Below are 57,671 nucleotides of genomic sequence, written 5' to 3' on the forward strand. Positions count from 1 at the left end.
AGCTGGAGCGCCTGGCCGGGGAGATCCGTGAGTTCCTCATTGCCAATGTCTCCGCCACCGGCGGGCACTTAGGGCCCAACCTGGGCGTGGTCGAATTGACCTTGGCACTGCACCGGGTCTTTGACTCTCCGCGCGACTCCATCATCTTCGACACCGGCCACCAGGCGTATGTGCACAAGCTGGTCACCGGCCGTCAGGACTTCTCCACACTGCGCACTCAGGGCGGGCTCTCTGGGTACCCCGATCGCGGTGAGTCGATCCACGACATCGTGGAGTCCTCCCACGCCTCCAGTTCACTGTCCTGGGCAGATGGCATCTCCCGGGCCCGTGCACTCTCCGGGGAGGGAGACCGGTACGTGGTCCCAGTCATTGGCGATGGCGCACTGACCGGTGGCATGGCCTGGGAAGCGCTGAACAATATCGCTGCCGATAAGGACCGGCGGGTGGTGATCGTCGTGAACGACAATGGCCGCTCCTACGCACCGACGGTCGGCGGGATCGCCAACCAGCTGTCCAAACTCCGGCGTGGGGTCCTGGATAAGGTCCGCACCCACCCGACTTACGAATCGGTGATGGACGGCACCAAGCAACGGCTTCAGGACGGCGGGCCGGTCAGCCGCATGGTCTACCGCAGCTTGCACGCGGCCAAAAAGGGCGCCAAGGACTTCTGGGCACCTCAGGGTCTCTTTGAGGATCTGGGGATGAAGTACATCGGTCCCGTGGACGGGCATAGCCTCTCTGCCATGGAAGAAGCTCTGGCTGATGCGCGCAGTTACGGCGGGCCGGTCATTGTGCACGCCATCACGGAGAAGGGACGTGGCTACGCTCCGGCCCGGGCCGATGAGAACGACCAGTTCCACGCAGTGGGGGTCATCGATCCGGAAACGGGGGAGGCGGTCTCGCGGGGGACCTCACGGTCTTGGACCTCAGTGTTCGAAGAGGAGATCGCCGCGATCGCCGATGAGCGTGACGACGTCGTCGCCCTCACCGGAGCGATGCTCATCCCCGTGGGGCTGCGCACCTTCGCCCAGCGCCACCCCCACCGGGTTTTCGACGTCGGAATCGCAGAACAGCACGCCGTGGCCTCTGCTGCTGGACTGGCCTACGGTGGGATGCACCCTGTGGTGGCGGTCTATGCCACGTTCCTCAACCGAGCTTTCGATCAGCTGCTGATGGATGTGGCTCTGCATAAAGCCGGGGTGACTCTCGTGTTGGACCGTGCCGGTGTCACCGGTCCCGATGGTCCGAGCCACCACGGAATGTGGGACCTGTCTCTGCTGCAGATCGTTCCCGGACTACGGATCGCCGCACCCCGGGATTCCACGCGGCTGCGTGAAGAACTGCGCGAAGCCGTCGCCGTGGAGGATGCCCCCACCGTGGTTCGGTTCTCCAAAGGCACCGTCAATGATGAGATCGATGCCTTGGACCGGCTCGACGACGGCGTCGACGTCCTGCGCGCCAGTACCTCACTGGGCAGCGGCGCCGATGTGCTCATCGTCTCGGTGGGGACCATGGGGGAGCTGTCCTTGGACCTGGCCAAACGGTTGGAGGATCAGGGGATCACCTCCACGGTGATCGACCCGCGCTGGGTGTTGCCGGTACCGGAGTCGGTGGTTTCCCTGGCTGCGCGGCACCGGATCGTGGTGTGCATCGAGGACGGGGTCAAGGCCGGTGGTGTCGGCTCCCGAATCCGCCAGGACATGCGTGCTGCCGGGGTCGATACCGCCCTGAACGAGGTGGGTCTGCCGGTGGAGTTCCTCGCTCACGGCTCACGGGCTGAAGTGCTGGAGCGGGTGGGGCTCACCGCTGCGCAGATCGCCCAGGACACGGTGGCTCAGGTACTGGGGACCAAAGTTCCCTTCGCCCGGCGCCTGCCCGGGGAGGACACTCCCACCGGGGAGATTCCCGCCTTTCGTACCCGCTGAAGCGGAAGCACGGGCACGGCCACCCGGAGATCTACAGGTATAAACGGATGACGCCCTCGGAGATCTCTGCCTCCACGGCGTCAAGGGGATCTTCTGCCGGCCGGACTTCGACCTGACCGGTGACCAGGTTGTATTCCGAACCGTGGCAGGGGCAGCGGAACGTACCACGGTCTTCATCAACGCCGACGGTACACCCCTGGTGAGTACACACCGCGGAGAAGGCCCGAACCTCAGCATCTGAGACCCGGTGCAGCAGAAAGTACTCCTCACCCACTTGGACCTGTTCAGAGGCCCCGACGGCGAGCGACTCGGCGTCGAGCACCTCAACCCACTGACTCGGTTCGGACTCTTCGTCGGCACCTGCGCAGGCGGTCAACGTCACAGCTGAGGCCGCAGCGCAGCCGCCTAAGAAAGTCCGACGCCGACACGGCGTCGTCGTAGGCTTCACAGCTCCTCCAGCGGATCCGGGTCCAACATCGCCACAGTGATGATCGCGGCGGTCTGTTCGACCTGCCAGGGCCGTGCCCCCAACTCCTCAAGAGCCGTGCTCACCGTGTCGAGATCAATGCTCTGCGGAGGAGACCAGCACAACTGTTTGAGGACCGCAGGGGTCAGCAGGGTCTCCGGCATCATGTTCAGCGTCTCAGCGTGGCGAGCCAGGCGCGCCCGAGCAGTGCGGAACCGGCGAAACGCTTCTGGATTCCGGTCCTTCCACGTCCGAGGGGCGGGAGGTCCGGAGTCGGGGCGTTGCCGGCCCGGCAGGTCCTCGGAGGCGGCACCTGCCTCAATGGCGCGAATCCACCGGGGGGCTTCCCGCTTGGCCGCCCGGCCCTGGAACCCCGGTACGTCAAGCAATTGCGGGACAGTGCGGGGCATTGCATCGGCGGCGGCTACCAGCGCTTTATCCGGCAACAAGTGCCCGGGGGAGAGGTCACGTTTCTCGGCCAGCGATTCTCGGGCCAGCCACAGTTCACGCAGCACCGCCATCTTGCGCGGTGACTTCAGCCGGTTGATGCCGGAGGTCTTGCGCCACCGCTCGTGCCGGGGCAGCTGAGCCGGTTTGAATCGCCGCAGGTACTCAAATTCCTGCTGGGCCCAGTCCCACTTGCCCTGATCGGTGAGCAACTGGGCCAGAGCTGCGCGCAACTCGATGAGCAGCTCGACATCCAGGGCGGCATACCGTAGCCAGGATTCCGGGAGGGGCCGTCGTGACCAGTCCGCAGCGGAGTGCTCTTTGGCCAGCCGGACCCCGAGCAGTTGTTCGACGACGGCGCCGAGCCCCACTTTGGGCAGTCCCGCCATCCGGGCCGCAAGTTCGGTGTCAAAAAGTGCTGGTGGGCTCATCCCGAGTTCGGCCAAGCAGGGCAGGTCCTGTGTTGCCGCGTGCAGGATCCACTCCGCATCCCCCAGGGCTCGCTGGATGGGCAGCAGTGTGTCGAAGACTTCGGGGTCGATGAGCCAGATGCCGGTGCCTTCGCGCTTGAGCTGGACCAGAAACGCCCGCTGTCCGTATCGGAACCCGGATGCGCGTTCGGCGTCGACGGCGACTGGACCCTGGGCAGCACCCAGCGCCTCGGCACACCGCTGTAACCCTCGCTCAGTGTCAATGACACCCGGTACACCGCCGGCGGGCTCGGTGAGCAGGGGTAGCTCCTCAGTATGTTCAGTCACTGGAGTGTCAAGTCCTCCTCAAGGACGGTAGGGCCAGCACGCCGTCAGGTACCGGTGGCAATCCGGCGAAAGAACACACCATATCCGCCCAGGCCTCAACATGCCGGCCGAGATCCCGGCTGCGGGGGGTCCAGGAGGCGCGCAGTTCAACGTCGTTACTGGGGGCCCGGGACTCCAGCGAGCCGAAGGACTCCGAAAGGATTCGAGTGGCGGTGCCTCCGGCGTGGGTGCAACCGGCACCGTACTGAGCCAGTGAGTCAGACAGCCAGGTCCAGGCCACAGAGGCCAGCAGCGGGTCATCGCTCATCTCCGGTTCCAGCTCGGCGCGGATGTAGATGACCACCCGGAAATCCCCACCCCAGGAGTCTTGGCCCTCTGGGTCGTGCAGCAGGATGAACCGCCCAGTGGCCAGTAGCTCAGGGTCGTTTGTTGCGGTGGTTTCTTCGGGAACTTCAGCGCTGAGCGCGACGGCGAAAGGCGCCAGTTTTCTGGGAGCGGGTACCTCTTCGACAGTCGCTTCCTGGCGGGTGGTGGCTGAGGTGATCTGGTCCAGTGCCACCCGAAAGCTGGCGGGCAGCCCCTCCGGCCCCTGCGGGGTGTCACGGCGGGGGCGGCTGGGGCCGGGTGTGTTCAGGGGGCCGAAGACGCTCACACCTCAACCCTAGAAAGCCCTGGCGCCAGGGTCCCTCAGGCGCGCCGGAGGAGCGTAGCGGCGGATGCCGGGCGGTGGATATTAGGTGCCCGCTGCGACGGCGATGAGCCGGTCGATCTCCTCGCCGGTGGTGGCGAAACTGCACATCAGCCGCAGGACTGGCTGACCGGAAGCGCTGGTGTCCCAGGTGTGCGCTAGGTACCGCGACTGAATTCGTTCGGCGACTTCGGTGGGGACTTCGGGGAACACCGCGTTCACCGAGGGCGGGTTCACTTTCACCCCCGGCACCTGACGGAGTCGCTCGGCCAGCAAGGCCGCCATCTCATTGGCGTGGGTGGCGTGGCGATGCCATAGGTCGGTGCCGAACAGGGCTAGCAGCTGTGCGGAGAGGAACCGCTGCTTCGATGCCAGTTGCATGGAGAACTTACGAATGTAGTCGGCCCCGGCGACCCGCTCCGGGTTGACCACGACGACCGCTTCAGCGGCCAGTGCGCCGTTTTTAGTGGCACCTAGGCTCAGGATGTCCACCCCGCAGGCTGCGGTGGTATCCGCCAGGGAGCAATCCAGGGCTGCGGCAGCATTCGACAGGCGGGAGCCATCGACATGCACTGCGAGTCCGGCGGCGTGGGCGACATCGGCGATACTGCGGATCTCATCCGGGGTGTACACGGTACCGAGTTCAGTTGACTGGGTCACGGTGACCGCCAGCGGTTGTGCGGCGTGGACAAACCCCTGCACCCCCAGTTCCTCGGTGATGTCCTCAGGGGCGAGTTTGCCCTCGGAACTGGGGCGGGGTAGTAGTTTCATCGCTCCGAGCCGCTCCGGTGCGGCACCCTCATCATTGTTGACGTGCGCCTGCGCAGAACAGATCGCAGCACCCCACCGGGGGAGTACCGCTTGCAGTGCGACCACATTGGCGCCGGTGCCGTTGAACACCGGGTAGATCTCCGCCTGGGGACCGAACTCTTGCTGAGCCCATTGCTGCAGTTGGGTGGACTCGGCATCAGCTCCATAGGGCAGGGCTGAGCCATGGTTGGCACGCTCCACGGCGTCCAGGATTTCCGGGCTGATTCCGGCGACGTTATCGGAGGCGAAGGAGGGGTCCAGATCCGCTCCGGTATGGCGTTGTTTCCCCACGCTCACTGCTCCCTAGCTTCTTCGTTGTTGGCTGATTCATCCTGAGACTGGATTGCTTCCCTCGTGGATGGTTCGCCGGGGTTCACCTCGCTGTGGGCTGGTTCGAACCGCATGGATACCGAGTTGATGCAGTACCGCAGGTCTGTCGGGGTGTTGAAGCCCTCACCTTCGAAGACGTGTCCCAAATGGGACTCGCAGGAACCGCAGCGGACCTCGATGCGTTCCATGCCCATGGAGGTGTCTTTTAAGTAGGTGACATTGGACCCCTCGGCCGGCTGATAAAAGCTGGGCCAGCCACATCGGGAGTCGAATTTGGTCTCTGACTCGAAGAGTTTGGCCCCGCAGGCCCGGCAGTAGTAGGTCCCCGGTTCCTTCGTGTCCCAGTACTCCCCGGTGTAGGGCCGCTCAGTGCCGCCTTCACGCAGGACGTGGTACTCGAAATCGGTTAGCTTCTGACGCCACGGATCGTCACTCATGCCATCTATCTCATCACGGGACCGGGTTGATGCGTAATCTAGTGGCATGAGGCTCATCAGACGCGATGACGCACCGGCCACCCTGCTGCGCAGCCTCCGCCGCGCTGGGGATCTCGCCGAACTTGGACAGGTCCAGGCTGGTCGACAGGCCCAGAACGTGATCCGGCGGATCCGGCGGGAACCGGAGCCGACCCCCTGGGTGCGGGCTGCGGCCTCCGGGGCTGTGGTGGGTCTGGGTGCAGGCCTGACACTGACTGCCGTGGCTTCGGCTGTGGCCGGGTACTTCGCCCGGGTGGTGGTGACTCCCGTGAAGGAACGGGTGGAGAACCTTGAGATCCTCGCCGTGGTTTCTGGTTCTGACGGTGATGAGGTGATCCTCCCGGCTACGGATGAAACCGTCGTTGACGGCACCTATGGGCTCTACTTCCACGGTGGACAGGGCTTCGCCCGCATCGGAGACATCACCAGTTTCTCACCGCGTGATGGCACGTTGGCCCGGCGTATCGAGTACGTCACCGGCGGGGACCTACGAACTGCTGTACGGGGGTGGTGGTCATCGGTGACCTATCAGAGCCCGGCCGACCTCGGACTGGAGTTTGACGATGTCCTCATCGACCTACCCGGCGGTCCCGCCCCGGCCTGGCATGTGCCCCCGGCAGATTCCACTGGGCCGCTGGCGAGGCAAGGTATCTGGGCGATCATGGTCCACGGTCGGGGAGGGGCACGGACTGAAGGGCTCAAAGCCCTTGGCGCGGCCCAGCGGCTGGGGATCGACTCGCTGCTGATCTCTTACCGTAATGATGGTGAGGCTCCGCCCGCCCCAGATGGTCGCTATGGTTTGGGTATTACCGAGTGGGAGGATGTCGAAGCCGCGATCCGTTACGCCTTGGAACAGGGCGCTGAGGACATTGTGCTCTTCGGCTGGTCGATGGGAGGGGCCATCGCATTGCAAACTGTGGACCGGTCTCCGCTCTCGGCTCGGGTGCGCGGATTGGTGCTCACCGGTCCCGTCATCGACTGGATTGATGTGCTGGCCTACCAGGCCCGTGCTCTGCGTATCCCCGAGCCGGTGGGCCGGATGACCCGCTGGTTCATTTCTCACCGGGCGGGGCGCCGAGTCACCGGTTTGGCCTCCCCGGTGGATCTGAAAGTGCTCAACTGGATAAGCCGCTCTGAGCAGCTACGGCACCGCACACTGATCCTGCACAGTATTGACGACGACGTCGTCCCCTACGGTCCCAGCCGGGACCTTGCTGAGATGAATGAGCGGGTCACGTTTGTGCCGTTCACCCGCGCCAAACACGTCAAAGAGTGGAACCACAAGCCCGAACGCTGGGACGAACACGTCGAGCAGTGGATGGTGGATCTTTTTGCCGCCCCGGCACCGGGTCAGACCGGTGCGATCGACCTTGAGGCGATCAGTGCGGCGTCGTCTGCTGCAGGTGATCCCGCACGTTCCGCTTGATGCGGGCCAGCATCGCGCGGATACCGCGTAGTCGCAGAGGAGTGATCGTCCGGGCCAGCCCGAGCCGGTCGGCCAGGTCGTCGGGCACGGCGAGGATCTCCTCGTACGTCAGGCCGTTGAGGCCCTGATGCACGATGGAGGCGAAGCCCCGGGTCGTGGGGGCTTCCGCGGGGGCTGCCAGGACCAGCTGGGCAGTACGGGAGGCGTCATCGTACTCCACGGTGAGGAACAGCGGAGTCTGGCACTCCTCGACCTGTTCCATCTCACCAAGCCGGTCCTGGTACTGCTCGGGGACATCCGGCAGTTCGTTGGCAAACTCGAGTAACAGTTCCAGGCGCTGGCGGTCTTCGACCGCTTGGAACTCATCGACGATCTCCTGCAGAGACGCCGGCATCTTCTGTTCAGTATTAGTCATCAGTGTCAAGAGTATGTGAGCGAAGACGGAGGGAAAACCCGGAGGATTCCTTGTGGGAGCGCGTTAACCCTGCCGAGCTACAGTGTCAACGAGCTCGGCAGGGTTAACGGCGAGTGAAGGAGGAGGGTTTTCCCGGAGGCTTCGCGCCGTCGCCTCACGATTATTTGGCGGGGACTTCGCCCTTCTCGGTGCCGGTCACGATGGGCAGACGCACCGCGTTGCCCCATTCGGTCCACGAGCCATCGTAGTTACGGACCTTGTCGTAGCCCAGCAGGTGCTTGAGCACGAACCAGGTGTGGGAGGAACGCTCACCGATACGGCAGTAGGCGATGACCTCATCGGCCTCTCCGACGCCGGCTTCCTCCTTGTAGATTTTCTCCAACTCTTCACGGGACTTGAAGGTGCCATCCTCATTAGCGGCCTTGGCCCACGGCACAGACGCGGCGGTGGGGATATGCCCACCACGCAGGGCACCCTCTTTGTCCTCGAAACCGGGAGCGGAGGTCACTTCACCGGAGTACTCGGCGGGGGAGCGGACATCGACCAGCGGGCCCTTGCCCAGGTGCTCCAGGACGTCCTCGCGGAAGGCGCGCCAGGCATCGTCCTCGCGCTTGGCCGGTACCGGGTAGTCGGTGGGAGTCGGGCTGGGAACCTCAGTGGTCAGCTCGCGACCCTCGTCAACCCACTTCTGCCGGCCACCGTCGACCAGTCGAAGATCCTTGTGACCGAACAGCGTGAACACCCAGAGGGCGTATGCGGCCCACCAGTTGGACTTATCACCGTAGAAAACCACGGTGGTCTCCGGAGTGATGCCCTTGGCGGAGGCAAACGCGGCGAACTGCTCCTCGTTGATGAAGTCACGGGTGACCGGGTCGTTGAGGTCGGTGTGCCAGTCAATCTTTTGGGCACCGGGAATGTGGCCGGTCTCGTAGAGGAGTACATCCTCGTTTGACTCCAGCAGGACGACGTTATCGTCATCCTTGTGCTCGGCGACCCAGTCGGTGGAGACCAGAGCGTCCGGGTTGGCGTACTGGGAGAAGTCCTTGTCGGCCATGGAAGATTCCGCCTTTCTCGCGTGCGTGCAGTGACAAAAGCTTTGTCGTTGACCACACTAGTCGGCTCAGCGCTTCGGGTGAAGGGTTCAACGTCACGAATCGTCATATGTTCACCCAATGTTCAGTTGCCGCTGGGTGGGGTGCCGGCTGCGCTACCTGGTACAGCCGCTCGGTACAGTGGAGCCTATGCCCACCGCCGAGCCGCTTTCCCAGCGAACCCCCCAGGTCGGCGTCGACGACCTCCTGGGGTCGCTGTCGCCTTCATTCCGGTTCTCCGAGGTTTCCTTTGACAGTTATATCCCCGATCCGGGACATCCTTCACAGGCCGAAGCGGTCGAGGTGCTGCGTGGTTTCGCCGAGAATGTCAACGGTGCTGGTCAGGGATCAGGCGGATTCTTCAGCAAGCTGTTTGGCCGCGGGGCTGAGGATTCCGCGCCGCAGGGGATCTACCTCGACGGCGGGTTCGGTGTGGGCAAGACACACCTGCTCGCCTCGCTGTACCACGCCTGCCAGGGACCGAAGGCCTTTGGGACCTTTGTGGAGTACACCAACCTCGTGGGGGCGTTGAGCTTTCGCAAGACGGTCGATGTTCTCAGTGGTTACCGGCTGGTGTGTATTGACGAGTTCGAGCTCGACGACGCCGGGGACACGACCCTGATGTCCCGCCTATTGCGGGAGCTTTCCGATGCCGGAGTGAAGCTCGCTGCGACGTCGAACACCCTGCCGGGCTCCCTGGGGGAGGGGCGGTTTGCCGCCAGCGACTTCAAGCGGGAGATTCAGGTGCTGGCCGATCAGTTCCGGGTGGTCCGCATCGATGGTGAGGACTATCGCCACCGCGGACTGCCCGAAGCCCCTCCGCCTCTGGAGTCAGCCGCGGTGGAGGGCTTTGCACAGGAGCACTATGGGGACCGGACTGTCGTCGTCGACGATTTCGGACCGCTGTGTGAGCATCTGTCCCAGGTCCATCCCAGCCGATACCGGCGGCTCATCGAGGGGGTGGATGTGCTGGCCATCAAGGATGTTGACACGATCGATTCCCAGGCGCTGGCGCTGCGGTTCGTGGTACTGGCCGACCGGCTTTACGACCAGGATGTCAAGATCGTTGCCTCCGGGGTGCCCTTCGATCAGCTTTTCACCGAGGAGATGATGGCCGGTGGGTACATGAAGAAGTACTACCGAGCGGTTTCTCGCCTCACGGCCCTGGCTCGCGCCGGGCAGATGGGAGAGCAAGCCCTGTAAGTGACCAGTTCATCCGGCGTTAACCGCTGGGTGCTTGGATATTCGGCGGTAGCCGGAGACCTGGAGAAAGGCGGCACGATGGCGCAGAAGGAACCCTGGGAAGGACTCGAACCCGGCAGACCGCGGCAGAATCTGCGTGAGTTCATCGACCAGCTGCGTGCCGGGGGTTACACCGTGGCCGATGGGCACACTCCGGATCCGGATCTCATCGATCCTCAAGGCAATGCGGTGGAGACCTGGCAGGAGAATTACCCCTACGATTACCGCCTGGATCGGGAATTCTACGAGCTGGAGAAGTATCACCTACAGGTCGAGTTGCTGAAGTTTCAGTACTGGGCTGAAGACTACGGGCTCAAACATGTCATTGTGTTCGAGGGTCGGGACGCCGCAGGCAAGGGCGGAACCATCAAGCGGTTCACCGAGCACCTCAACCCCCGTACTGCGCGCGTGGTGGCCCTGGCCAAGCCATCCGACCGGGAGCAGGGTCAGTGGTATTTCCAGCGTTATATCTATCACCTGCCGACCGCCGGGGAGATGGTGCTGTTCGATCGCTCCTGGTATAACCGCGCCGGGGTGGAACGGGTCATGGGGTTCTGCTCTGATGCGGAGTACGAGGTCTTTATGAAACAGGCTCCGGTCTTCGAGCAGATGCTGATTGATGCAGGCATCCACTTAACGAAGTTCTGGTTCTCTGTGACGCAGAAGGAACAGCGCACCCGTTTTGCCATCCGGCAGATTGATCCGGTCCGGCAGTGGAAGCTTTCGCCCATGGATTTGGAGTCTCTGGACCGGTGGGAGGCCTACACCGAGGCTAAGGAGGAGATGTTCCGCCGCACGGACACCGACCACGCCCCGTGGATCACCATCAAATCCAATGATAAGAAGCGGGCCCGGCTCAACGCCATGCGGTATTTCCTCTCCCAGTTTGAATATGAGGGGAAGGACCACGAGATCGTTGGCGAACCGGATCCGCTCATCGTCCAGCGTGGCCGCGAAGCCGTAGGGGACTAGCCGCGCGAGTGGTCGGTTTCTCACGTGGGCACAGCAGCCTGGTGAGTTTTCGGCACTGTGTCCGTCATCGCCCGGGGATAGGATGAGGTCGGCAACGACGACGACCACTCACTTTAGAGGAGAGACATTGGGCGCTGATATTGGTGTGACCGGACTAGCCGTGATGGGGGCCAACCTCGCACGGAACTTCGCACGCAACGGGTACACCGTGGCGTTGCACAACCGGTCCGTGGCGCGCACTGACTCGTTGGTCAATACCTACGGTCATGAGGGCCAGTTCGTCCGTACCGAGTCTCTTGCGGAACTGGTGGAGGCTCTGGATCGCCCCCGGCGGGTGCTCATTATGGTTAAGGCCGGGGCCCCGGTAGATGCGGTGATTGAGGACCTCGTGCCGCTTCTTGATGAAGGCGACATCATCATCGATGCCGGTAACTCTTTTTACGAGGAGACTCGTCGTCGTGAGGAGGCACTGCGCCAGAAGGGGCTGCACTTTGTCGGCGTCGGGGTCTCCGGTGGTGAAGAAGGGGCGTTGTGGGGACCGTCCATCATGCCGGGTGGGTCCCGGGAGTCTTATCAGACGCTGGGCCCAATGCTGGAGTCCATCGCTGCGGATTATCACGGGGAGCCCTGCTGTGCCTGGGTGGGGACCGATGGCGCCGGGCACTACGTGAAGATGGTGCACAACGGTATCGAGTATGCCGATATGCAGGTCATCGGCGAGGCCTATGACTTGATGCGTTCCCTGGCGGGTCTTGAGCCTCAAGAGCAGGCGGGGGTGTTCCGGGAATGGAATTCGACGGCGTTGGCCTCGTACCTGATTGAGATCACCTCCGAGGTGTTGGATCAGGAGGATGAGCTGACTGGGCGTCCTTTGGTGGATGTCATTGTCGATGCGGCTGGTCAGAAGGGGACTGGCCGGTGGACGGCAATTTCCGGGCTGGAGGTGGGTTCTCCGGTGACCACGATCGCTGAGTCAGTCTTTGCTCGTTCGATCTCTTCGCAGCGTTCGGTCCGCGAGGTCACCTCCCAGGTCTTTGAAGCTGGAATCAATGAGGCGGTCACCGCTGAGGAGCTTTATGCATCCGGGGATGCACGGCAGGACTTTGTGGAGGACATCCGCAAGGCGCTGTATGCCTCTAAGTTGGTCTCCTATGCGCAGGGGTTCGACATGCTCAGCGCGGCCGGGCAGGAGTTCGGTTGGGATCTGAACATGCGTACTATCGCTTCTCTGTGGCGTGCTGGTTGTATCATCCGGGCGGATCTGCTCGATACGATCATGCGAGCCTATGACGCTCCGGCGGCGGATCAGCCGCGTAACCTGCTGCTGGCCCCGGAGTTCACTGAGGCGCTGGCTGAGTGTCTGCCGTCCTGGAGAAGAGTCGTTGCCGCGGCGGCAACCTATGGGGTGCCGGCCCCGGTGTTCTCCTCAGCCCTGGCCTACTACGACTCTCTGCGGGCTGAGCGGCTACCGGCGGCCCTCACCCAGGGCCTGCGCGACTACTTCGGCGCCCACACGTATCAGCGCATCGACAAGCCCGGGACGTTCCATATTCGGTGGAGTGAGGATCGTACTGAGGCTGAGGTGTAGGCTTTCGGTCCTTGAGGCGTGAAGGCCGCGGCGGCTGTACGCGGCCGAGAGGCGTGCGGGCTTTGCCCGCCGCCGGGACCAGCGCCGCAAGCGCGGGACGTTCCATATTCGGTGGAGTGAGGATCGTACTGAGGCTGAGGTTTAGATGAAGAGGGCGGGGTCGAGGGCGTAGTGGGCGGGGTCCACAAGCGGCTTGTGCTCTTCTTCCCGGCGTTTGCGATCCTTGGCTGGTACTCCGATGAGCACCGAGTGGGCGGGTGCGGACTTCACGACCACGGCGTTGGCTCCTACAGCGGAGTGTTCGCCGATCTCGACGGGGCCGAGTACTTTGGCGCCGGCTCCTACGGTGACTCCGTCACCGAGGGTGGGGTGACGTTTGGTCTGCTCCAGGGAGGTGCCGCCGAGGGTGACCCCTTGGTAGAGCATGCAGTCATCGCCGATTTCTGTGGTTTCCCCGATGACCACGCCCATGCCGTGGTCGATGAAGAATCGCCGGCCGATCGTCGCGCCGGGGTGGATTTCGATGCCGGTCAGCCCCCGGGCCACTTGAGAAAGCACTCGGGCGGGGGTTTTGAGGGGTTTGACCTGCCACATCTTGTGAGCCACCCGGTGGGCCCAGATGGCGTGGAGTCCGGAGTAGGCCAGGACGATCTCCGCATTGCTGCGGGCGGCCGGGTCGTGTTCTCGGGCGGCGGTGATGTCCTCACGGAGTCGGGAGATGAATCCCACAGTTGGCGCCTTTCAGCTGAAGGGGTGCGTCGGGGTGGCGAGCCCGGGGGTGATGGTGGTGTTCCCGGGCTCGCCGGCGGTGTTTAGCCGCGGATGTCTTCGTAGAGCAGGGTGGAGATGTAGCGCTCCCCGAAGTCTGCGGCGATGGTGACGATGAGTTTGTCGCGCATATCTTCACGGGCGGCGACTTCGAGGGCGGCAGCGACGTTCGCTCCGGTGGAGAGTCCGCCGAGGATTCCTTCTTTGGTGCCGAGTTCCCTGGCGGTGGAGATAGCGGTCTCCAGTTTGGCTTGGACGACTTCGTCGTAGATGTCGGTGTCGAGCACTTCGGGGATGAAGTTCGGTCCGATGCCTTGGATCTTGTGCGGTCCTGCGGCCCCTCCGGAGAGGATCGGAGAGTCTTCGGGTTCGACGGCGACCAGGCGAACTTCTGGCTTGCGTTCGCGTAGCTTCCGTCCGGCACCGGTGATGGTGCCGCCGGTGCCGATGCCGGCGACGAGTACGTCAACGGCACCGTCGGTGTCCTGGAAGATTTCCTCACCGGTGGTGGCATAGTGGACTTGAGGGTTGGCCTCATTGGCGAACTGCCGGGCCCAGATGGCGTTCTCGGTCTCTTCGACGATCTGCTTGGCTTGTTCCACGGCGCCGCGCATGCCTTCGGAACCGGGGGTCAGTACGATCTCAGCACCGTAGGCGCGCAGCATGACCCGACGCTCGGTGGACATGGTCTCCGGCATGGTGAGTACCACGCGGTAGCCACGGGCGGCTCCCACCATGGCCAGGGCGATGCCGGTGTTGCCGGAGGTACCTTCGACGATGGTGCCGCCGGGTTTGAGTACGCCTGCCTCTTCGGCGGCGTCGATGATGGCCGCACCGATGCGGTCCTTCACCGAGGATGCGGGGGAGTAGAACTCCAGTTTCACCGCCACATTGCCCGGCAGGCCCTCATCGAGTCGGTTGAGTTTGACCAGGGGGGTGCCACCAATAGCTTCAGTGATGTTGTTCAGCAGGGGCATGACGTGCCTTTCGGTCGCGGTGGATGCGTGTCGATGTCACTGTATCGAGGCCGCTCAGACAGGGGTGTCTTGCTTTACCCACTGTGACCAGTGGGCGCGCAGCTGAGCGATTTTAGGGTCGATGATGAATTGGCAATACCCCACCTCCGGGCGCCGGGAGTGGAAGTCCTGGTGTTCGGCTTCTGCCTCGTGGACTGTACCTAGGGGCTCTAAGGTGGTGACGATCGGTCTGGCGAAGTGTTCTTGTGCCTGTTCGATGGCTGCAGCGAATTCACCGCGCTCGTCTTCTGATGAGTAGAACATCGCGGAACGGTATTGGGTGCCGACGTCGTAACCCTGCCGGTTGAGGGATGTGGGGTCGTGGGTGGAGAAGAAGATCTCGTAGAGCACTTCGGCGGGGAGCACCTGCGGGTCGAAGGTGATTTCCACGGCTTCGGCGTGCCCGGTGGTTCCGGTGCACACTGCCTCATAGGTCGCCGGTCCGTGGCCACCGGTGTAGACGCTGCGTACCCGGTGTACGCCCCGCAGACGCCGGGCGATGGAGTCCAGGCACCAGAAGCATCCGGCGGCCAGCACGACGGTTCGCAGAGGGGTGTGCTCGGAAGGGGCTGTGCTCATGTCCGATGCAACTCACCGAGTCTGCAGTTCATTCCGCATCGGAGGTTCGCAGTGGTTGGTGCTCTGGCTGATGTGTTGAGTCGTTGTGTGGGGCCCGGTGACGTGCGAGGATGGCGCTCTGCCGAACTCTGGAGGGTTCATGACACCTCACTCTTCCAGTGACGAAAATCAGCAGGCTGCGGAGGAGACCGGTACTTCTGAACCGCCGGCCACCACTGAGCCCATCGATCCGGTCATCAGTGCTGCTCCGCCGGCTGCGACCCTGCAGCCGTTGGTTGAGCCCTCAGCCCCGGATCCGGCGACTGGACCGGTGCCCGCTGGTGCACGGCGGCGTCGGGATGTGCGGCATGTTTTCCGTCGGGTGATGCATATCGACTCCACCCAGACCGGACAGATACCGATTATTGATCGACTGACCGGCACCCCCTATGAGAATCCGTACCAGGCTGAGGAGCCCGGTGAGGCCGATGAGCTGGTCACGATCAACTTGGTACTGGACCTGGGGGAGGCGTTGTTCCGGTACGGTGCCGGGGCTCTTGAGGTGGAGACGTCGATCATCGCGGTCTCGGCGGCGTTCGGGATGAAGAACACGGACGTGGACATCACCAATCAGTCGATCATTCTCAACTGGGCACCGGAGGGGAAGGTTCCCTATACCCGGGTGCGGGTGGTGCGGTCGTGGTCGGCGAATTTCCGGGCGTTGTCTGCAGTGCATCAGCTGGTCACCGACATCATTGACGGCCATCTGACCCGCAGTGAGGCTGAGGAGCGGCTGGCGGAGATCACTCGGCAGCGGAAGCCCTATCCTCGGTGGGCGGTGACGCTGGCTGGGGCGCTGTTCGCCGCCTTCTTCTCCAGTTACACCGGCGCCACCCCGCTGGAGGCTCTGCTGGGTTTTGGGGCTACCTTGCTGGTGCTGGTGTTGACCCGGCAGTTGAGCCGGCGGAAGGTCCCGGAGATCTTTGCCCTCGCCGCCGGTGGTTTCACGGCCACCGCTGTGGCCTTAGGCGGGATCGCTGCTGGATTGGATATGACTCCTTCGATGGTGGTCGCCGGTGGGTTGATGATCCTGCTGCCCAGCGTGCGCATTGTCTCGGCTTTGCAGGATGTCATCAATGCTTTCCCTATCACCGCGGCTGGGCGGCTGGTCTCGTCTCTGGTTGCCTTCGCCGGGATGACCGCCGGGATTATGGTCGCGGTAGTCCTCGCCGAAGCCGTGGGGGCACCTCAGGTGGAGATTGCCGAGGGCATCACCCGCCTTTACTCAGCCCCGACACTGGCGCTGCTGGTGTTCTGCTCGGCGGTCAGTGCCGCCGTGGTCGAGCAGGTCCCGTGGAGACTGCTGGCCCCGACCGGGGCGGTCGCCGTGTTGGGATTTTGTGCCTTCTACACCGGGGAGCTGCTGGGTTTAGGGGAGACTTTTACTCCGCTGATCGGCGCCACTGTCATCGGGGCGTTGGCGCGGGTCACCGCCTTGCGTTTCGGTGCACCGCAGCTGGTGGTCGCGGTGCCGGCGATGATGTTCATGCTTCCGGGGCTGCTGATCTTCCGAGGGATGTACCAGCTGGCCATTGAGGATTCGACCTCCCTGATGCTCGCTGGGCTCTTCCAGCAGTTCACCGCTCTCATCATCATTTTGGCGATCGCTTCGGGCATTGTGCTGGGCGATGTCATCATGCGGCCGTTTACTGCGCGGTGGAAGTCGCATGAACGCTTTAAGGCCCGACGTCGGTAGATCCACTGCGGCATACTGGGCACCATGACTTCCGGAACCTCTCCCGCTGTGCCCGCCCTGTCCGAGGTGCTCGACGTCGTCGAAGAGCTGTGGCCGAGCTCTTTGGCTGAGTCCTGGGATGCTGTTGGCCTGGTGGCCGGCCGCAGGGAGGCCGAGGTGTCGACGATCCACTTCGCCGTGGACCCGGTGGCTGAGGTCGTTGAAGAGGCGTGCCGGGCGGGGGCTGATCTCCTCATTACCCACCACCCCTTGTTGCTCCGCGGGGTGACCACCGTGGAGGCTGGGACCTTTAAAGGCGCGGTGATTCACCGCCTCATCGAATCTGGGTGCGCCTTGCTCAGTGCCCACACCAATGGGGACTCGGCGGTCGGTGGGGTCAATGACGTGCTCGCTGAGATCCTGGGGTTGGAAGAGACTACTCCGCTGAAACCGGCGGAGGAGGGACTTAACGAGGAGGGGCTCGGGCGGATCGGTACCCTGCCTCAGGGCACCACGCTGGGAGATTTCGCTGCCACAGTGTTCGGCATTTTGCCTGCAGTGGCCGGCGGTGTGCGAGTGGCCGGGGACCGTGATGCCTTCATCCAGCGTGTGGCCCTCTGCGGTGGGGCCGGTGACTCGCTGCTGCAGACTGCCGCTGAGGCCGGTGCCGATGTGTACATCACCGCGGATCTGCGCCACCACCCGGCCTCTGAGGCGCGGGAAGCCGCCGCTGGGGGCAGGCCCTACCTGATGGATGTCTCCCACTTCGCCTCCGAATGGTTGTGGTTGCCCGCTGCGGCCCAGGCGTTGGACCGTGCTCTGGCTGACCGGGGGTGGCAGGTGGAGGTCGCTGTTTCTGGCATCAATACCGACCCTTGGGATTTCGTCATTACCCCCGGGCATTGATCCCGCACCACCCGGTGCTGGTGCGGTTACAGTGGTCCGGTGACTGATCTGATCGTTGAAGCCGATGGCGGCAGCCGCGGCAATCCAGGAATCGCCGGGGCCGGGGCTCTCGTGAAGGACACCGAGGGGCGAATCCTTGCCGCGGTTGCCGTGCCTCTGGGCCGGGCGAGCAACAATGTCGCCGAGTACACCGGTCTCATCGAGGGGCTCAAGCTTGCCCGGCAGATCGATCCGGCAGCCTCCGTGGAGGTCCGGTTGGATTCCAAACTGGTGGTCGAGCAGATGTCCGGCCGGTGGAAGATCAAACACGAGGACATGAAACGGCTCGCCCACGAGGCATCGCAGATCCTCTCCCCGATGCAGGTCACCTACACCTGGGTGCCGCGCAAGGACAACGGCGCCGCCGACCAGTTGAGCAATGAGGCGATGGACGCCTCGGCTGCTGGTACCGCATGGGATCCGGCCGCTAGCGCTATCCAGCCCAGCACCTCACGCCGCCCGGGCTGAGGTCTCACCCGGAGGCGATCAGATCCAGTTGGTGGGGTTTTCTGCCCTGGGCTGGCCTGAGTTCTACCAGCCAGCGGGTGCAGGCGACGTCGACGACGTCGTCGATCGTCTCCGGGGCAGGCTCAGCCCGCAGCAGCATGCCAGCCAGTTCTCCGCGCGCGGCCTTGGCGAAGTGGGTGACGACCTTGCGTTGGCCATTTTTTTCGGTGAAGTTATTGACCTGTAGAACCCGCTGGGGGTCTCCCGGGAAGGGTTTCTGATACGAGCCTGAACGACAATCCACCAGCAGTTCGCCGGCGAGAGTCTGGTCCAGCGGCGCCGCCAGGTGCTGCTTCCAGAAAGTGCTGAGCCGGCCGAGCTGCGGGAGTGTGATGTCCATGGCGCATCGGTAGGCGGGAATGGGGTCAGTGAATCCGGTCACGCCAAACAGCCCGGAGAAGATGAGTACGTCATCGGCAGCCCGGCGCATCGTTGCTTGGGGCAGTGAGCGTGCCGCCAGTGCTTCATAGAGAACCCCGGTGTAGACCTGCCAGGCCGGTGCCGTGGGGGCAGAAGGCATATCCCGGTTGGCGTGCACCTCCGCCATGGCCCGGGATCCGACCTTGAAGATCTGTTGCGCGTCGGCTCGCGCGCTGGCGGCGATCACCGCATCAAGCGCTGTGCGGCGCGCGTCGGTGAGCTCAGGCAGAGTCAGCGATTCCAGGTCCAGGGGTGTCCCGGCGTCGTCGGGTGTGGTCTTGCCCTCTGAGGGTGGAAGCAGGATTTTCACCTCGGCAGGGTACCAACCGGTGGGAATGGCCGGTGCGGCGTGCCAGTTGTACTGTGGAGCGTGCAGGGCGGGTCGGCTAGACCATCGCGGCGCCGTGAGGTGCCGAGGAAAGTCCGGGCTCCGCAGGGCAGGATGGTGGGTAACGCCCACTCGGAGCAATCCGCAGGCCAGTGCCACAGAAAACAGACCGCCGGCGGCATGCCGGTAAGGGTGAAACGGTGGGGTAAGAGCCCACCAGCGCACCGGGTGACCGGTGCGGCTTGGCAAACCCCATTCGGAGCAAGGTCGAACAGAGCACGTGTGAGGGCTGCCCGCCCGAGTGCTCGGGTTGACCGCTTGAGGCGCCGTGGCAACACGGCGTCCAGATGGATGATGGTCCTTCGACAGAACCCGGCTTATCGGCCGGCCCGCCCCCTGCACATGACATAGACTCGGAGCCGTCAACGACGACGATTCCGACCTTGGAAGGGAAGGCCCGACGACGTGTCTGCACCCATCAACGAGCACCTCGACAGCTGGATCCAGCGCGAAGCACAAGCTGAGGCGATGATTCCGCTCATCGGCCGCCTCTACCGTGAGAACAACGTGGTCACCGGTATCTACGGCCGCCAGCTGGTCAACCAGTCGGCCATCGACATTCTCAAAGCCCACCGTTTCGCCCGCCAGATTGACGAAGTCGAACTCCCGGTCTCCGAGACGTTGCCGCTGGTTGAGGCGCTTACCCGGCTGGATCTGGGGGCCGCCAGCATCGACCTGGCTCGGCTGAATAACGCATTCAAAGCTTCCGGGCACAGTGACCTTGAGGCATTTTTGCGGGAGGAATTGGCTGAGGTGGTCGGGCGTAAAGGCCAGGGCCGGGCTGAACCGACTGACGTGGTGCTCTACGGATTTGGGCGTATTGGCCGCCTGTTGGCTCGCATTATGGTCGAACACGCGTCCTCCGCCTCTGGGCTGCGGTTGCGTGCAGTGGTCGTTCGCCGGGGTAAGGGCAATGACCTGGCCAAACGCGCTTCCTTACTGCGCCGGGATTCGGTGCACGGACCGTTCGCCGGATCCATCCGGGTGGATGAAGAGCGTCAGGCGATCATCGCCAATGGCACCTACATTCAGGTCATCTACGCTGATAGTCCAGAGAATGTGGACTACACCGCTTACGGGATCCATGACGCTCTGGTGGTGGATAACACTGGTATCTGGCGGGATGAAGAGGGTCTGAGCAAGCACTTGCAGGCCCCGGGAGCTGCGCGAGTAGTACTCACCGCGCCGGGCAAAGGCGGAATTAAGAACATCGTCTACGGGGTCAACCACCACGATATCGACGACGGCGACCAGATCCTCTCGGCAGCTAGCTGCACCACCAACGCCATCACCCCAGTCATCAAACTGATGCACGATGAGTACGGCATCGACCATGGGCACGTGGAGACGGTCCACGCCTACACCAATGACCAGAATCTCATTGACAACTACCACAAGGGGGCCCGGCGGGGACGCTCAGCGGCGCTGAACATGGTGCTGACCGAGACAGGGGCGGCCAAAGCAGTGGCTAAGGCGCTGCCGGAACTGGCCGGACGACTTTCCGGAAACGCAATCCGGGTGCCCACTCCGGATGTATCCATGGCGGTGCTGAACCTGGAGCTGACCAGGGAGGTGGAGAAGGACTCGTTGAATGCTTTCCTGCGCCGGGAGTCCCTTGAAGGGGCGCTTTACAGCCAGGTTGACTACATTGACTCCGCCGAAGTTGTCTCCACCGATTTCGTGGGGTCCCGGGCTGCCGGTGTGGTGGACGGACTGGCGACCATCACCAATGGGGCGCAGGCGATTCTCTACGTGTGGTATGACAATGAGTATGGCTACTCTGCTCAGGTGGTGCGGATCCTGGAACACATCGCCGACTCCGAGCCGGCGAAGTACCCGCCGCGGGCCGAATAGCCAACTGGTGACTACCGGCTAGGGTGGAGATACACGCTTCTGGGTCAGCCCAGGGGTTCCCATGTGCACGTGCACCTGAGAAGTCTGATTGGTAGGTAATGGCAGAGTTCATCTACACCATGGTCAAAGCCCGCAAGAAAGTGGGCGATAAGGTCATCCTCGACGACGTCACGATGTCCTTCTACCCCGGGGCAAAGATCGGCGTCGTCGGTCCTAACGGTGCCGGCAAGTCCACGATCTTAAAGATCATGGCCGGCCTCGATGAACCTTCCAATGGTGAGGCAAGGCTCTCGCCCGGTTACTCGGTGGGGATCCTGCAGCAGGAACCCCCGCTCAACGAGGACAAGACCGTCCTGGGCAACGTCCAGGAGGGTGTGGGGGAGATCTACGCCAAACTGCAGCGGTACAACGAGATCTCCGAGCAGATGGCTGACCCGGATGCCGATTTCGACGCCCTGATGGAAGAGATGGGGCAGCTGCAAACTGATATCGACGCCGCCAACGCGTGGGATCTCGATTCACAGCTGGAACAGGCCATGGATGCCCTGCGTTGCCCTCCCGGTGACGAACCCGTCACGCACCTCTCCGGAGGTGAGCGTCGTCGTGTGGCGCTGTGCAAGCTGCTGTTGTCCAAACCGGATCTGCTGTTACTCGATGAGCCCACTAACCACCTCGACGCCGAGTCGGTGCTGTGGCTTGAGCAGCACCTGGCCAGCTACCCGGGTGCGGTGTTGGCGGTGACCCACGATAGGTACTTCCTGGACCACGTGGCCGAATGGATCTGTGAGGTCGACCGCGGAAGGCTTTACCCCTATGAGGGCAACTACTCCACGTACCTGGAGAAGAAGCGTGCCCGTATGGAGATCCAGGGGAAGAAGGACGCCAAGCTGGCTAAACGGCTGGCCGAAGAACTCGAGTGGGTCCGTTCCAATGCCAAGGGCCGCCAGGCAAAGTCCAAGGCTCGTCTGGCCCGCTACGAGGAGATGGCCGAAGAGGCCGAGCGGACCAAGAAGCTGGACTTCGAAGAGATCCAGATTCCCCCGGGGCCCCGCCTGGGCACCCAGGTCATCGAAGCGGAGAATCTCGTGAAGGGCTTCGGCGACCGTGTGCTCATCGACGGCCTGAGTTTCTCCTTGCCGCGTAACGGCATCGTCGGTGTCATCGGCCCCAACGGGGTGGGTAAGACGACCCTGTTCAAAACCATCGTCGGACTTGAACCCCTCGACGGTGGGGAGTTGACCATCGGCGACTCCGTCAAGATCAGCTATGTGGACCAGTCCCGCGCCGGGATTGACCCGGAGAAGAGCCTGTGGGAAGTGGTTTCCGATGGACTGGATTTCATCCAAGTCGGGGGAGTGGAGATGCCCTCCCGGGCCTACGTCTCGGCATTCGGGTTCAAAGGTCCCGACCAGCAGAAGAAGGCCGGGGTGCTCTCCGGTGGTGAGCGCAACCGTCTGAACTTGGCGCTGACCCTCAAACAGGGCGGCAACCTGTTGCTGCTCGATGAGCCCACCAACGACCTCGATGTCGAAACCCTCGGTTCGCTGGAGAACGCGCTGGAGAACTTCCCCGGTTGTGCGGTGGTCGTCTCCCACGACCGGTGGTTCCTGGATCGGGTGGCCACCCATATTCTCGCCTGGGAAGGTACTGCGGAAAATCCCGCCAACTGGTACTGGTTCGAGGGGAACTTCGAGTCCTACCAGAAGAACAAGGTTGAACGTCTCGGTGCCGAGGCGGCCCGGCCCTCCCGGGTCACCCACCGCCGTCTCACGCGCGACTGAGCGCAGCAGCGGCCACTACCCGAGGGCTGGTGTGGCCGCGGTGCCCACGCCATAAGCGCTCAGAAGGGAGCCGGCGCGTGGTCGCGCTGCGTATCCCACCCGACCGGGTCCGTGGTGTGCTGGTCGGCAGAGTTCTGCTCAGCAGCTGGCTCAGAGGCGGTGACCGCAGATGCTGACGCTTCGTCAGCGCTGGTGTTCTCTTCGGAGACGCTGCCCTGCTGTGGTGCACTGTGTGCCGAGTCGTCGTTGCTGGTGTGGCCGCTGCGGTTGCGTGTGAAGACGGCTCGGCCGCGGCTGAGATCATGGCCCAGGGTCTCTGCGTAGATTTCTAGGTCGGTGCCGCGTTCACCCTCGTCGTTTTCCCAACTGCGCAGCTGCGGTCGCCCCGTGACGACGACGGCGTCGCCCTTCTGCACGGAGGCGAAGACGTTCTCCGCCAATCGGCGGAAACACTTCACGGTGTACCACGTGGTGTTGCGGTCTTCCCACTGGCTGGTCTCCCGGTTGTAGATCGTATGGGTGCTTGCGATCCGGAAACTGGTGTAACTGCTGGCCGCATCCCCGGGGTTCGATGGAGCAGTGCCGACGTTTCCACGCACGGTGATTGAAGCCGTCATCGGTGAAGAGGTCCTTTCCCGCGGCCGGGGTGACATCTCATCCGGGTGGAAGCCGACCGCGGTGCGCTTCCACCTGGGCACTAGTCCACCGGGTAGACCACAGGCATATGCCCGGAACCGGACAATCTGTGGAAAGTCTGGGCGTGTCACCGGATGGATCGCAGCGCGGTGGAAAAGCCGCCACGGGTTAGACTGAGGCGCTGACGATGCGTCATGCCCGAGTAGCTCAGGGGATAGAGCAGCGGCCTTCTAATCCGCCGGTCGGGGGTTCGAATCCCTCCTCGGGCACTGTCCCATCCCGCCGACCTTCGGCGGCCACGCTGTGCCCGCCTGCACCACCGCACGGGTCGGCTGCGCTGCCTGCCTGAAAGTTCTGTCACCGCAAGGAGACCGTTTGCCCACTCGCCATAAGGTGCACCTGGCCCTGGTCATGGGTGCCTTCGGCCTCCTCGCGGCGGCGCATTCACTGCTGCGGTTCCGCAACTTCGAGGCCAAAGGATACGACCTCGGCATCTTCGACCAGGCGGTGCGCCAGTATTCACTGTTGAAGCCCCCGATGGTGCCGGTCAAAGGTGAAGACTTTCACCTGCTGGGAGACCATTTCCATCCGATCATCGCGGCATTCGCGCCCCTGTACTGGATCTGGGACGACCCGCGGATGCTCAATATGGGGATGATCGCGCTGCTGGTCTCCACCGCTCTGCCGGTGTACCTGGTGGTCCGCGGCTGGTTCTCCCATGGGCCAGCACTGCTTAGCGCGACGGCGTTACTGCTGTGGTGGCCCTTCCAGGCCCTGGTGAATTGGGACTTCCACGAAATCGCCTTCGGTGTTCCACTCATCGCCTGGGTGATCTGGGCCATCGAACGGAAGCGATACTGGCTGGCCTTCGCGCTTTCGGCGAGTTTGCTGCTGGTGCGTGAAGATATGGGGGCCACTCTGCTGGCCATCGCGGTGGTGTTCGCTGTTCGCCGCGCCTGGCTTCAGGCGAGTCTCACCGCGGTCTTGGGCGTGGCCGGACTCTGGATTGCAGTCGGTGTGGTCATCCCGTATTTCGCTCCGGCAGGGGAGTTTCAGTATTGGGAGTACACATCCCTGGGGGCCACCGCCTCAGCGGCCGCGCTGACTGTGCTCACCCGGCCCTGGGAGGCACTGGTGGTGCTATTCGATCATCCCCTGAAAGTCGGGTTGTGGCTGCTGCATTTTCTGCCGCTGTGGTTCGCCCCTCTGCTGAGCCCGTATGTGCTCATCGGTCTGCCCATCCTATTGTCTCGGCTGTGGAACGACCGGCTCAACGTATGGGCGCCGGTCTACCAATACGACGCGATCCTGGCCCCTGTCTTCCTGCTCGCCGCAGGTGATGTGATCCGGCGGTTGGTTCACCACGGACGGCTCATACCTCGCTGGCGTCCCCGGCACCGCCCGGCCATCAGTGAGGTGCTCAGCCGGCGTCGTCGTCGGCTTGCCCTGGCACTGCCAGCCACTGTGGTGCTCCTCGGAGTGATCGGTTCACTGGTGTTTCCGCAGGTTTTCCCCTACCAGCGGACCCTCACCGCACAGAACTGGAGCATGAGTGAGCGGGCCGAAGCCCACCAGCGGGCTGTGGATCTGATTCCCGATGGAGTCTGTGTTGAGGCGGCCGATACCGCAGTGCCGCACCTGGTCGACCGGACATACGTGGGGCTTCATGGCACCACCGCGGAGGAGGACCTGGCATGGCTCATCATCGATGACCGGGTCGAGGAATTAGGCGGTACCGACCCGTTGACCCCTGAAGAGGCCTTCGCCCGGGCCGAACGCCTGGGCTTTGAAACTGTCACCGCTGACGATGAAGGTCTCTGGGTGCTGCACCGGGACATCCCCACCGCCCAGAAGTGCCGAGACTACCTGACCCGGTAGCATGAGATCCGCCCTCGCTACGCACCCTCCTGGAGAAACCCATGCCCGCTGACGTCACTGCCGGCAAGCGGGTCGTCATGCTCAGTCTCCACACCTCCCCCTTGGCTCAGGCCGGCGCCGGTGACGCCGGAGGGCTCAACGTCTACGTCAATGCCCTCTCCGCCGCCCTGGCCCGCCGGGGGATGAGCGTGGATATTGTCACTACCGACCTGGATGGTGTCGGCCCCGCCGGAGACGGCACCGACACCTGGCGCCGGCTGCCCGACGGACGTCGGCTCCACATCCTGCCGGTGCACACCACCTGCCGGGAGGACAAGTCCCGGTTACTGGAATGCCTGGAGGATCTGGCTCTACGGGCTGAGCGAAGTCTGCGCACTGCCGAGGGTGCGGCAGTCGACATCCTTCACTCCCACTATTGGATTTCCGGGTTGGCGGGAATTCCCCTGGCTTCCTCCCTGGGAGCCCAGCTAGTCCACACCATGCACACCATCGGTGCGGTCAAGACCGAGCGGGATCCGAGCGCCCGCGAGGATCCCCGCCGGCATCAGGCAGAAGTCGCCATCACCAGTGCGGCTTCCGTACTCACGGCTAATACTCGCCGTGACGCCGCAGACCTGCAGCGTCTCTTCGGGCTGGGTGCGCAGAAAATACACCACGTCCGGCCCGGGGTTGATGTGGCCGTCTTCCACCCGCCGGCCGGACGCGATCCGCGTTCCGAATCCCCGGGCGTTGAGACTCCGCCTGCCGAGACCCCATCCGGTCAGGCGAAGAAGACCACCAAACGGATCCGACTGACCTTTGCCGGGCGGATCCAGGCGCACAAAGGCCCGCAGATCGCCGTGGCCGCAGCCGGGCAGCTGCAGCGGATGCTGCCGGGCCACCACGTGGAACTCACCGTTGCCGGGCGTCAAAGCGGGCCCGACGCCGTTGACATCACCTCCCTGGCCCGGGCTGAAGGGATAGCGGAGTTTTTAAGCGTCTGTGACCCGCTGCCGCACACCGAGCTGGCCCAGCTGTTCCGCCGCAGTGACGCCGTGCTGGTGCCCTCCTACTCAGAGTCGTTTGGTCTGGTGGCCTTGGAAGCCATGGCTTGCGGCACCCCGGTGATAGCCCACGACGTCGGCGGGCTCGCTGAGGTGGTCGACCACGGCTCCACTGGGGTGTTAGTGGATTCGTTGGACCCAACAGTATGGGCCCGGGCGGTCTGCGAGATGGTCACTGATCGGCGCAGGTGGCAGTGTTACAGCACGACCGCAGCTGAACGGGCGCGGCGGCACTCCTGGGACGCGACGGCAGAAGCCGCCCTGGGCGCCTACCGGAAAGCGTTGACGGCCTCCGCGATCTGCTGAACCCGGAAGCGCGTGCCGGCTGAAGCTGGGCAGCGCTGTGCTGAAACCAGAGGGTTTAAGACTCCATGTAGCGGGAACGCCAGGCCGCAGCGTACTTCTCATTGACCTCACGGGGTGGACGGGCACCCACGCGCTGAACCGTCTCGGCAATGCGGGGGCGCATGCCCTGGGGCGGACGGACCATACCTTCCTGGGCGAACGTTGCTACCAGAGCACCGTCAGCGGAGAACACCGACCCCTGGGACAGCCCCCGGGCACTCTGCGTGGACGGCGAATCCATCACGAAGAGCAGCCACTCATCAGCGCGAGCATCGCGATGCCACCACAGGGCGTGGTCCAAAGAGGCCAACTTCAGGCCCGGTTTGGCCCAATAGAGCCCGTGCTGGCGCATGATCGGCTCAAAGGGCAGGTAGTCCGAGGCGTACAGCAGAGCCGCCCGGTGTACCGCGGGATCATCCGGTAATGCGGTACGGGTCCGCATCCACGCCGCGGAGGTGGGCCGGCGGTGTCGGTCGGCCTCCAGGTACACCGGACGGTCCACGTGGCGGATTTCGAAAGGCCGACCGCGTCCCCATTCCTGGACCACCGGGTGCTTGACGTGACCGACGAGTTCCTCCGGTGCGGCCAGCTCCTCGGGGGCGGGGATATTGGCGGGCATCGCCGACTGGTGCGCTGGTCCGGGGGAGGGGCGTTGGAAACTGGCGATCATTGACAGGATCGGCTTGCCCTCCTGATAGGCCTGACACCGGCGGGCGGAGAAGGAACCGCCATCCCGTAGCCGCTCGACTTGCAGCTCAATGGGTTTGGTGGAATCCCCGGGGCGAAGAAAATACCCGTGCACCGAGTGGATCGCCCGTTCAGCCTCGACGGTCTGCATGGCCGCACGAGCACCCTGGGCCAGGACTTGGCCCCCGAAGACCCGCCAGAACGCCTGCTCGAAGACCGGAGCCAGGAAGCGGTCATCAACGTGGGCTTCCTCATCACCGGTGAGCGGCTGGACCTCGAGCATCCGGGTGAACTGGTTCACCGCTTCTTCGGCGCTCGGGGCACGGTACTGGCGGTCCGGCATCGTCATCCTCCCTACTGGCGGGTAAGCGTCATCTGTCAGAATATCCGGTGTGCCACATGACCAGCTGAGTTTTGCCGACGCCGCTTCGCTCCAAGATCTGGGCACCTATGTCACCCGGGCGAAGAAAATCCAAGAACAGGGTATCCGCCTGCAGGCCGCCGGCCGGGTGCTCGCCGCCTGGGTGCCAGTGATGACCCCGGGCTCTTTGCAGAGCACCCTGCCTGCCGTGCTTGGACTGCGGACTATGGCCCTGGCCGAGGAATCCCGAGCCGATGTGACCGTTGAACTTGGTTCCATCAGCGAACGTCTGGCCCGGATGTCTCCGGCAGAGACCGTGTTCCCCTTGCCACCGAGCCAGATCCACGTGCCCTGGGCAGCGGTCACTCCGCCGCGCTCTGGATGGGAGCCTCGTGGCACGGTGACAGACGCGCTGTTGCGCGAAACCGCTGAAGAAGGAATCGCCGAGATTGCCCGCGCCGTGCCGGACACCGCCGGGGCTCATGTGGTCGAACAGGTTCGCCAGAATGTATGGGGCCGGCCACTGACTCCCGCGAGCGAGGCCGAGGACCTACACATCCCCGCCGGGGCGGCCTTCGGCGCCTACTCCTTGGGTTTCCTCTCCCGCAGTGAGCACGCAGCCACTGAGGTCCACACGCTGGGGCGGTGGGTTCGGCTCAGCTCCGCCGGAGGATTTATCCTCAGCCGCACCAGCGGACTGTGATCCGCCCAGCACTGATGACTCCAGAAGCCCTGAGCCAGTCCTTGGGGCTGACGATTACTGGTTGACCATGGAGTGCGCGGCCCGCTCCAGGTAGTCCCAGAGGATCTCCTCATGCATGGGGGAGAGCTCAGCGGCCTCCACGGCCCGGCGCATATACCGCAGCCAGGTATCGCGGGCCGCGGCGTCAATGGCGAAGGGCATATGCCGCATGCGTAACCGCGGGTGTCCCCGTTCGGCCTGGTAGGTGCGGGGACCGCCCCAGTACTGTTCGAGGAACATCAGTAGCCTGCGCTTGGCCGGCTCGAGGTCCTCCTCCGGGTACATGGCGCGGAACGCCTCGTCCTCGGCCACTTGGGCATAGAAGACATCCACGATCTTCTGGAACGTCTTGCGGCCACCCACCTGGTGGTAGAAGCTGTTCGGATCGGTCTTCTCCGGGTCAGGTTCAGCCGGGACAGGGCGCCCATCGGGTCCGGGCATCACCCCGAGGTCAGCCGGCTGCTGGGGCTCCGGCTGCCCGATAGACCGTCCATCGGAACTCGGCTGAGCCGGTGCGTCCTGGGAGGCCGGGGAGGTGGCGGCGGCGTCGTGGGCACTGCGTTGCGGCCGGCCGGTCACCTGCGAGGGAGGCTTGCCGACCGGTCGGACCGTGGCGATGGGTGCACCGAGCCGCCGGGAGAACTTCGGCAGCTGAGGATCATGCTCTGTCATATTCGGTACAGCATAGGATGAGCACTGCTTGTTCCTTCAACCCCGACCAAAGGATGCCCATGCGCGTGCACATCGCCACCGACCACGCCGGTATGGACCTCTCCGCGCACCTGGTGCGGCACTTACGTGAGCGCGGCTGGGAGGTCATTGACCACGGTCCGCAGACCTACGACCCCGAAGACGACTACCCGGCATTCTGCTTACGAGCTGCCGAGGCCGTAGCCACCGAATGGGCTCAGGGGACCACATCATTGGGCATCGTGCTGGGGGGTTCCGGTAACGGGGAACAGATCGCGGCGAATAAGGTCAAAGGCATTCGGGCGGCCCTGGCCTGGAACCTGGAGACCGCACGGTTGGCCCGTGAGCACAACAACGCCAATGTGGTCGCCCTGGGCGGTCGCCAGCACGAGCTCACTGAAGCTACCGAGATCGTCGAAGCTTTCCTCACCGCCCAGTGGACCCAGGCCGAACGCCACGCCCGCCGGATCGGAAAGATCACCCACTACGAGAACACCGGAGAGATCCTGGACTAACAGCGTGCCCGAAGGTCACACTCTCCACCGGCTGGCGGCTCAAATGGACAGTCTCTTCGTCGGGCGTCCGTGGCGCGTCACCTCACCTCAGGGTCCCTTCACTGCGGGGGCAGCTCGGCTCACCGGGCGCGCCCCGCAGCGTGCCGAAGCCTGGGGCAAACACCTGTTCATCCACGTCGGGGCCGACATCTGGCAGGTGCATTTAGGTCTCTATGGGGCCTTCAGCTTCCAAGGTGACGAGCAATTCGCCGGTGCGGCCAGCCTCGGTGCCCCGCGGACCGCCACCGAACAGCTCACACCGCACTACGACGACGACGGATGGATCATCCCCACCCCTCCTACTGGGGCGGTGCGCGCCCGGGTCCACACGCGGCACGGCTGGGCCGATCTGCGCGGGCCGGCCACATGCCGAGTCCTCAACCCCATGCGGTACGAGCAGATCATCGGGCGCCTCGGTCCTGACCCACTCCGGCAGGCCGATGGGCCGCTCGACGAGCAGATGCTCCAGAGCTTCGCGCAGAACCTCTCCCGGCGCAGAATCAGCATTGCCGCGGCCCTGATGGATCAAGCCGTCATCGCCGGGGTGGGCAATATCTACCGGGCGGAATCGCTCTTCGTCGAAGGCATTGACCCGGACACACCCGCGGCCCGTTTGACCGAGGAGCAGGTGCGCTCCCTGTGGCAGACGCTGACCCGGCAACTGCGCCACGGTTTCACCGAAGGTGTCATCCGTACCTTGCGTGAGCCCGAGACACCGCGTGAGTCTGAGACGCGGCGTGAGCCTGGGACCGCGCGGGGGTTCGGGACACTGAGTGATCCTCAAACCCCCGGGCGGAATCCACGACGCCGGCACTGGGTCTACAAGCATCAGGGCACCCGGTGCCTGCGGTGTGGTGAGACCATCCGCAGCCGTGAGCTCGCCGGGCGGCGGCTCTACTGGTGTCCCGGCTGTCAAACCGCATGAGACGGCGTCGTCGGGTGCCACTGGTCCGGCTGTGTCCCGTAGAATCACGACGTCATACCCCTGCGGGCCGGGAAACGGCCCGCTGATACCGCCTAGGAGAACACCAGCCCCGTGTCCGAGCAGATCAGCATCACCCTCAGCGGCGCCCCGACGACCCTTCCAGCGGGCACCACCGGGACCACTCTCTTCTCCGAGGCGAAGACCACTGTGGTGATGCGGGTCAACGGTGAACTCTGGGACCTAGACCGGGTGCTGCCCGACGGCGCGCAGGTCGAGCCAGTCGACATCAATGACGAGGACGGGCTCAACGTGCTGCGCCACTCCACCGCCCACGTCATGGCCCAGGCGGTCCAGACACTTTTCCCGGAGGCGAAGCTCGGCATCGGTCCCTACATCACTGACGGGTTCTACTTCGACTTCGACGTGACCGAGCCCTTCACCCCCGAGGATCTGAAGAAGATCGAGAAGACGATGCAGAAGATCGTCAACCAGGGGCAGAGGTTCGAACGCGAAGTCGTCGAGCCCGATGAGGCCAAGCGGCAGATGGCCGATGAGCCCTACAAGCTCGAACTTCTCGGTGTCGCCGATGAGGACGTCGACGCCGCCGGAGAAGGCGCCAATGTGGAAGTAGGCGGCGATGTCATCACGATTTACCACAACGTCGACCGCAACGGAGAGCGCGTGTGGTCCGACCTGTGCCGAGGTCCGCACCTGCCCCACACCAAACTGATCTCCAATGCCTTTGCGCTGACCCGCACCGGGGGGGCCTATTGGCGGGGTAAGGAAACCAACCCGCAGCTGCAGCGCATCTACGGCACCGCCTGGCCCACCAAACAGCAGTTGAAGGAATACAAGGAACGCCTGGCGGAGGCCGAGCGGCGTGACCATCGCAAACTCGGTGCAGAACTGGACCTGTTCAGCTTCCCTGAAGCGCTCGGCTCCGGGCTGCCGGTCTTCCATCCCAAGGGCGGGGTGCTGCGTAAGACGATGGAGGACTACTCCCGGCAGCGGCATTCCCAGGCCGGCTACGAATTTGTCTACACCCCGCACATCACCAAGGGGAAGCTCTATGAGGTCTCCGGGCACTTGGATTGGTACGCCGATGGCATGTTCCCCCCGATGCGCGTGGACGAGGAACGGGATGAGAACGGGCAGCTGACCAAAGCCGGGCAGGACTACTACCTGAAGCCGATGAACTGCCCGATGCACAATCTCATCTTCGCCTCGCGAGGTCGCAGCTACCGGGAACTGCCCTTGCGGCTGTTCGAGTTCGGCTCGGTGTATCGGTATGAGAAGTCTGGGGTGGTGCATGGCCTCACCCGCGTGCGGGGAATGACCCAGGACGACGCCCATATTTACTGCACCCGCGGGCAGATGAAGGCCGAACTGACCGAGACTCTGCACTTCGTGCTGGGGTTGCTGAAGGACTACGGCCTCGACGACTTCTACCTGGAACTCTCCACGAAGGATCCGGAGAAGTTTGTCGGCTCTGATGAGATCTGGGATGAGGCCACCGCCACCCTGGAGGAGGTCGGCCGAGCCTCTGGGCTAGAGCTGGTTCCCGACCCCGGGGGAGCGGCTTTCTACGGGCCGAAGATTTCTGTGCAGGCGCGCGACGCCATTGGTCGGACCTGGCAGATGTCCACCATTCAGCTGGACTTCAACCTCCCGGAGCGTTTCGACCTGGAGTACACCGCCGACGACGGCACTCGCCAGCGTCCGGTGATGATCCACCGTGCCCTCTTCGGCTCCATCGAACGATTCCTCGGTGTGCTCACTGAGCACTACGCCGGCGCTTTCCCCGCGTGGCTGGCACCCATCCAGGTGCGCGGTATTCCGGTGGCTGAGCCGTTTAACGATTACCTGGGTGAGGTCATTGCGCGGTTGCAGGCCGCCGGTGTACGGGCTGAGCTCGACGACGGCAACGAGCGTTTTCCTAAGAAGATCCGCACTGCCTCGAAGGACAAGATTCCTTTTGTGCTCATCGCCGGTGGTGAAGACGCTGAGGCTCAGGCGGTGTCTTTCCGCTACCGGGACGGTTCCCAACAGAACCAGGTGCCCATCGAGGAAGCTGTGGCCCAGATTCTGAAGGCCATCGAGGACCGGGAAGCCTGAATCCGCCGTGGTCGAAGCAGACACCAGTCCCGGTGATGGCTTCGCCGCGGCTCCTGACGGTTTCCAGCGTCTGTGGAACCCGCACCGGGCCGCATACCAGGCTCGGGGACAAGACCAGGTCACTGGGGAAGATGACTGCCCGTTCTGCCTGGGTCCGCAGCGCAGTGATGAAGACGCCCTCATTGTCGCGCGTGGGCGGCTATGCTTCGCGGTGCTCAACCTCTACCCGTACAACCCTGGGCACGTGCTCATCTGTCCGTACCGGCACGTTCCGGATTTCACGGACTTGGATGCTCAAGAGTCCGCGGAGTTCACCGCCATGACTCAGCAGGCCATACGGGCGTTGCGGGCAGCGTCCTCCCCTCACGGGTTCAACCTGGGTATCAATCAGGGCAAGGTCGGAGGTGCCGGGATCGCCGCGCATCTGCACCAGCACGTGGTGCCCCGGTGGCAGGGCGACACGAACTTCATGCCGATTATTGCTCAAACCAAGAACCTCTCAGCCACCCTGGGGGAGACTCGGCAGCGAGTCGCCGAGGCCTGGGAAGCAGACAGCCAGCAGTCAGGGGAGCAGCGCTGATGCTCAAACATCTTCGGGCGTTCTTCTCTGCGGTCTTCACCCCGTTGGCTCGGGGGCTGCTCCGGCTCGGACTGACTCCGAATGCGGTGACGGTGATCGGCACGGTCGGGGTCAGCCTCGGCGCCCTGGTGCTCTACCCGATGGGTCAGCTGTTCTGGGGAACTGTGGCGATCACCCTGTTTGTCTTCAGCGACCTCATCGATGGGCTGATGGCTCGGCTGGGAGACCAGAAGAGCGTCATCGGCGGTTTCCTCGATTCGGTGCTCGACCGGGTCCAGGACAGTGCAGTGTTCCTGGGTTTGCTGCTGTGGTTCTTCAACGGTGGGGATCACTATGGGATCGGGGCCGCTGCGGCGGTATGCATGATCCTGGGTTTGCTGGTCTCCTATATTCGGGCCAAGGCGGAGTCGCTGGGCTATGACGCGAACACCGGGATCGCCGAACGCCCGGAGCGCATGGTCCTGACGCTGGTATTCACCGGTTTCGTCGGCCTCGGCATGCCTCAGCAGGTCCTCCTGGTGGTGCTGGTGGTGTTGGCGGCAGCCTCGGCAATCACGGTCATTCAGCGCATCGTCACCGTCACCCGCCAAGCCCGCCATCCTGCTTAACCCTCGCTCTGGTCAGACAGAAGGTGCCCGTTCAGCGTGGATCGTCCGCGGAGATTCGAGCCTGCCCGATAGTCTTGGACCTAACGATCTGATTCAGCCCACGCTCGACGACGTTCGCAAGGAGAGATATGGCCGGCCACTCCAAATGGGCCAACACTAAGCACCGCAAAGCTGCTGTGGATGCCAAACGGGCCAAGATCAACGCCCGCTACATCAAGCAGATCGAGGTTGCCGCACGCAATGGCGGCCCGGATCCCGCGGGTAACCCGGCCCTGGACTTGGCGGTCTCCAAAGCGAAGAAGGAGTCGGTGCCCAATGACAACATCGACCGGGCCATCAAACGCGGGGCCGGGCTCACCGGTGATGCAGTGGACTACGAGGAAATCACCTACGAAGTCCGCGGTCCGGCCGGTTCTGCACTGTTAGTGGAATGCCTCACGGATAACCGCAACCGCGCAGCCTCAGAGGTACGCACCGCGGTGACCCGGGCCGGGGGAACCGTTGCTGATCCGGGCTCGGTGGCCTACATGTTCCAGCGCAAAGGCGTGGTCAATGTGCCCAAGACCGAGGGACTCACCGAAGATGACGTGCTCGCGGCGGTCCTGGAGGCCGGTGTGGAGGAAGTCATCGAACATGAGGAATCCTTCGAAGTGCAATCCGAACCCAGTGACCTACACGACGTCGTCAAAGGTCTTGAAGAAGCCGGAATCAGCTACGACAACGATGAGGTCGCCTTTGTCTCTGATATCAAGGTCGATCTAGAGCTCGACGACGCCAAGAAGTTCCTGCGACTCCACGACGCTTTAGAAGATCTCGACGACGTGCAGAACATCCACACCAACGCGGACCTCTCCTCCGAGACGCTCGCCGCGCTCGACGCCGAAAGCTGACGGTATCTGCCCGTGCCGGCGGTCAGCAGAGCGGTGAAGTCAACAGCTGCGGACTCCCGAGTTGCTCAGCGGATCCTCGGGGTTGATCCGGGGTTGACCCGGTGTGGATTCGCTGTGGTGGAGATGCAGCCAAACCGCACCGGAACCTCTGTGCACGTGGAGGTCACCGGCACCTGCAGCGAGGATGACCTAGCTCATCGTATTCTGGCCATCCAGCGGGCTGCCGAAGATCTGCTTGAGGCCTACGCTCCTGATGTCCTAGCCATCGAACGGGTCTTCTCCAGTTCCAACGCTCCCACGGCCATGGCCACGGCACAGGCTTCCGGCGTCATTATCGCCGCCGCGGCCGCCCGGGGAATCCCGGTGGCTTGGCACACTCCCAGTGAGGTCAAGGCCGCAGTCACCGACGACGGCAGAGCCGGTAAGGATGCCGTGGCCCGCATGGTCCAGCGCATCTTGAAATTGCCGGGCCGGCCTAAGCCGGTCGATGCCACCGATGCCTACGCGGTGGCGATCTGCCACGCCTGGCGTTCAGGGATTGGGGCGGCCTACAACATGTCAGCGGCAACCCGCACCCACCAGGGGGCCCGCACCGCAGCCCAACAAGCGGCCGAAGAACAGCGCGGAGGGCTCACCCCCGCGCAACGAGCCTGGCAGGAGGCAGAGAAACGTGCCGGTGGCCGAGTGAGCCGTCCACGGTAGGACTCGCCGTGAAGCGGTGGCGCGCGGTCTCAGCGGTGAGCGCTACAGTGGTCGAAGATGTGTTCTATAGAGCGTAAAGGGGGCCAGCGGTGATCGCCAGCATCCGCGGTGAGGTGTTGCATGTGGGACTCGACCACGCCGTGGTGGAGGTTTCCGGGTTCGGACTGCATGTCTCCGCCACGGCGCAGACGCTCAGCCAGCTCCGGGCTGGCGAGCACACCCTGCTGCAGACCAGCTACGTTCCTCGGCAGGATGAAGCCCCCTTACTCTTTGGCTTCGCTGACACCGACGAGCGCGAGATCTTTACCACCCTGCTGGGTATCTCCGGAGTGGGGCCCCGGTTAGCACTGGCGGTGCTCTCAGTACACACTCCCACTGATGTGCGGCTGGCGATCCGAGATTCGGATACCGCAGCCTTTACCAAAGTTCCCGGCATTGGAAAGAAGACCGCCCAGCGGATCTTGTTGGAGCTGGCTGGCAAGCTCGTGCTCGATGAGGTGTCCACCGGTGAAGGTGAGTCTCAGAAGCAGTCGGCGCCTGGCGACGTCGTCAGTGCTGAGGTCCGTGCAGCACTGGTCTCCCTGGGGTGGAGTGAGAAGGACGCTGCTGCGGCGGTGGACCGGACCATCAGCGCAACTCCTGAACTGGCGCAGGCACAGACGGCTGAGGTGCTGCGAGCGACCCTGCGGTCCCTGGGCGCCTCCAAGGCGGTGACCGGATAACACTGTGAGTACCGAAGATCCCCGCGAGCGGGTCGGCACCACCCAGGCGGCCGAAGAGAAACAGCTTGAAGCTGCGTTGCGTCCCAAAGCGTTGGAAGACTTTGTGGGGCAGCGGACGGTGCGTGCTCAGTTGTCGCTTGTGTTGGAATCGGCCAAGCTGCGTCAGCAGGCTGCTGACCATGTTCTGCTCTCCGGGCCCCCGGGATTGGGCAAAACGACTCTGGCTATGATCGTCGCCTCGGAGATGAGCGCACCGCTGCGCATTACCTCCGGTCCGGCGATTCAGCACGCCGGTGACCTGGCAGCCATCCTGTCCTCCTTGGCTGAAGGGGAGGTGCTCTTCGTCGATGAGATCCACCGGATGTCCCGCCCGGCTGAGGAGATGCTCTACATGGCGATGGAAGACTTCCGGGTGGACATCATCGTGGGTAAGGGTGCCGGGGCCACCTCGATTCCGTTGGAGTTGCCGGCCTTCACCCTGGTGGGTGCCACCACCCGCGCCGGACTTCTCCCCGGTCCGCTGCGCGACCGCTTCGGCTTCACTGCACACCTGGAGTACTACAGTCCCGACGAACTGGAGCGTGTGCTGCGCCGCTCAGCCGGGATGCTCGACGTCGCCGTTACCGACGCGGGCTTCACCGAGATTGCCACACGGTCCCGGGGTACCCCCCGTATTGCCAACCGGCTGTTACGCCGAGTACGGGACTGGGCGCTGGTCCACGGGGTGCAGCAGGTAGACCGGGACGCGGCCTCCGAGGCGTTGAACACTTATGAGGTCGATATCCGCGGCCTGGACCGCCTGGACCGAGCCGTTCTCGAAGCGCTGTGCACCACCTTCCGTGGTGGACCGGTAGGTCTGTCTACCCTGGCGGTCATCGTCGGCGAGGAGACCGAAACGGTGGAGACCGTCGCCGAACCCTACCTGGTCAGAGAAGGGCTGCTGGCCCGCACACCACGTGGGCGTGTAGCCACCGAAGCCGCCTTCAAACACCTGGGCCTGACTCCTCCTGAGGACACCAGAACGGAGAACCACACCCCTGACACGGACCCATTGTGGGAAGAGCGCTGAACAGCCTCGCGGTGAACTCACCCGTCTTCAGGGATCCAGCGGCCCAAGGTGATATCGTGACCCGTTGTGATTGACCTGCCCGTGATGACCTTCCTCGCCGACGAGACTGGCGAAGACTTCAACCCACTGACCGACCCGCTGCTGCTGGTCATGTTCGGCTTGATTGCGCTGTTCATGATCTTCACCCTCCGGCGGGGGCGAAAAATGCGTGAAGCCCAACGGGACGCCCACAGTGGCGCCGTGGTGGGCGCTGAAGTCATTACCGCTGGGGGCCTCGTCGGCACTGTTGTCCACCGTGATGAGGAGCGCCAGCGCATCACCTTGGAATTCTCCACCGGTGACCGTGCCGATTTCCTCCTCGGAGCGGTCCAGCAGGTGACCGAACCGGCCCCGGGCCAGCCCGGCACCCACGGGCCGGAAACCACCGACCCCACTTCCGGCGACAAGAACTAACGCACCCCACCCATGGCCCAGTCGAAACCTGTGCGGAAAGCCCGCGCGGCGCTTATTGCGCTGTTCGTCCTCCTCTTCGCCATGGGCGGAACCCTGCTCTACGGGGTGACCCAGGACCGTGCCCAGTGGGCGCCACTGCTGGCCTTGGACCTGGAGGGTGGCACACAGATGGTGCTGGCCCCGCAGGTCGAAACCGGTGAAGAGATCGACGATGAGCAGCTCGAACAGGCCGTGGAGATCATCCGGCAACGCGTGGATGGCACTGGTGTGGCCGAGGCTGAAATCACCACACAGGGTGCCGAGAACATCGTGGTTTCCCTGCCGGGTGCACCGGATGAAGAGACCCGTGAACTCATCCAGGCACCAGCGGATATGCAATTCCGTCCCGTCATCCAGACCCGCCAGGATCCCTTCTACCTCACCGAGCTGATGCGCGACGGCGCACAGGCCGATTACGAAGCCGGTGAGATGAGTGAAGAGGACTACCAGGAGTGGCTGGAGGACTACGAAGAGGAAATCGCCCAACTCGAGGAGGAAGAGGGCGAAGAGGCCGTTCCCGAGGACTTCCCCGAACCTGAAGGTGAACCAGAGAACCACTCCGACCCCAACTGGGTCACTCCCGAGCTGGCCGCTGAGTTCGAGAACTACCGCTGCAGCCAGGATGTCAGCGTCGAGGAACGCGACCAGTGGGACGACGATGAGCCGATGATTACCTGCGACCCCCGCAGCGGTGAAGTTTTCCTGCTGGGGCCGGTGGACGTCCCGGGTGAGAACATCGACGACGCCACGTGGGGCACCCACCAGCAGCGCCCCGGGGAATACGTGGTCAACGTGCGTTTCGACTCCGAGGGTGCTGATCTTTTCTCTGAGTCCTCGGTCCGGCTCTACGGGCTCAGTGGAGATCAGAACCGCTTTGCCGCGGTGCTCGACGGTCATGTGGTGACCTCTCCGACGATGAACGCGCCCATCACCGACGGCCGAGCTGAGATTTCCGGCAGCTTCACCGAAGAGGAGGCGGAAAGCCTCGCTGAGCAGTTGCGCTACGGTTCTCTGCCCCTGAGCTTCAGTATCGAATCTGAGGAACAGATCTCTGCCACCTTGGGTGCTGACCAACTGCGCATGGGTCTGATTGCCGGGATTATCGGTCTGTTACTCACCGCCGGTTACGCCATCTACCAGTACCGGGCTCTAGCCCTGGCGGTGACGATCCCGTCACTGGTCGTGGTGGGGCTGCTCACCTGGTGGGCGATCTCCTTGCTGGGCTGGTCCGACGGCTACCGGCTCTCCCTGGCCGGTATCGCGGGGTTGATCCTGTCCATCGGTCTGACGGCTGACTCCTTCGTGGTGTACTTCGAGCGCGTCAAGGATGAACTCCGTGAGGGCAGATCTCTGGCCGGAGCAGTGGAATCCGGGTGGTCGCGGGCCCGGCGTACCATTTTGGCGTCCAAAGCGGTGAATATCATCGCCGCGGTGGTGCTCTACCTGGTGGCGGTGGGGAATGTGCGCGGATTCGCCTTCACCCTAGGTTTGACGGCACTGATCGACGTCATCCTCGTCTTTCTCTTCACCCATCCGCTGATGCAGCTGTTGGCCCGGCGGAAGTTCTTTGCCTCCGGGCGGAGGTTCTCCGGCCTCAGTGAGAAGGAGCTGGGAGTGGATGTCCTCTACCGCGGTGCCGGGCGATTCGCCCGCCGCAACGTCGTCTACTCCGACCCAGAGGCTGTTGGTGCCATGGCTGCTGATGCCCCTGAACCGGACTCCGCATCCGCCGACCGCTCCGAGGAACTGCCCGAGATCTCTGAGGAGGAATGGGCGCAGATGACCATCGCCGAACGCCGGCGGGCGCGTATGGAACGCCAGCGGCGCCACCGCGAGGAGACCGACGACGTCGGCGAGTCCCAGAGTGCCCACACCCCGGCAGATGCCACCGCAGGCGGGGGTGAACGCTGATATGGCTGCAGGTTTCGCTCAGGCCGGTAACCAGCTCTACACCGGTGAACGGTCGTATCCGTTTATCCAGCGGTCCCGCATCTGGTTTGTTGCTGCCGCGCTCATCATCATCGCGTCGGTGGCGGTGCCGTTTATTCGTGGTGGATTCAACTTCGGTATCGAGTTCACCGGTGGCAGTGAGTTCACGGTCTCCCAGACGGAGACCACCGATGTCAGCATCGGTGAAGAGGTCGTTGCCGAGGTCGCCGGGCAGGAGGCGGTCGTGACGAATATCGCCCCCCAGACGGTCCGGGTACAGACTGAGGAACTTGACGACACGGAGACACTGCAGGTCGCCGAAGGCCTCCAGGAAGGCTACGGAGTGGGCTCCGATCAAATCTCCTCGACTTATATTGGTCCGGTCTGGGGTGAGCACATCTCCCAGCAGATGATCGTCGGGCTGGTGATTTTCCTCGCCTTGGTTGCGCTCTATATGACGGCCTACTTCCGGACCTGGACGATGTCGGTGGCCGCCTTGGCCGGTCTGGGTTTCGTGGTCATCACCACGGTCGGTATCTATGCCGCCACCGACTTCGAAGTGACCCCGAGCGCCATTATTGGCTTCCTCACCATCCTTTCGTACGCCCTGTACGACACGATGGTGGTCTTCGATAAGATCCGTGAGAACCTCGAGCCGCTTCACGATCAGAAGGATCAAACCTTCGCCGAACGAGTCAACCTCGCGGTGAACCAGACCCTGGTTCGCTCGGTGAACACCTCTGTGGTCGGCATCCTGCCCGTGGGATCGATTCTGTTTATCGGTGCTGGTCTCCTCGGTGCGGGCACGCTACGGGATATTGCCCTGGCCCTGTTCACCGGCATCATCGTTGGCACGATTGCCACGATCTTCGTTCAGGCACCGTTGTATGCGTTCATGCGTCGGCGGGATCCGGCCATCCGCGAACATACCGAGGAAGTGCTCCGGTTGCGTCAAGAGCGTGGCATCGGCACAGTGACCCACTCCGGTACCCCCTTGGATGAGAACGGCAAGCCGATTCCGTTCCCCCCGTTGCCCGAGCCTGAGATTGATGAGGACGAGGCCGAAGATGAAGGCATCCCGGATTGGGATGCACTCATCGTGGCGGAGTCGGTCGGAGGCGACGACGAACGGCGATCCTAAGTCGGGAGTCGGGCCTGACCTCCACTACAATGGCCGCACCATGACTGCTGACGACGGCGCCCCGGGCTCCCACACGGTGAGCTCTCCGCAGACGGCAGCGCCAGATGCTGCCGCCCAGAATGCGGCTGCCGCGGAACGGGCTTCTGCGCCTCGTCGTCGTTCCCGTAGCGTGGGAACCCTGGCTGAATCGGGAGACTCTCCCTTGCTGGAGCCGCTGCTGCGTGCGGTGAAAGCTAACGGCGGCCAGGAGGATCTGCCCCTGATCCGGCGGGCTTTCGACGTCGCCCATCACCATCATGCTGGGCAGAAGCGCAAATCCGGCGACCCATACATCACCCACCCTGTAGCGGTCGCCACGATACTGGCTGAACTCGGCCTCAATGGTCCGACGTTGGCGGCCGCTCTGCTGCATGACACCGTCGAGGACACTGACTACAGTCTCGAGGAACTCACCGACGATTTCGGTGAGGAAGTCGCCCTGCTCGTCGATGGCGTGACCAAGCTGGACAAGTTGAAGTTCGGCGACGCCGCCCAGGCGGAGACGGTCCGCAAGATGGTTCTGGCCATGGCCAAGGACATCCGCGTGCTGATGATTAAGCTCGCTGATCGACTCCACAATGCCCGCACCTGGCGGTATGTGCCCGCGGAGTCTAGTGCCCGCAAGGCCAAGGAGACTCTGGAGATCTTCTCTCCGTTGGCTCACCGGCTGGGGGTCAACACCATCAAATGGGAGCTGGAGGACCTCTCTTTCGCGGCACTGTACCCCAAGGTGTATGAAGAGATCGTCCGTCTGGTGGGTGACCGCACACCCCAGCGAGAGAAGTTCCTCTCTGAGGTGCGTGAGACCATCGCCGAGGACCTCAATGAGGCCAATATTGCGGCCACGATCACCGGTCGGCCCAAACACTACTACTCGATCTACCAGAAGATGATCGTTCGCGGCAAAGAGTTCGACGACATCCACGACCTCATGGGGGTCCGGGTGCTCGTCGAGACAGTGCGGGACTGCTATGCAGCTCTTGGGGCACTGCACGCCCGCTGGTCGCCCTTGCCGGGGCGGTTCAAGGACTACATCGCGATGCCGAAGTTCAATATGTACCAGTCCCTGCACACTACGGTGCTGGGACCGGAGGGCAAACCGGTTGAAGTCCAGATCCGCACCTATGAGATGCACCGCCGGGCGGAATACGGTGTCGCTGCCCACTGGAAGTACAAGCAGGACGGCACCAGCGCTCAGAATGGGGCAAGCCAGCAGCTACCTGCGGGTTCGACTCCCCGAACCGCAACCCAGGAGTCCCAGGCCACCGCAGACATCGGGTGGCTGCGTTCGCTGGTGGACTGGCAATCTGAGACCAAGGATCCTGACGAGTTCCTGGATTCCCTGCGGTATGAGATCAACGCCAAAGAGGTCTTCGTCTACACCCCCAAGGGTGAGGTCATCTCCCTGCCTGCCGGGGCAACCCCGGTGGACTTCGCCTACGCCATCCATACCGACGTCGGCCATAAGACCATCGGTGCGCGGGTGAATGGGAAACTCGTTCCGCTCAGCTCGGAACTGCAGCACGGCGATTGGGTGGAGATTTTCACCTCCAAAGCGGAGGGGGCCGGTCCTTCCAGCGACTGGTTGCAGTTCGTTCGTTCCCCGAGGGCGCGGAATAAGATCCGGCAGTGGTTCTCTAAGGAACGCCGTGAAGAGTCGATCGAACGCGGCAAGGAGATGCTGACCAAGGCCATCCGGAAATCGAACTTGCCGCTGCAGAAGGTGATGAACCCGGATGTGCTGCTGGCTGTGGCCCAGCAGCTGCACTACCAGGACATCTCGGCGCTATACGCGGGGGTGGGGGAGGAGCATGTCTCCACCCAGAACGTGATCGAGCACCTGCAGGATTTGCTCGCTCCTGATGAGGACGAAGAGTCTGAGGAGCACGACACCACTCCGATTACCGCACCGCCGAGCAAGCCGGCCGAGTACTCGGATGCTGGTGTGGTGGTCAAAGGGGCAGGCAATGTCTTGGCCAAGCTGGCCCGATGTTGTACTCCGGTTCCCCCCGATGAGATCGAAGGTTTCGTCACGCGCGGGCAGGGTGTGTCAGTGCACCGGGCGGACTGTCGCAATGTCAAGCAGCTGCGTGAGGAGCCCGGCCGGCTGGTGGAGGTCGAATGGGCGCCGTCGAAATCCTCAGTGTTCTTGGTGGAGATCCAAGTCGAGGCTCTGGATCGGAAGTCTTTGCTCTCTGATGTGACCCGCGTGCTCGCCGAATCCCAGGTCAATATTCTCTCCGCCACGGTGCACACCTCAAAGGACCGGGTGGCCATCTCACGGTTCAGCTTCGAAATGGGTGACCCCCGCTACCTCAACCACGTGCTGAACTCAGTACGCCGTATCGACGGTGTGTACGACGTCTACCGCACCGTCGGTAAACGCCGCGAAACATAACTCAGCGTCTCTTCAGCCCGTTGGGCTCGCTGGGGGAGTCGGTGCTCAGAGCGCACACTGCGCGCCGCGACTCGGTGCGCCAGATCTGTGGTGTTCATGCCGGTACGCTCCAGCAGCACGTGTAGGAGATGACGACGACGCCGCATCGGCTCGTCTTCATGCGTCTGTTTCACAGCGTCGAGCGCTACCGAACACCCAGAGACCCCCACACCCAGGAAAAGATCCTCCATGGTGCGCTCCAGGGTGGTTACTGAGACGGTTCCCACTCGGGTATGGGCCTGTCGCGGCAAGGGGACCTGGTGAATCTGCCACAGGGTGGGTTCGCTGAGATTCGGCCGACGGAAAAGACCGTCTGTGGTGACGTGGACTCTAGCTGGTGCCCGCCCACCCAGGTGCACCCACGCCGCGGTTTCCCCACATAACGTGCCGTGGGCACGTAATACATGGTTGAGCAGACTCGCTGCTGCCTCCGCCCGGGCCACTGGTGGGGTGCAGGCCCCGCGGGGAACCCACACATCGGCGATCACCCGGTGAAGAACCCCCTGGCTTTCGAGCACCTGGAGCTCTTCCGCTGTGAACGGTCGGCCGGGTCGGTAAGTCGCCACAGCGCGGTCAGGGGAGGGAGAAACTGCCGAAGCGGGGCGCCGGTGGATTGTGGTGTTCATAGCAGTAGGGTGACCAGGGGCCCGCACCGGGTGCAAGAGGGTCCGGACCGGTTGTGGAAAACGCCCGGTACCGTCGAGGAAGCAAGCGATCAGGCCCCGGAGGGAAAGCCAGTGACGGGAACTCCTGGTTCGGTGCCCTGGGCTGCGCGGGTCTCCAAAGCCTGCGTGAGAATCTCCACCGCGGCCGCCTGGTCAATCCGGTCCCGCTGATCACGAGACTCCACGCCCGCCTGGCGCATCTTCCCCGCCGCGGAGACTGTGGAGAGCCGCTCATCCACCAGCCGGACCTCGGTCCCCAGACCAGCTTCCTGCAGCCGGACAGCCAACTGGTCAGCGTATTGGCGGGCCTTCTGCGTGGAGAGGGTCTCCTCCCCGGAGAGGGAGATCGGCAGTCCGACGTAAATGACCTGCGCCGCCCGATCGGCGGCGATCCGGGTGAGCATGCGCAGGTCGGATCCCCGATTGGGGTCCCGCCGCAAGGTCATTACCGGGGTGGCTAGTAAGGCATCGGGATCCGATGCCGCCAGTCCGACACGTGCCTCACCGACATCAACCCCCAGCCGGACTCCGGCACGAGCACTCATCGGCGCGAACGCACCGCCGTGACGATCGCATCGAGAGCTGCTGGAATCTGTTGGGGATCCTGGCCGCCCCCCTGAGCGAGGTCCGGTTTGCCGCCTCCACCGCCGCCGAGGATCTGCGTAGCGGTCTTGACCAGATCACCAGCGGAGACTCCCTCTTCGCGGGCCTGCTCGGTAGTCCCCACCACGATCACCGGTCGGGACTTCGATTCTCCGGCCACCGCCACCACAGCAGCACGGCTACCGAAACGTCCGCGTAGGTCCATCACCAGCTGGCGCAGGTCCCCGCCTTCAGCCTCCCCGGCGTTGTGAGCCAGCACGGAGATGCCGTCGGCGTCGACGGCCTCATCGACCAGCCGGGCAGCTGAGGCGCGCAACTGCTCGGCGCGTAGCCGCTGAAGTTCCCGTTCAGTTTCCTTGAGCTTTTGCAGTGTGGAGGCGATCCGGTCGGGGACCTGGTCTGCTGGGACCTTCAGCATCTCTGTGAGCTGGTTGACCAGTGTCCGTTCGGCCGCGAAGTGTTTGAAAGCATCCAAACCGACCAGTGCCTCAACACGCCGGTTGCCAGCCCCTACCGAGGATTCCGACAGCAGCGCCAGGGTGCCGATCTCCGCTGTGGAGTCCACATGGGTGCCCCCGCAGAGTTCGCGGGACCATTCACCATTCATCTCCACGACCCGGACCCGTTCGCCGTATTTCTCACCGAAGAGCATCATCGCTCCCATGGCTTGAGCGTCTTCCAGGGACATCACCATAGTTTCAACCTCATGGTTGTCCCGGATCGCCAGATTGGAGATCTCTTCGAGTTCCTGACGTGCCCCCGGGGAGAGGGCGTCGTCGTGAGTGAAGTCAAAGCGTAGATACCCCTCCTTGTTGAAGGAGCCTGCCTGCACCGCCTCAGGGCCAAGAACATCGTGCAAGGCCGCATGGATGATGTGGGTGGCCGAGTGAGCCTTCTGAGCATCCAGGCGCCGCCGCACATCAATGGTGCTCAACGCTTGGGCACCCACGTGCACCTCCCCGGAGAGCACCCGACCCCGATGGATTGATAGCCCCCCGATGGGGGACTGCACATCGGTGATCTCCAGGGTGAAACCATCCCCGGTAATGCGGCCGGTGTCCGGAGCCTGCCCGCCGGCTTCGGCATAAAACGGGGTGGCATCGAGGACCACTTCGATCTGCTCACCGGCCGAGGCGCGGTCCCGCAACTGGCCATCGACCAGAAGGCCCCGAATACGGGACTCCGTGGTGTGTTCGGTATACCCGGTGAAGTGAGTCGGCTGACCAGCCAGTAGCTGCCGGTAAATCTCCGTGTCGGCGTGACCGGACTTCTTGCCCTGAGCATCGGCGCGGGCGCGCTGGCGCTGCTCGGCCATCAGCTCACGGAAGGTCTCTTGGTCCACTTCGACGCCGGCTTCTTCGGCCATCTCCAAGGTGAGGTCAATGGGGAAGCCATAGGTATCGTGCAAAGCAAAGGCGTCATCGCCGGAGAGCCGCCCGCCAGAGCGCTTGGCCTCGGTCACCGCGGTCTCCAGGCGCTGAGTGCCCGCGGAGATGGTCCGCAAGAAAGCCTGTTCCTCTTTGACCGCCACTTGGTGGATCGTGCCGAAGTTCGTCTCGACCTCCGGGTAGACGCCCTTCATTGCGTCCTTAGAAACAGTGATGAGGTCGCCGAAGACCGGCTCTTCCACTCCGAGCAGGCGCATACCGAGGATGACCCGCCGAATGAGTCGGCGCAGGATGAATCCACCCCCTTCGTTCGAGGGGCGGACACCGTCACTAATGAGCATCAGTGCACTGCGGGTGTGATCGGCCACCATGCGCAGACGCACGTCATGGGAATGATTCGGGTCCGAGGGATCCTCCGTGGAGGTGTACGTCACCCCGGCCAGTTCCGCAGCACGGTCCAGAACCGGGCGCACCTGGTCGGTTTCATACATGTTCTCCACGCCCTGGAGAACCATCGCCAGACGCTCCAGGCCGAGGCCAGTATCGATGTTCTTGTTCTCTAGCGGACCGGCGACCTCAAAATCCGACTTCGAGTGGACTGCAGAAAGCCGGTACTGCATGAAGACCAGGTTCCAGATCTCCACGTAGCGGTCCTCATCCGCCGCCGGACCGCCTTCGGCGCCATAGGCGGGACCGCGATCGTAGTAGATCTCCGAACACGGGCCACCGGGACCGGGTTGACCGGTGTTCCAGTAATTATCCTCCGGGCCGAACCGTTGGATGCGCTCAGCGGGCACGCCCACAGTCTCGCGCCAGATCTCGTACGCTTCGTCGTCGTGCTCATATACGGTGACCCAGAGCCGGTCCGGATCGAGTCCGTAGCCGCGTAAACCAGTTGCAGGGTCCCCCTCCACTGGTGTGGTCAGCAGCTCCCAGGCCATCGGGATGGCCGTTTCTTTGAAGTAGTCCCCGAAGCTGAAGTTCCCGCACATCTGGAAAAACGTCCCGTGGCGGGCGGTCTTGCCGACCTCTTCGATGTCCTCAGTGCGGATGCACTTCTGCACAGAGACCGCCCGGGAATACGGGGGAGTCTCGACGCCGGTGAAGTACGGAATAAACGGCACCATGCCGGCGATGGTGAACAGCAAAGAGGGTTCGGAGGAGACCAATGACGCCGAGGGCACCTTCGTATGCCCCTTGGCCTCGAAATAGTCGTACCAGGTGCGGGTGATCTCCTCGGACTTCACCGATTCCTCCAGATCTTGCATCAGCGCGTCAACGCCGGGTCAGGCGCCCGGACAAGTCTACTGTGGGCTATGAAACAGCGAACCCGCCGTGCCCGATCAAGGCGACGGCGGGTCCGATGTCGAACACCTGGAATCAGCGAGCGTAGTACTCGACGACCAGCTGCTCTTCGCAGGTCACGGGAACTTCGGACCGCTCGGGCTTACGCACCAGGGTGGCCTGCAACTTCTCCAGGTCCACACTGAGGTAGCCGGGAACGTCCGGCAGGACCTCCTGGTGAGCACCGGCGGCGGCGATCTGGAACGGCTCGAACTTCTCGCTGCGTTCGTGCACGTGGATCATCTGCCCCGGCTTGACGCGGTACGAGGGACGGTCCACGCGCTTGCCGTTGACCAGGATGTGGCGGTGCACCACAAACTGGCGGGCCTGAGCGATCGTGCGAGCGAATCCAGCGCGCAGCACCAAGGCGTCCAGGCGGGACTCCAACAGCTCGATGAGGTTCTCACCGGTCAGCCCCTCGGACTGACGCTTGGCTTCCTCGTAGTAGCGCAGCATCTGGGACTCGCGGATACCGTACTGAGCGCGCAGCTTCTGCTTCTCCCGCAGACGCACCGCGTAGTCGGAGTCGGTGCGACGCCGGGTGCGGCCGTGCTGGCCCGGACCGTAAGGACGCCGGTCGAGGTACTTCTGGGCCTTGGGAGTCAGGGCCACGCCGAGCGCGCGCGAGGCCTTGACGGTCCGCCGAGCCCGCAAAGGAGTCTTAGGCATTGTGTCTCTTTCTGCTTGACGAAGCGGCATCGTGTTGATTCATCCGTGGATGGCAGTGACATCCACGGCTCCTGGCCTCCGCCGCCCCGGGCACGGAGAGACCCAGCTGCCGATTGCTGGGGGACTGCGGTACCGGTGTTGAATCAGGGCGTCTCATGGGCACACCGGTCCTGCCAGACAGCAGACCAGTCTACGCTATGCACTCTGTGTTATTCCAGTCCGTTGAGGGGGTCGCGTGGGCGCCCCTGCGTGTAGACCTCAGCCTCGGAGGGCTTTGCGGTCCGGGCGGACGCGGTAAGGATCCACACCCTTGGGGATGGGCGGACGCACTGCCGGGAGTGCGGAGAGGCGCTGCTCAACAGCGTGGACCTCATGCTTCGTCAGAGATTTGTCCAGCTTCTTAATGTGCTTGGTCAGCTGCGGCAGGGGCACCTGACCTTCGGCACGACCCACGTGGACCACGTGAACCGGGACCCCGGTGTTCTTCAAAATGGGGGAGAGGCGCTTCTGCGTGCGGGAGGCCAACTTCTTCACCCGGTTGGGCGGGCCCTCGGTAATGAGAATGACGCCGGGCTTGCCGATCACCCGGAAGACCGAATCCTGGGTCTTGGGGTCCATGGCTACGGGTTCTTCGGTGATGATCCACCCGCGGCGCAGGGTGTTCAGTGCTGCAACGGCAGCCCCCGGGCGTCCCTCGATGCGGTGGAAGGCCGCTTTCTGCGCACGCCGGTTCATCACGATCATGGCCCCGAGCAAAGCCGAAGGCAGGGCCACCAGCAGACCGGTGATCCAGTTCAGCAGCACGGTAAACAGCACGAACGTCACGGTGAAGGCCACCAGCGCGGCCAGCGCCATCCACCACCCGATGTTCGGGTCGTAGGTGCGGGTCATATTGAAGACCTGCTTGATGCGGGAGAAGAACCCGTCACCTGAGCCGGACTTCTTCTTGGCCTTCTTGCGCGCCTTAGCCTCAGCCTTGTCGCGCTTGCGCTGCTCCTTGAGCTTCTTCAGCTCTGCCTTGGCTTCCTCCTTGGAGGAAACCTGGGGGGTACTCGACTTCGCTGCCATGATGCCCCCAGCCTACCGGAGATGTGCCGGGGAATCTCCTCGCCACCCGGCTCAGAAACCGGCTGCGACCAGGGTCGAGGCCTCCTGCTTGGTCTGACCGGAGGGTTCAATGTGGGACAGCTCCTCAGGAATGGGCCAGCCCTTCTTCTGCATCGCCTTGGCCCAGAGGGAACCGGCACGGTAGGAGGAGCGCACCAAGGGGCCGGACATCACACCGAGGAAACCGATCTCTTCGGCCTCCTGAGAGATCTCCATAAACTCTTGGGGCTTGACCCAGCGATCCACTGGCAGGTGGCGGGGAGTGGGCCGTAGGTACTGGGTGATGGTCAGCAGGTCACAGCCGGCCTCGTGGAGGTCGCGCAACGCTTCGGAGATCTCCTCTCGGGTCTCGCCCATCCCCAGGATCAGATTCGATTTGGTAATCATCCCGTGCTGACGGCCCTGGGTGAGCACATCAAGGGAGCGCTCGTAGCGGAATGCCGGACGGATCCGGCGGAAGATGCGCGGCACCGTTTCCACATTGTGCGCGAAGACTTCCGGGTTGGCCTCACAGATGCCGGCGATGTTTTCCTCCTTGCCGGAGAAGTCCGGGATGAGGATTTCGACGCCGGTGCCTGGGTTCAACTCGTGAATCTTCCGGATGGTCTCAGCGTAGAGCCAGACTCCTTCATCGGGAAGGTCATCGCGGGCCACACCGGTGACCGTGGCGTAGCGCAGCTGCATCTCCCGCACAGATTCAGCCACTTGTAAGGGTTCGGCCTCATCAAGCGCGGCGGGACGGCCAGTGTCGATTTCGCAGAAGTCACACCGCCGGGTGCAGGCGGAGCCACCGATGAGGAACGTAGCCTCGCGGTCTTCCCAGCACTCGAAGATGTTCGGGCAGCCAGCTTCCTCGCAGACGGTGTGCAGGCCCTTAGAGCCCACCCGTTTCTTCATCTCGGCGAACTCGGGACCCATTTTGACTTTGGTACGCATCCACTCGGGTTTGCGCTCGACCGGCACCGCGGCGTTCTTCGCCTCGACGCGAAGCATTCGCCGGCCTTCGGGGGCCACATTGGTGGACCGGGAACCGCTTCCGGCGCCGCAGCCACCTGCAGCCGGTGCCTGGTCGATGAGCTGGTCAGTCATGTGGAAATGCCTTCCTTGGCCGGGGGCTTAAGGTCGTGGGGATGTCGGCTCAGAGGCGACGCAGGCAGTGAACTGGGGTGCGACGTCGTCGTGCTCTGTGACATCATCCGGTGCTTTGATCAACGGCGGCAGGGCAGTGCGCAATTCCGCCTCGATACGATCGACCACATCCCGGGGGGTCACCGTGGTTCCGGTCTCCCGAGTGATGGAGGTCGTTTCGGCGTCGTTGATGCCACAGGGGATGATGTTCTCGAAGGGACGCTGCTCATTGGAACAATTGAGGGCGAACCCGTGGGTGGTCACGCCACGGTGGTTGCGGATCCCGATCGCGGCGATCTTGCGGTCTGGAACTCCGGCCGCAGCATCGCCGAGGATCCATACACCGATCCGGCCCTCAACACGGGTGGAATCGATGCCGAAGTCCTCACGCAGTACCTTCATGATGACGTCTTCTAAGGTGCAGACGTACTGCTTGACCAGGGTGCGGTGTTTCAGGTGCAGGATCGGGTAGCCAATGAGCTGACCGCGGCCATGCCAGGTGATTTTTCCTCCGCGATCGACATCGACCACCGGAGTGCCATCACGGGGACGTTCATGAGGCTCAGTCCGCCGACCGGCGGTGTACACATCGGCGTGCTCCAGCAAATACACCCGGGAGGCAGCAGGATCGGCGAGCACCTCGTGGTGGGCCTGCCGTTGCAGATCGAAGGCCTCACGGTAATCGACCAGCTCGGGATCGAAACCGAGTCGGTGGAACGGAAGACTCATAGCTCCACCCTACGCCCTGTGGAGCGTTCCACGCTGGTGAGGACGAGCACACCAGCCAGGCCTGTGGAAAACGCCTGCAGAGCGCTGCTCTGCGCGGCACACTGGGGAGGTATGAACACCGCTGACAATGTGACACCGAGTCTGAGGTTGAGGCAGACCGTGAGCTCCACAACGTCCGAACTAGCGGTCTCCGGCACCGTTGGGGATTCTTCGCAGGTGGTCAGACCAGAGGCCGAAGGGCTGGTCGTGGAACGGCTGCTAGGCATTGGAGGCCGGTGCGCGGTATGGGAGGTCAGGCGTACGAAACCGGTTCCGGCCGGTTGCCGGTGGGTCACTGCGGGGGATGCTGTCCCCCAACGGTTGGCTTTGAAGGTGGCTTTGGAGTCCAGCCGGACGGTGCCCGCTGTGCACGGAATGGTCTCCGAACTGGAAGCGATGGCCACCTTGCGGCATCCGCATGTGGTGCGAGCCTGGGGTGTGGTGGAGACCAGCGCAGGAGTCGGGCTCCTGCTTGACCTCTACGCTGCCGGTTCCCTGGCAGCTCTCTGCGCCGGACGTGGGCCGCTGAGCGTGCCAGAGGCTGTGACAGTCTTCACCCCGGTGGCTGAGGCATTGGCTTACCTCCACCGGGCAGGCGCCGCTCACGGCGATGTCAGGTGTGCCAACATTCTGCTGGCGCCCGATGGTCATCCGGCCCTGGCTGATCTGGGAGATGCCCAGGTGCTTGGCATGCCAGCCCGAGAAGCCGCTCCTGCCGAAGACATCCGCCAATTGGCCGCATCGCTGTGGCAAGCACTCACCGGTGAGGAGCCGGGGGAAGAGGCCGGCCGAGCGCCACTGCGTACCCTGTGTGCTGAGGCGCCCGCTGCTCTGGCGGATCTCCTCGAGGCCGGACTCGATACTCGGGCCTCGCAGCGGCCACGTGCCGAAGAATTCGCCCGTGAACTCTACGCCTGTGCGACCGCGGAACCTCTGGATCTGCGGGACCACGTCAATGACCATGTCCTGGCGGAGGTGCCGACGGTACCGGCAAGCGGATACCGACCCGCTGGGCGCCAAAGGTCTGTTCGGCAGTTAGCTGGTGCGGCAGTGCTCGCCGCTAGTGTGCTGACTGGCGCTGGCTTCTGGTGGACTCTCGAAGAGACCGCCCAGCCGCATGCTGCTGAGGCTGAGGCCGCCGGCTATGGCGGGGGAGCGCGAACTCAGGACACTGAGAACACCGAGGGCACCGAGAAAGTCACGGCTGAGGAGCCGGCGCAGCACACTGATGACCTGATTGCTGAGCTCACCGAGGAGTTCTTACCGTGGCTGGCAGCAGAACGCACTGCGGCCCTGCGAGACCCCGATCCCGGTGCCAACCTCACCTACGTTCAAGCGGACTCTTCGGCGGAAGAGAGCGAACGAGCGTTACTGGAGTACATGGTGAGCGAAGATCTCCGTTACACGGGTGAACCCTTACGGATCGAATCCTCCTCCGAGCCGGAAGAAGGGCCAGACGGCAGTATCGAACTTCAGGTGAGGGTCACCGCAGAGACTTTCGAGGGCGAGGGCACAGTCACCCAGCAGGCAGTCCTGACCCTTCAGCGCACTGAAGAATCGGAACTGCTGCTGGGTGACATCGAGGTCATGGACTGACCAGCAGCCAGCCGGTGTTTACAGGCCGAGCTGGGCCTCGAAGTTACCTTCTTCGAGACGAGCCTTCAGCGTCTGGAGGAAGCGCCCGGCGTCGGCCCCATCCACGATCCGGTGATCGTAGGTCAGCGACAGGTACATCAAGTGCCGGATACCGATGGTGTCATTGCCGTCAGCATCCATGACGACCTTCGGCCGTTTCTCGATGGTGCCAGTGCCGAGAATCGCTACCTGCGGCTGGTTGATGATCGGAGTATCGAACAGCGCCCCGACCGATCCGATGTTCGTGATGGTGAACGTACCGCCGGAGAGCTCCTCCGGGCCGATCTTCCCCTCACGGGTTCGGGTGGCGACGTCGACGATCTTCTTGGCCAGACCCGGGATGGAGAGATCTCCGGCGTCACTGATAACGGGTACGAGCAGACCCTTCTCCGTATCCACGGCGAAAGCCAGGTGCTCAGCATCGTGGTAGATGATCTGTTGGTCATCCTCGTGGTACTCGGCGTTGAGCTTGGGATGCTGCTTCAGCGCCTCGGTCACTGCCGTAGCGATGAATGGCAGGTAGGTGAGGTTCACGCCGTTCTGCTGCTTAAAGGACGCCTTGGCTTTGGCCCGGAGGTTGACAATCCGGGTCATGTCGACTTCCTGGACCTGGGTCAGCTGAGCTGAGACCTCCAGGGACTCCTTCATTCGGCGAGCAATGACCTGACGGATGCGTGGTGCCTTCTCTGTGGTTCCGCGCTTGGTGGTGTCGACCTCCACCTCAGGGGCCGGCTTCGGTGCAGAGTCCGACGCCGGCTGCTGAGCGGGAGCCGAGGTCTTCTTCTGCGCCTCCGCGGCGTCGAGAACATCCTGCTTGCGGATGCGTCCACCCACACCAGTGCCCTTCACCTGGGAGAGATCCACACCCTCCTTCTTCGCCAGCCGGCGCACCAGAGGCGTGACGTAGCCCTCCGCTGCGGAGTCATCACCGGAGGAGTCCTCAGCGGACTGAGTCTGCTGCGGCTCGTGCTGTGCCGGTGCTTCGTCCTGAGGAGTCGGTTCGCCAGCCGGCTCGGAGGAGGTCTCCTCGTCACCGCCCTGCGGTGCGGAGGACTCAGCGGGAGCCTCTTGGCGAGTCTCCTCCTCGGCTTGGTCAGCACCGGTGTCACCGGACTCGCCTTGGTCACCACCGCCGGAAGGTGCAGCCGAGGAACCAATCAGCGCCAGCACGGCACCGACCTCCACGGTCTCGTCCTCACTGACCTTCAGCTCTTGGACGGTACCGGCGACAGGGGAGGGAACTTCGGTATCAACCTTGTCCGTGGAGACCTCCAGCAGGGGTTGGTCAACCTCGACCTCCTCTCCGACTTCCACCAACCACCGGGTGACGGTGCCTTCGGTGACAGATTCACCGAGCGCGGGCAGGGTGACCTCCTCTGCATCCCCGGAGGGCTGCGGCGAGTCAGAGGATGTCTCCTCGGCAGGAGACTGCTCCTGCTCGGTGGACTCCGCCCCGCCGGCCTCACCGGCGGCAGGAGTCGGGGCCTCTTCCTCAGCGGCCTGTTCTGTGGCCTCGGGGGTCTCGGCGGCGGCAGCAGCGTCCTCAACGTCATCGGCCTCTTCGCCGGATGACTCACCGCCGGAGGATGAGTCATCTGAGCCGCCTCCGGACCTGTCTCCGATGCGGATCAGTGGGGCGCCGACCTCGACGGTCTCGTCCTCGTCGACGAGGAGCTCCTCGACGACGCCCGCAGCGGGGGAGGGGACTTCAGTGTCGACTTTATCCGTGGAGACCTCCACGATGGGCTGGTCGACCTCGACCTCCTCTCCGACCTCGACGAGCCATCGGGTGACAGTGCCTTCGGTGACGGACTCACCGAGTGCGGGAAGGTTCACAGTCTCAGACATCGTGTCCGGCTCCTACTCGTATTCTCTGGGCTTCGCTCAGCTCGCGGACGGATCAGCCGTGCAGCGGGTGGCCGAAGAGAGCCATGGCGGCCTCTCCGAGGGCTTCGTTCTGGGTGGGGTGGGCATGGACCAGGGTGGCAACATCCTCCGGATAGGCCTCCCAGTTGACGATGAGTTGGGCCTCACCGATCTGCTCGCTGATCCGGCTGCCGATGCCGTGGACGCCGACAATCGGACCGCCCTTGACCGCGACCATCTTGATGATGCCGCCGGTGCCCAGGATCGAGGACTTGCCGTTACCGGCGAGGTTGTACTCGGTGACCTGGATGTTGTCCTTACCGAACTCGTCTTCGGCCTTGGGCTGGGTGTAGCCCACTGACATGATCTCCGGCTCACAGAAAGTGACCTTGGGGATATTGATGTCCTCGACGATCATCGGGTTGTTGCCGGCGATCTCCTCGGCGACGAAAATTCCCTGCTGGTAGCCACGGTGGGCCAACTGCAGTCCCGGGACGATATCGCCAATGGCGTAGATATTGCCGACCCCGGTGTGCAGTCGCTCATTGGTGATGACAAAACCGCGGTCTAAGGTGATGCCGACATCCTCGAAACCGAGCCCTTCGGTCACTGGGCCGCGGCCGACGGCGACCAGGCAGATCTCCGCCTCGAAGGTCTTGCCGTCCTCCAAGGTGACCTTCACGCCGTCGTCGGTCTCTTCGACGTCCTTGAAGAAGGTGCCGGTGTTGAAGGTGATGCCGCGTTTTTTGAAGCTGCGCTCAAGCTGCTTGATGATCGCCGGGTCTTCATTGGGCACCAGGCTGGGCAGCCCCTCAATGATCGTGACATCGGTGCCGTAAGAGGTCCAGGCCGAGGCGAACTCGCAGCCGATGACACCACCACCGAGCACCAGGGCCGATTTCGGGGTGTAGTCCAGCTCAAGTGCCTCCGTGGAGGTGATAATCCGCTTCGACAGGGGTAGCCCCATGGTCTTGGACGTGGACCCGGTAGCGAGCACAATGTTCTTGGCCCGGTACCGAGTGCCAGCGACGTCGATTTCGGAGTCAGAGACGAGCTTGCCTTCGCCTTCGATGACCTGGATCTTGCGCATCTTCAGCAGCCCGGAGAGGCCCTTGTACTTGCCGGCGACGATGCCGTCCTTGTACTCCTTGACCTGAGCCATGTCCACCCCCTCAAAGGTGGTCTTCACGCCATATTTCTCACTGGACTTGGCCTCGTCGGCCAGTTCAGCGGCGTGCAAATAGGCCTTAGTGGGGATGCAGCCGGTGTGCAGGCAGGTGCCGCCGAGTTTGGACTTCTCGATGAGTCCGACGGAGTAGCCGTGCTGGACTGAACGCAGCGCGGCCGCGTAGCCGGCGCTTCCTCCACCGAGGACCAGGACATCGAATTCTTCGGCCACAGTGATTCGCTCCTAGGGGGTAGACCGGATAGTGGTTTTCCTGCTGGTCAGACTATCAGCGCAGGGTGAGAGGATCAGGCCTTCGCCGCCGACTCCAGGTAGGTGATGAGAGTGCGTACCATCACCCCGGTGCCGCCCTTGGGGGTGTAACCCCAGGGACCTTTGCTGTTGAACGAAGGACCGGCAATATCCAAGTGGACCCACGGGATGCGCTGGGACTCTGGATCCAGGGCCTTCGGGTCAGCGCCGGGCTTCTGGCCGACGAACTCGCGCAAGAACGCGGCAGCGTTGAGCATGCCGCCCTCGCGGGCCCCGGTGTTGGTCAGATCAGCGACATCGGAGTCAAAGGTGGAGATGGCCTCTTCAGGAATCGGCATGCCCCACAGCGACTCGCCAGCCTCTTGTGCGGCGTCGACGAGGTCCTCACGCAGATCCTCAGCTCCCATGGCACCGACGGTTCGGTTGCCGAGGGCGATCATCTGAGCACCGGTGAGCGTGGCGATGTCGATAATGGCATCGGGGTGCTCTTCGCTGGCGGCGACGATACCGTCGGCCAGAACCAGCCGACCCTCGGCGTCAGTGTTGAGGACCTCGACCGTCTTACCGCCGTAGATGGTGATGACATCCTCCGGCCGCTGCGCGGTGGCCGAAGGCATGTTCTCCGCCAGGCACAGCCAACCGGTCACCTTCACCGGGAGGTTCAGCTCAGCAGCGGCGAGCACGACGGCGGCTACTGAAGCAGCCCCGGCCATGTCCAGTTTCATCGTGGTCATGGCGTTTGAGGGCTTCAGCGACAGTCCACCAGAGTCGAAGGTGATTCCCTTCCCCACCAAGGCGATGTGTGCCACCGGCCGGGACGGGGAGTGTTCCATGCGTACCATCCGCGGGCCACGGGAAGATCCCCCGCCGACCCCCAGGAGGCCACCGAAGCCTTCTTTCTGCAGATCTTTGACGTCCCAGACCTTGGTCTTGACCTTCGTGGACTTCGCCGCCTGCAGGACTGTCTCGGCGAAGGACTCCGGGTAGAGGTGGCTGGGCGGAGTGTTGACCAGGTCACGGGTAGCCCGGACCGCGTCACCGACGACCGCCGCCCGGGAGACCGCCTGTTTAGTGTGCTTGTCTTTCAACTCGGTCAGAACCGCGATCTCAGCAACCGGAGTCTTACTGCGAGCCTCCTCGCTGCCGCGGAAGTGCGGGAAGTTGTAGGCGCCCAGCACTGCGCCCTCGGCCACAGCCGAGACCTGCTCGACAGTAGCTGCCGGCAAAGCCAGTGCGACGGCGTCGGCTCCGGAGAGCTGCCGAACAGCGGAGCCAGCGGCACGGCGTAGGGCTTCAGGTGACACGCCGCCGTCGGGTTCACCGGTCAGCGGGCCAACGCCGATCAAGACCAGGGTCTCGGACTTGAAGCCGTCCACCCCGGGCAGGCGCAACAGCTGATCGGCGGAACCGGAGGCACCGAGGGCTTTGAGCGAATCGGCCACTCCCTTCGCGGCTTTATCCGCCAAGGGGTTGGGCAGCAATACTGGACCTTCGGGGCTCTTTGCCACGCCGAGGACCAGCGCATCGGCGTCAACCTTCTCGACGGCGGAGGACACTGCGGACACTGTGGGCTTGAAGTCGTTGATCACGTGACCGATCCTACTCACATTCACCACGATGTTCTCCCGGACGGGAATGAGACAGCCTCCACCGGGCGTTCTGTCTGCACAGCGAGCGGTCTTCAGTGAACAGGAGCCAGATGCACAACCACGACTTCGACTTGTTGCACCTCAACGCCGTCGAGGCCGAAGAGGGGCAAGACGCCTCCTCCGAGGTAGTGCTGCACGAGGTGGCGCAGCAACGTAGTGCCCGGGGTCCGGCGATGTTGGTGTCTATTGCCGGACATACCGATGCCGGCCGACTCTCCGA

At 63.6% G+C, this 57,671-nt stretch carries 52 protein-coding genes, 1 tRNA gene and 1 other RNA gene (2 of these 54 running past the window's edge); 30 read left to right on the plus strand and 24 right to left on the minus strand.

Translation table 11 applies throughout. The annotated features are described in order from the left end of the window. Nucleotides 1–1,925 carry the 3' portion of a 1-deoxy-D-xylulose-5-phosphate synthase gene (gene dxs, locus H578_RS0104600; protein ID WP_022872529.1) on the plus strand. 58 nt of this gene lie to the left of the window's left edge, so only the last 1,925 of its 1,983 coding nucleotides appear in the window; its start codon lies off the left edge, out of view; it ends in the stop codon at nt 1,923–1,925. A 31-nt stretch (nt 1,926–1,956) separates the two neighbouring features. Here dxs and H578_RS13325 read toward each other — a convergent pair whose 3' ends face one another. From H578_RS13325 to msrB, 5 genes are all read right to left on the minus strand, one after another. Next, the gene (locus tag H578_RS13325) at nt 1,957–2,373 is read right to left on the minus strand and encodes a Rieske (2Fe-2S) protein (protein WP_169558500.1); all 417 of its coding nucleotides are present in this window, start codon (nt 2,371–2,373) and stop codon (nt 1,957–1,959) included. After that, entirely contained in the window at nt 2,370–3,569 is a 1,200-nt protein-coding gene (locus H578_RS0104610) for an HRDC domain-containing protein (protein ID WP_425411255.1), read from the minus strand. Before H578_RS0104610 ends, H578_RS13325 begins: the two co-directional genes overlap by 4 nt. Nucleotides 3,570–3,603: 34 nt before the next feature. Beyond that, on the minus strand, nt 3,604–4,248 hold the full coding sequence (locus H578_RS0104615; protein ID WP_022872532.1) for a DUF3000 domain-containing protein: 645 nt from the start codon (nt 4,246–4,248) through the stop codon (nt 3,604–3,606). 81 nt (nt 4,249–4,329) lie between these two features. Beyond that, nucleotides 4,330–5,385 carry a threonine aldolase family protein gene (locus tag H578_RS0104620; protein ID WP_033420270.1) on the minus strand — a complete coding sequence of 352 codons (1,056 nt, stop codon included), beginning with the start codon at nt 5,383–5,385 and terminating at the stop codon, nt 4,330–4,332. A gap of 2 nt (nt 5,386–5,387) precedes the next feature. After that, nucleotides 5,388–5,861 (minus strand): peptide-methionine (R)-S-oxide reductase MsrB, encoded by a 474-nt coding sequence (msrB, locus tag H578_RS13330; protein ID WP_022872534.1) that lies wholly within the window; start codon nt 5,859–5,861, stop codon nt 5,388–5,390. Between the two features lie 46 nt (nt 5,862–5,907). Here msrB and H578_RS13335 point away from each other — a divergent pair, with 46 nt between their 5' ends. Next, nucleotides 5,908–7,326 (plus strand): alpha/beta hydrolase family protein, encoded by a 1,419-nt coding sequence (locus H578_RS13335; protein WP_022872535.1) that lies wholly within the window; start codon nt 5,908–5,910, stop codon nt 7,324–7,326. Here H578_RS13335 and H578_RS0104635 read toward each other — a convergent pair. Continuing rightward, the gene (locus H578_RS0104635) at nt 7,280–7,741 is read right to left on the minus strand and encodes a SufE family protein (RefSeq protein WP_022872536.1); all 462 of its coding nucleotides are present in this window, start codon (nt 7,739–7,741) and stop codon (nt 7,280–7,282) included. The two genes, H578_RS13335 and H578_RS0104635, sit on opposite strands and share 47 nt — an antisense overlap. A gap of 160 nt (nt 7,742–7,901) precedes the next feature. After that, nucleotides 7,902–8,795, minus strand: a complete 894-nt coding sequence (locus H578_RS0104640) for a sulfurtransferase (RefSeq protein WP_022872537.1) — start codon at nt 8,793–8,795, stop codon at nt 7,902–7,904. Nucleotides 8,796–8,982: 187 nt separating this feature from the next. Between H578_RS0104640 and zapE the strand changes: the two genes are divergently transcribed. From zapE to gndA, 3 genes are all read left to right on the plus strand, one after another. Continuing rightward, nucleotides 8,983–10,035, plus strand: coding sequence for a cell division protein ZapE (gene zapE, locus H578_RS0104645; protein ID WP_022872538.1), 1,053 nt, complete (start codon nt 8,983–8,985; stop codon nt 10,033–10,035). 78 nt (nt 10,036–10,113) lie between these two features. Next, on the plus strand, nt 10,114–11,046 hold the full coding sequence (gene ppk2 / locus H578_RS0104650) for a polyphosphate kinase 2 (RefSeq protein ID WP_022872539.1): 933 nt from the start codon (nt 10,114–10,116) through the stop codon (nt 11,044–11,046). Between the two features lie 127 nt (nt 11,047–11,173). Further along, nucleotides 11,174–12,634, plus strand: a complete 1,461-nt coding sequence (gene gndA / locus H578_RS0104655; protein WP_022872540.1) for an NADP-dependent phosphogluconate dehydrogenase — start codon at nt 11,174–11,176, stop codon at nt 12,632–12,634. Between the two features lie 141 nt (nt 12,635–12,775). Here the strand turns inward: gndA and epsC are convergent, their stop codons facing one another. The 3 genes from epsC to msrA form a co-directional block, all read right to left on the minus strand. Further along, the gene (gene epsC, locus H578_RS0104660; RefSeq protein ID WP_022872541.1) at nt 12,776–13,363 is read right to left on the minus strand and encodes a serine O-acetyltransferase EpsC; all 588 of its coding nucleotides are present in this window, start codon (nt 13,361–13,363) and stop codon (nt 12,776–12,778) included. 83 nt (nt 13,364–13,446) lie between these two features. Next, complete coding sequence (gene cysK / locus H578_RS0104665; protein ID WP_022872542.1) at nt 13,447–14,379, minus strand: cysteine synthase A; 933 nt, start codon at nt 14,377–14,379, stop codon at nt 13,447–13,449. Between the two features lie 54 nt (nt 14,380–14,433). Beyond that, a complete protein-coding gene (gene msrA, locus H578_RS0104670; protein WP_022872543.1) occupies nt 14,434–14,997 on the minus strand; it encodes a peptide-methionine (S)-S-oxide reductase MsrA in 564 nt (187 codons plus the stop codon). 139 nt (nt 14,998–15,136) lie between these two features. Between msrA and H578_RS0104675 the strand changes: the two genes are divergently transcribed. The 3 genes from H578_RS0104675 to H578_RS13340 are packed head-to-tail and all read left to right on the plus strand — an operon-like array spanning nt 15,137 to nt 18,124. Next, nucleotides 15,137–16,732: a threonine/serine exporter family protein gene (locus tag H578_RS0104675; RefSeq protein ID WP_022872544.1), complete on the plus strand. Its 1,596-nt coding sequence runs from the start codon at nt 15,137–15,139 to the stop codon at nt 16,730–16,732. A gap of 24 nt (nt 16,733–16,756) precedes the next feature. Then, nucleotides 16,757–17,617: a Nif3-like dinuclear metal center hexameric protein gene (locus H578_RS0104680; RefSeq protein WP_033420271.1), complete on the plus strand. Its 861-nt coding sequence runs from the start codon at nt 16,757–16,759 to the stop codon at nt 17,615–17,617. A 39-nt stretch (nt 17,618–17,656) separates the two neighbouring features. After that, entirely contained in the window at nt 17,657–18,124 is a 468-nt protein-coding gene (locus H578_RS13340; protein WP_022872546.1) for a reverse transcriptase-like protein, read from the plus strand. Between the two features lie 4 nt (nt 18,125–18,128). Here the strand turns inward: H578_RS13340 and H578_RS0104690 are convergent, their stop codons facing one another. Next, entirely contained in the window at nt 18,129–18,893 is a 765-nt protein-coding gene (locus tag H578_RS0104690) for a YaaA family protein (RefSeq protein WP_028463944.1), read from the minus strand. A 68-nt stretch (nt 18,894–18,961) separates the two neighbouring features. Between H578_RS0104690 and rnpB the strand changes: the two genes are divergently transcribed. The 3 genes from rnpB to ettA all read left to right on the plus strand — a co-directional run bounded on the left by rnpB (nt 18,962) and on the right by ettA (nt 22,606). Further along, an RNA gene (gene rnpB / locus H578_RS15485) (RNase P RNA component class A) lies at nt 18,962–19,307 on the plus strand. A gap of 69 nt (nt 19,308–19,376) precedes the next feature. Further along, nucleotides 19,377–20,825 carry a glyceraldehyde-3-phosphate dehydrogenase gene (locus H578_RS13345; protein WP_022872547.1) on the plus strand — a complete coding sequence of 483 codons (1,449 nt, stop codon included), beginning with the start codon at nt 19,377–19,379 and terminating at the stop codon, nt 20,823–20,825. A 98-nt stretch (nt 20,826–20,923) separates the two neighbouring features. Beyond that, a complete protein-coding gene (ettA, locus tag H578_RS0104705; RefSeq protein WP_022872548.1) occupies nt 20,924–22,606 on the plus strand; it encodes an energy-dependent translational throttle protein EttA in 1,683 nt (560 codons plus the stop codon). A gap of 59 nt (nt 22,607–22,665) precedes the next feature. Here ettA and H578_RS15470 read toward each other — a convergent pair whose 3' ends face one another. Then, nucleotides 22,666–23,223 carry a single-stranded DNA-binding protein gene (locus H578_RS15470; RefSeq protein WP_022872549.1) on the minus strand — a complete coding sequence of 186 codons (558 nt, stop codon included), beginning with the start codon at nt 23,221–23,223 and terminating at the stop codon, nt 22,666–22,668. 215 nt (nt 23,224–23,438) lie between these two features. Here H578_RS15470 and H578_RS0104715 point away from each other — a divergent pair. The 3 genes from H578_RS0104715 (at nt 23,439) to H578_RS13360 (ending at nt 26,469) form a co-directional block, all read left to right on the plus strand. Then, a tRNA-Arg gene (locus tag H578_RS0104715) sits at nt 23,439–23,511 on the plus strand. Nucleotides 23,512–23,617: 106 nt separating this feature from the next. Continuing rightward, nucleotides 23,618–25,120: a DUF2079 domain-containing protein gene (locus H578_RS13355; protein ID WP_245554903.1), complete on the plus strand. Its 1,503-nt coding sequence runs from the start codon at nt 23,618–23,620 to the stop codon at nt 25,118–25,120. A 41-nt stretch (nt 25,121–25,161) separates the two neighbouring features. Continuing rightward, on the plus strand, nt 25,162–26,469 hold the full coding sequence (locus H578_RS13360; protein ID WP_022872551.1) for a glycosyltransferase: 1,308 nt from the start codon (nt 25,162–25,164) through the stop codon (nt 26,467–26,469). Nucleotides 26,470–26,524: 55 nt separating this feature from the next. Here the strand turns inward: H578_RS13360 and H578_RS0104730 are convergent, their stop codons facing one another. Continuing rightward, nucleotides 26,525–27,538 (minus strand): acyl-CoA thioesterase, encoded by a 1,014-nt coding sequence (locus H578_RS0104730; RefSeq protein ID WP_022872552.1) that lies wholly within the window; start codon nt 27,536–27,538, stop codon nt 26,525–26,527. Between the two features lie 49 nt (nt 27,539–27,587). Between H578_RS0104730 and H578_RS0104735 the strand changes: the two genes are divergently transcribed. Then, nucleotides 27,588–28,259 carry a DUF8185 domain-containing protein gene (locus H578_RS0104735; protein ID WP_022872553.1) on the plus strand — a complete coding sequence of 224 codons (672 nt, stop codon included), beginning with the start codon at nt 27,588–27,590 and terminating at the stop codon, nt 28,257–28,259. A gap of 54 nt (nt 28,260–28,313) precedes the next feature. On the opposite strand, the gene H578_RS16465 is transcribed toward H578_RS0104735, so the two are convergent. Continuing rightward, nucleotides 28,314–28,739: a globin gene (locus tag H578_RS16465; protein WP_051130791.1), complete on the minus strand. Its 426-nt coding sequence runs from the start codon at nt 28,737–28,739 to the stop codon at nt 28,314–28,316. Between the two features lie 290 nt (nt 28,740–29,029). Here H578_RS16465 and H578_RS0104745 point away from each other — a divergent pair, with 290 nt between their 5' ends. The 13 genes from H578_RS0104745 (at nt 29,030) to H578_RS0104805 (ending at nt 43,152) form a co-directional block, all read left to right on the plus strand. Further along, nucleotides 29,030–29,503: a ribose-5-phosphate isomerase gene (locus tag H578_RS0104745; protein WP_022872555.1), complete on the plus strand. Its 474-nt coding sequence runs from the start codon at nt 29,030–29,032 to the stop codon at nt 29,501–29,503. Nucleotides 29,504–29,507: 4 nt separating this feature from the next. Beyond that, a complete protein-coding gene (locus H578_RS0104750; RefSeq protein ID WP_022872556.1) occupies nt 29,508–30,467 on the plus strand; it encodes an Fpg/Nei family DNA glycosylase in 960 nt (319 codons plus the stop codon). A gap of 111 nt (nt 30,468–30,578) precedes the next feature. Continuing rightward, on the plus strand, nt 30,579–32,582 hold the full coding sequence (thrS, locus tag H578_RS0104755) for a threonine--tRNA ligase (RefSeq protein ID WP_022872557.1): 2,004 nt from the start codon (nt 30,579–30,581) through the stop codon (nt 32,580–32,582). Between the two features lie 7 nt (nt 32,583–32,589). Then, nucleotides 32,590–33,162 (plus strand): HIT family protein, encoded by a 573-nt coding sequence (locus H578_RS0104760; RefSeq protein WP_022872558.1) that lies wholly within the window; start codon nt 32,590–32,592, stop codon nt 33,160–33,162. Beyond that, the gene (pgsA, locus tag H578_RS0104765; protein ID WP_028463947.1) at nt 33,159–33,770 is read left to right on the plus strand and encodes a phosphatidylinositol phosphate synthase; all 612 of its coding nucleotides are present in this window, start codon (nt 33,159–33,161) and stop codon (nt 33,768–33,770) included. The genes H578_RS0104760 and pgsA overlap by 4 nt, the downstream gene beginning before the upstream one ends. Before the next feature lie 128 nt (nt 33,771–33,898). Then, nucleotides 33,899–34,660 (plus strand): YebC/PmpR family DNA-binding transcriptional regulator, encoded by a 762-nt coding sequence (locus tag H578_RS0104770; protein ID WP_022872560.1) that lies wholly within the window; start codon nt 33,899–33,901, stop codon nt 34,658–34,660. Between the two features lie 33 nt (nt 34,661–34,693). Further along, nucleotides 34,694–35,362, plus strand: a complete 669-nt coding sequence (gene ruvC, locus H578_RS0104775; RefSeq protein ID WP_022872561.1) for a crossover junction endodeoxyribonuclease RuvC — start codon at nt 34,694–34,696, stop codon at nt 35,360–35,362. Nucleotides 35,363–35,451: 89 nt separating this feature from the next. Beyond that, nucleotides 35,452–36,084 carry a Holliday junction branch migration protein RuvA gene (ruvA, locus tag H578_RS0104780; protein ID WP_022872562.1) on the plus strand — a complete coding sequence of 211 codons (633 nt, stop codon included), beginning with the start codon at nt 35,452–35,454 and terminating at the stop codon, nt 36,082–36,084. Nucleotides 36,085–36,088: 4 nt separating this feature from the next. After that, nucleotides 36,089–37,153, plus strand: a complete 1,065-nt coding sequence (ruvB, locus tag H578_RS13365) for a Holliday junction branch migration DNA helicase RuvB (protein ID WP_022872563.1) — start codon at nt 36,089–36,091, stop codon at nt 37,151–37,153. A 66-nt stretch (nt 37,154–37,219) separates the two neighbouring features. Continuing rightward, nucleotides 37,220–37,606: a preprotein translocase subunit YajC gene (locus H578_RS15475; RefSeq protein ID WP_022872564.1), complete on the plus strand. Its 387-nt coding sequence runs from the start codon at nt 37,220–37,222 to the stop codon at nt 37,604–37,606. Nucleotides 37,607–37,618: 12 nt separating this feature from the next. Beyond that, nucleotides 37,619–39,556: a protein translocase subunit SecD gene (secD, locus tag H578_RS13375; protein ID WP_022872565.1), complete on the plus strand. Its 1,938-nt coding sequence runs from the start codon at nt 37,619–37,621 to the stop codon at nt 39,554–39,556. Nucleotide 39,557: 1 nt separating this feature from the next. Beyond that, nucleotides 39,558–40,715, plus strand: a complete 1,158-nt coding sequence (gene secF / locus H578_RS13380) for a protein translocase subunit SecF (RefSeq protein WP_084709924.1) — start codon at nt 39,558–39,560, stop codon at nt 40,713–40,715. 40 nt (nt 40,716–40,755) lie between these two features. Next, a complete protein-coding gene (locus H578_RS0104805) occupies nt 40,756–43,152 on the plus strand; it encodes a RelA/SpoT family protein (protein WP_028463948.1) in 2,397 nt (798 codons plus the stop codon). Here H578_RS0104805 and H578_RS16170 read toward each other — a convergent pair. From H578_RS16170 to lipB, 7 genes are all read right to left on the minus strand, one after another. Beyond that, nucleotides 43,119–43,817, minus strand: coding sequence for a hypothetical protein (locus H578_RS16170; RefSeq protein ID WP_156837213.1), 699 nt, complete (start codon nt 43,815–43,817; stop codon nt 43,119–43,121). The genes H578_RS0104805 and H578_RS16170 overlap by 34 nt on opposite strands. Nucleotides 43,818–43,906: 89 nt before the next feature. After that, a complete protein-coding gene (gene ruvX, locus H578_RS13390; protein WP_033420274.1) occupies nt 43,907–44,401 on the minus strand; it encodes a Holliday junction resolvase RuvX in 495 nt (164 codons plus the stop codon). After that, on the minus strand, nt 44,398–47,094 hold the full coding sequence (gene alaS / locus H578_RS0104815) for an alanine--tRNA ligase (protein ID WP_028463949.1): 2,697 nt from the start codon (nt 47,092–47,094) through the stop codon (nt 44,398–44,400). The genes ruvX and alaS overlap by 4 nt, the downstream gene beginning before the upstream one ends. Before the next feature lie 133 nt (nt 47,095–47,227). Beyond that, on the minus strand, nt 47,228–47,860 hold the full coding sequence (gene rpsD / locus H578_RS0104820; RefSeq protein WP_022872569.1) for a 30S ribosomal protein S4: 633 nt from the start codon (nt 47,858–47,860) through the stop codon (nt 47,228–47,230). A gap of 258 nt (nt 47,861–48,118) precedes the next feature. Continuing rightward, entirely contained in the window at nt 48,119–48,928 is an 810-nt protein-coding gene (locus H578_RS0104825) for a DUF4191 domain-containing protein (RefSeq protein WP_022872570.1), read from the minus strand. 51 nt (nt 48,929–48,979) lie between these two features. Further along, nucleotides 48,980–49,960 carry a lipoyl synthase gene (gene lipA / locus H578_RS0104830; protein ID WP_028463950.1) on the minus strand — a complete coding sequence of 327 codons (981 nt, stop codon included), beginning with the start codon at nt 49,958–49,960 and terminating at the stop codon, nt 48,980–48,982. A gap of 123 nt (nt 49,961–50,083) precedes the next feature. Continuing rightward, complete coding sequence (gene lipB, locus H578_RS13395; RefSeq protein WP_022872572.1) at nt 50,084–50,824, minus strand: lipoyl(octanoyl) transferase LipB; 741 nt, start codon at nt 50,822–50,824, stop codon at nt 50,084–50,086. A gap of 159 nt (nt 50,825–50,983) precedes the next feature. On the opposite strand from lipB, the gene H578_RS15480 reads away from it, so the two are divergent. Next, a complete protein-coding gene (locus H578_RS15480; protein WP_169558501.1) occupies nt 50,984–52,459 on the plus strand; it encodes a serine/threonine protein kinase in 1,476 nt (491 codons plus the stop codon). 18 nt (nt 52,460–52,477) lie between these two features. Here the strand turns inward: H578_RS15480 and sucB are convergent, their stop codons facing one another. From sucB to H578_RS0104855, 3 genes are all read right to left on the minus strand, one after another. Then, nucleotides 52,478–54,346 carry a 2-oxoglutarate dehydrogenase, E2 component, dihydrolipoamide succinyltransferase gene (gene sucB / locus H578_RS0104845; protein ID WP_022872574.1) on the minus strand — a complete coding sequence of 623 codons (1,869 nt, stop codon included), beginning with the start codon at nt 54,344–54,346 and terminating at the stop codon, nt 52,478–52,480. Between the two features lie 52 nt (nt 54,347–54,398). Next, nucleotides 54,399–55,763: a dihydrolipoyl dehydrogenase gene (lpdA, locus tag H578_RS0104850; protein WP_022872575.1), complete on the minus strand. Its 1,365-nt coding sequence runs from the start codon at nt 55,761–55,763 to the stop codon at nt 54,399–54,401. Nucleotides 55,764–55,837: 74 nt separating this feature from the next. Then, nucleotides 55,838–57,391: a leucyl aminopeptidase gene (locus H578_RS0104855; protein WP_022872576.1), complete on the minus strand. Its 1,554-nt coding sequence runs from the start codon at nt 57,389–57,391 to the stop codon at nt 55,838–55,840. 110 nt (nt 57,392–57,501) lie between these two features. Here H578_RS0104855 and H578_RS13405 point away from each other — a divergent pair, with 110 nt between their 5' ends. Then, nucleotides 57,502–57,671 carry the beginning of a PAC2 family protein gene (locus H578_RS13405; protein ID WP_022872577.1) on the plus strand. 895 nt of this gene lie beyond the right edge of the window, so the window shows 170 of its 1,065 coding nt (coding positions 1–170); the start codon lies at nt 57,502–57,504; its stop codon lies beyond the right edge, outside the window.

The organism is Nesterenkonia alba DSM 19423 (assembly GCF_000421745.1).
Taxonomy (GTDB): domain Bacteria; phylum Actinomycetota; class Actinomycetes; order Actinomycetales; family Micrococcaceae; genus Nesterenkonia; species Nesterenkonia alba.

Coding starts and splice junctions, on each gene's coding strand:
- msrB (WP_022872534.1), bottom strand. CDS start 5,861: ATGAGTGACGATCCGTGGCGTCAGAAGCTAACCGATTTCGAGTACCAC.
- H578_RS13335 (WP_022872535.1), top strand. CDS start 5,908: ATGAGGCTCATCAGACGCGATGACGCACCGGCCACCCTGCTGCGCAGC.
- H578_RS0104635 (WP_022872536.1), bottom strand. CDS start 7,741: ATGACTAATACTGAACAGAAGATGCCGGCGTCTCTGCAGGAGATCGTC.
- H578_RS0104640 (WP_022872537.1), bottom strand. CDS start 8,795: ATGGCCGACAAGGACTTCTCCCAGTACGCCAACCCGGACGCTCTGGTC.
- zapE (WP_022872538.1), top strand. CDS start 8,983: ATGCCCACCGCCGAGCCGCTTTCCCAGCGAACCCCCCAGGTCGGCGTC.
- ppk2 (WP_022872539.1), top strand. CDS start 10,114: ATGGCGCAGAAGGAACCCTGGGAAGGACTCGAACCCGGCAGACCGCGG.
- cysK (WP_022872542.1), bottom strand. CDS start 14,379: ATGCCCCTGCTGAACAACATCACTGAAGCTATTGGTGGCACCCCCCTG.
- msrA (WP_022872543.1), bottom strand. CDS start 14,997: ATGAGCACAGCCCCTTCCGAGCACACCCCTCTGCGAACCGTCGTGCTG.
- H578_RS0104675 (WP_022872544.1), top strand. CDS start 15,137: ATGACACCTCACTCTTCCAGTGACGAAAATCAGCAGGCTGCGGAGGAG.
- H578_RS0104680 (WP_033420271.1), top strand. CDS start 16,757: ATGACTTCCGGAACCTCTCCCGCTGTGCCCGCCCTGTCCGAGGTGCTC.
- ettA (WP_022872548.1), top strand. CDS start 20,924: ATGGCAGAGTTCATCTACACCATGGTCAAAGCCCGCAAGAAAGTGGGC.
- H578_RS15470 (WP_022872549.1), bottom strand. CDS start 23,223: ATGACGGCTTCAATCACCGTGCGTGGAAACGTCGGCACTGCTCCATCG.
- H578_RS13360 (WP_022872551.1), top strand. CDS start 25,162: ATGCCCGCTGACGTCACTGCCGGCAAGCGGGTCGTCATGCTCAGTCTC.
- H578_RS0104730 (WP_022872552.1), bottom strand. CDS start 27,538: ATGCCGGACCGCCAGTACCGTGCCCCGAGCGCCGAAGAAGCGGTGAAC.
- H578_RS16465 (WP_051130791.1), bottom strand. CDS start 28,739: ATGCCCGGACCCGATGGGCGCCCTGTCCCGGCTGAACCTGACCCGGAG.
- H578_RS0104745 (WP_022872555.1), top strand. CDS start 29,030: ATGCGCGTGCACATCGCCACCGACCACGCCGGTATGGACCTCTCCGCG.
- H578_RS0104770 (WP_022872560.1), top strand. CDS start 33,899: ATGGCCGGCCACTCCAAATGGGCCAACACTAAGCACCGCAAAGCTGCT.
- secD (WP_022872565.1), top strand. CDS start 37,619: ATGGCCCAGTCGAAACCTGTGCGGAAAGCCCGCGCGGCGCTTATTGCG.
- secF (WP_084709924.1), top strand. CDS start 39,558: ATGGCTGCAGGTTTCGCTCAGGCCGGTAACCAGCTCTACACCGGTGAA.
- H578_RS0104805 (WP_028463948.1), top strand. CDS start 40,756: ATGACTGCTGACGACGGCGCCCCGGGCTCCCACACGGTGAGCTCTCCG.
- H578_RS16170 (WP_156837213.1), bottom strand. CDS start 43,817: ATGAACACCACAATCCACCGGCGCCCCGCTTCGGCAGTTTCTCCCTCC.
- ruvX (WP_033420274.1), bottom strand. CDS start 44,401: ATGAGTGCTCGTGCCGGAGTCCGGCTGGGGGTTGATGTCGGTGAGGCA.
- rpsD (WP_022872569.1), bottom strand. CDS start 47,860: ATGCCTAAGACTCCTTTGCGGGCTCGGCGGACCGTCAAGGCCTCGCGC.
- H578_RS0104825 (WP_022872570.1), bottom strand. CDS start 48,928: ATGGCAGCGAAGTCGAGTACCCCCCAGGTTTCCTCCAAGGAGGAAGCC.
- lipA (WP_028463950.1), bottom strand. CDS start 49,960: ATGCTTCGCGTCGAGGCGAAGAACGCCGCGGTGCCGGTCGAGCGCAAA.
- lipB (WP_022872572.1), bottom strand. CDS start 50,824: ATGAGTCTTCCGTTCCACCGACTCGGTTTCGATCCCGAGCTGGTCGAT.
- sucB (WP_022872574.1), bottom strand. CDS start 54,346: ATGTCTGAGACTGTGAACCTTCCCGCACTCGGTGAGTCCGTCACCGAA.